This is a genomic window from Parabacteroides sp. MSK.9.14 (assembly GCF_019041495.1).
Lineage (GTDB): Bacteria > Bacteroidota > Bacteroidia > Bacteroidales > Tannerellaceae > Parabacteroides > Parabacteroides merdae.
The window spans coordinates 1-57671 of record NZ_JAHPXO010000029.1 but is presented as its reverse complement, the minus strand read 5'-3'; the positions used below and the strand labels follow the sequence as shown (position 1 = coordinate 57671).

At 45.9% G+C, this 57671-nt stretch carries 51 protein-coding genes and 1 pseudogene; 32 read left to right on the top strand and 20 right to left on the bottom strand.

What is annotated here, in order from left to right:
* Positions 1-230 precede the first annotated feature (230 nt).
* The 6 genes from KTG12_RS22100 to KTG12_RS15170 all read right to left on the bottom strand — a co-directional run bounded on the left by KTG12_RS22100 (position 231) and on the right by KTG12_RS15170 (position 10659).
* Positions 231-353 (bottom strand): hypothetical protein, encoded by a 123-nt coding sequence (locus KTG12_RS22100; protein WP_256304076.1) that lies wholly within the window; start codon positions 351-353, stop codon positions 231-233.
* A 132-nt stretch (positions 354-485) separates the two neighbouring features.
* Positions 486-2672 carry a glutamine synthetase III gene (locus KTG12_RS15190; protein WP_138273407.1) on the bottom strand — a complete coding sequence of 729 codons (2187 nt, stop codon included), beginning with the start codon at positions 2670-2672 and terminating at the stop codon, positions 486-488.
* Positions 2673-2739: 67 nt separating this feature from the next.
* On the bottom strand, positions 2740-3969 hold the full coding sequence (locus tag KTG12_RS15185; RefSeq protein WP_005638636.1) for an LL-diaminopimelate aminotransferase: 1230 nt from the start codon (positions 3967-3969) through the stop codon (positions 2740-2742).
* Positions 3970-3995: 26 nt separating this feature from the next.
* Positions 3996-4820 (bottom strand): diaminopimelate epimerase, encoded by an 825-nt coding sequence (dapF, locus tag KTG12_RS15180; RefSeq protein WP_046452027.1) that lies wholly within the window; start codon positions 4818-4820, stop codon positions 3996-3998.
* Positions 4821-5262: 442 nt separating this feature from the next.
* A complete protein-coding gene (locus KTG12_RS15175; protein ID WP_005638634.1) occupies positions 5263-6903 on the bottom strand; it encodes a family 78 glycoside hydrolase catalytic domain in 1641 nt (546 codons plus the stop codon).
* A gap of 183 nt (positions 6904-7086) precedes the next feature.
* Positions 7087-10659 (bottom strand): glycoside hydrolase family 2 TIM barrel-domain containing protein, encoded by a 3573-nt coding sequence (locus KTG12_RS15170; protein WP_138273405.1) that lies wholly within the window; start codon positions 10657-10659, stop codon positions 7087-7089.
* Between the two features lie 71 nt (positions 10660-10730).
* On the opposite strand from KTG12_RS15170, the gene KTG12_RS15165 reads away from it, so the two are divergent.
* The 3 genes from KTG12_RS15165 to KTG12_RS15155 all read left to right on the top strand — a co-directional run bounded on the left by KTG12_RS15165 (position 10731) and on the right by KTG12_RS15155 (position 14226).
* Positions 10731-11069 carry a cupin domain-containing protein gene (locus KTG12_RS15165; protein WP_022322245.1) on the top strand — a complete coding sequence of 113 codons (339 nt, stop codon included), beginning with the start codon at positions 10731-10733 and terminating at the stop codon, positions 11067-11069.
* Positions 11070-11362: 293 nt separating this feature from the next.
* Positions 11363-12142, top strand: a complete 780-nt coding sequence (locus KTG12_RS15160) for a DUF4469 domain-containing protein (RefSeq protein ID WP_005638629.1) — start codon at positions 11363-11365, stop codon at positions 12140-12142.
* A gap of 128 nt (positions 12143-12270) precedes the next feature.
* Positions 12271-14226: a PL29 family lyase N-terminal domain-containing protein gene (locus KTG12_RS15155; protein ID WP_155144226.1), complete on the top strand. Its 1956-nt coding sequence runs from the start codon at positions 12271-12273 to the stop codon at positions 14224-14226.
* A gap of 103 nt (positions 14227-14329) precedes the next feature.
* Here the strand turns inward: KTG12_RS15155 and asnB are convergent, their stop codons facing one another.
* From asnB to KTG12_RS15135, 4 genes are all read right to left on the bottom strand, one after another.
* Positions 14330-15994 (bottom strand): asparagine synthase B, encoded by a 1665-nt coding sequence (gene asnB, locus KTG12_RS15150; protein WP_005648812.1) that lies wholly within the window; start codon positions 15992-15994, stop codon positions 14330-14332.
* Between the two features lie 26 nt (positions 15995-16020).
* Positions 16021-17454: a glutamate synthase subunit beta gene (locus tag KTG12_RS15145; RefSeq protein WP_005638618.1), complete on the bottom strand. Its 1434-nt coding sequence runs from the start codon at positions 17452-17454 to the stop codon at positions 16021-16023.
* Positions 17455-17596: 142 nt separating this feature from the next.
* Positions 17597-22120, bottom strand: coding sequence for a glutamate synthase large subunit (gene gltB / locus KTG12_RS15140; protein ID WP_138272465.1), 4524 nt, complete (start codon positions 22118-22120; stop codon positions 17597-17599).
* 345 nt (positions 22121-22465) lie between these two features.
* Positions 22466-24010 carry a HAMP domain-containing sensor histidine kinase gene (locus KTG12_RS15135; protein WP_138272466.1) on the bottom strand — a complete coding sequence of 515 codons (1545 nt, stop codon included), beginning with the start codon at positions 24008-24010 and terminating at the stop codon, positions 22466-22468.
* 266 nt (positions 24011-24276) lie between these two features.
* Here KTG12_RS15135 and KTG12_RS15130 point away from each other — a divergent pair, with 266 nt between their 5' ends.
* From KTG12_RS15130 to KTG12_RS15095, 8 genes are all read left to right on the top strand, one after another.
* Positions 24277-29136, top strand: a complete 4860-nt coding sequence (locus KTG12_RS15130; protein ID WP_138272467.1) for a RecQ family ATP-dependent DNA helicase — start codon at positions 24277-24279, stop codon at positions 29134-29136.
* 14 nt (positions 29137-29150) lie between these two features.
* Positions 29151-29669 (top strand): GNAT family N-acetyltransferase, encoded by a 519-nt coding sequence (locus KTG12_RS15125; protein WP_122116255.1) that lies wholly within the window; start codon positions 29151-29153, stop codon positions 29667-29669.
* A gap of 270 nt (positions 29670-29939) precedes the next feature.
* A complete protein-coding gene (locus KTG12_RS15120) occupies positions 29940-31832 on the top strand; it encodes an amidophosphoribosyltransferase (protein ID WP_119216221.1) in 1893 nt (630 codons plus the stop codon).
* Positions 31833-31848: 16 nt separating this feature from the next.
* Complete coding sequence (carA, locus tag KTG12_RS15115; protein ID WP_138272468.1) at positions 31849-33000, top strand: glutamine-hydrolyzing carbamoyl-phosphate synthase small subunit; 1152 nt, start codon at positions 31849-31851, stop codon at positions 32998-33000.
* 49 nt (positions 33001-33049) lie between these two features.
* Positions 33050-36322 (top strand): carbamoyl-phosphate synthase (glutamine-hydrolyzing) large subunit, encoded by a 3273-nt coding sequence (carB, locus tag KTG12_RS15110; RefSeq protein ID WP_046452031.1) that lies wholly within the window; start codon positions 33050-33052, stop codon positions 36320-36322.
* Between the two features lie 72 nt (positions 36323-36394).
* Positions 36395-37135, top strand: coding sequence for a (Fe-S)-binding protein (locus KTG12_RS15105; RefSeq protein ID WP_005638600.1), 741 nt, complete (start codon positions 36395-36397; stop codon positions 37133-37135).
* Positions 37132-38499: a lactate utilization protein B gene (locus KTG12_RS15100; protein WP_005638598.1), complete on the top strand. Its 1368-nt coding sequence runs from the start codon at positions 37132-37134 to the stop codon at positions 38497-38499. Before KTG12_RS15105 ends, KTG12_RS15100 begins: the two co-directional genes overlap by 4 nt.
* A 40-nt stretch (positions 38500-38539) precedes the next feature.
* Complete coding sequence (locus KTG12_RS15095) at positions 38540-39118, top strand: LUD domain-containing protein (RefSeq protein ID WP_005638596.1); 579 nt, start codon at positions 38540-38542, stop codon at positions 39116-39118.
* Positions 39119-39207: 89 nt separating this feature from the next.
* Here the strand turns inward: KTG12_RS15095 and KTG12_RS15090 are convergent, their stop codons facing one another.
* From KTG12_RS15090 to KTG12_RS15045, 10 genes are all read right to left on the bottom strand, one after another.
* Complete coding sequence (locus KTG12_RS15090; protein ID WP_039850049.1) at positions 39208-39459, bottom strand: GlsB/YeaQ/YmgE family stress response membrane protein; 252 nt, start codon at positions 39457-39459, stop codon at positions 39208-39210.
* A 166-nt stretch (positions 39460-39625) separates the two neighbouring features.
* On the bottom strand, positions 39626-40165 hold the full coding sequence (locus KTG12_RS15085; RefSeq protein ID WP_155144228.1) for a flavodoxin family protein: 540 nt from the start codon (positions 40163-40165) through the stop codon (positions 39626-39628).
* A 144-nt stretch (positions 40166-40309) separates the two neighbouring features.
* Positions 40310-40654 carry a TIGR04076 family protein gene (locus KTG12_RS15080; protein ID WP_005638588.1) on the bottom strand — a complete coding sequence of 115 codons (345 nt, stop codon included), beginning with the start codon at positions 40652-40654 and terminating at the stop codon, positions 40310-40312.
* Positions 40655-40693: 39 nt separating this feature from the next.
* Positions 40694-41419: a porin family protein gene (locus tag KTG12_RS15075; RefSeq protein ID WP_005638586.1), complete on the bottom strand. Its 726-nt coding sequence runs from the start codon at positions 41417-41419 to the stop codon at positions 40694-40696.
* Between the two features lie 2 nt (positions 41420-41421).
* Positions 41422-41988, bottom strand: coding sequence for a flavin reductase family protein (locus KTG12_RS15070; protein ID WP_138272469.1), 567 nt, complete (start codon positions 41986-41988; stop codon positions 41422-41424).
* Positions 41989-42063: 75 nt separating this feature from the next.
* Positions 42064-42528 (bottom strand): aspartate carbamoyltransferase regulatory subunit, encoded by a 465-nt coding sequence (gene pyrI, locus KTG12_RS15065; RefSeq protein ID WP_005638582.1) that lies wholly within the window; start codon positions 42526-42528, stop codon positions 42064-42066.
* 56 nt (positions 42529-42584) lie between these two features.
* Positions 42585-43505 carry an aspartate carbamoyltransferase gene (gene pyrB, locus KTG12_RS15060; RefSeq protein ID WP_005638580.1) on the bottom strand — a complete coding sequence of 307 codons (921 nt, stop codon included), beginning with the start codon at positions 43503-43505 and terminating at the stop codon, positions 42585-42587.
* 213 nt (positions 43506-43718) lie between these two features.
* On the bottom strand, positions 43719-44045 hold the full coding sequence (locus KTG12_RS15055; RefSeq protein ID WP_122116236.1) for a hypothetical protein: 327 nt from the start codon (positions 44043-44045) through the stop codon (positions 43719-43721).
* Position 44046: 1 nt separating this feature from the next.
* A complete protein-coding gene (locus KTG12_RS15050; RefSeq protein WP_238023699.1) occupies positions 44047-45429 on the bottom strand; it encodes a type I restriction endonuclease subunit R in 1383 nt (460 codons plus the stop codon).
* Positions 45430-45531: 102 nt separating this feature from the next.
* The gene (locus KTG12_RS15045; RefSeq protein WP_122116234.1) at positions 45532-46206 is read right to left on the bottom strand and encodes an XRE family transcriptional regulator; all 675 of its coding nucleotides are present in this window, start codon (positions 46204-46206) and stop codon (positions 45532-45534) included.
* A gap of 162 nt (positions 46207-46368) precedes the next feature.
* Here KTG12_RS15045 and KTG12_RS15040 point away from each other — a divergent pair, with 162 nt between their 5' ends.
* From KTG12_RS15040 to KTG12_RS14940, 21 genes and pseudogenes are all read left to right on the top strand, one after another.
* On the top strand, positions 46369-46626 hold the full coding sequence (locus KTG12_RS15040) for a hypothetical protein (RefSeq protein WP_122116233.1): 258 nt from the start codon (positions 46369-46371) through the stop codon (positions 46624-46626).
* A gap of 56 nt (positions 46627-46682) precedes the next feature.
* Positions 46683-46964 (top strand): SH3 beta-barrel fold-containing protein, encoded by a 282-nt coding sequence (locus KTG12_RS15035; RefSeq protein WP_254189043.1) that lies wholly within the window; start codon positions 46683-46685, stop codon positions 46962-46964.
* 483 nt (positions 46965-47447) lie between these two features.
* A complete protein-coding gene (locus KTG12_RS15030) occupies positions 47448-47639 on the top strand; it encodes a hypothetical protein (protein WP_039850076.1) in 192 nt (63 codons plus the stop codon).
* Positions 47640-47784: 145 nt separating this feature from the next.
* Positions 47785-47982 (top strand): hypothetical protein, encoded by a 198-nt coding sequence (locus tag KTG12_RS15025; protein ID WP_005638510.1) that lies wholly within the window; start codon positions 47785-47787, stop codon positions 47980-47982.
* A gap of 24 nt (positions 47983-48006) precedes the next feature.
* Entirely contained in the window at positions 48007-48405 is a 399-nt protein-coding gene (locus KTG12_RS15020; RefSeq protein WP_005638502.1) for a response regulator transcription factor, read from the top strand.
* On the top strand, positions 48395-48676 hold the full coding sequence (locus KTG12_RS15015) for a hypothetical protein (RefSeq protein ID WP_005638499.1): 282 nt from the start codon (positions 48395-48397) through the stop codon (positions 48674-48676). Before KTG12_RS15020 ends, KTG12_RS15015 begins: the two co-directional genes overlap by 11 nt.
* 24 nt (positions 48677-48700) lie before the next feature.
* Entirely contained in the window at positions 48701-49633 is a 933-nt protein-coding gene (locus KTG12_RS15010; protein WP_122116232.1) for an ATP-binding protein, read from the top strand.
* Positions 49623-50399 carry a hypothetical protein gene (locus KTG12_RS15005; protein WP_011966191.1) on the top strand — a complete coding sequence of 259 codons (777 nt, stop codon included), beginning with the start codon at positions 49623-49625 and terminating at the stop codon, positions 50397-50399. The genes KTG12_RS15010 and KTG12_RS15005 overlap by 11 nt, the downstream gene beginning before the upstream one ends.
* Positions 50396-50833, top strand: a complete 438-nt coding sequence (locus tag KTG12_RS15000) for a hypothetical protein (protein WP_005638493.1) — start codon at positions 50396-50398, stop codon at positions 50831-50833. The genes KTG12_RS15005 and KTG12_RS15000 overlap by 4 nt, the downstream gene beginning before the upstream one ends.
* Before the next feature lie 2 nt (positions 50834-50835).
* A complete protein-coding gene (locus tag KTG12_RS14995) occupies positions 50836-51705 on the top strand; it encodes an RNA polymerase subunit sigma (protein ID WP_122116231.1) in 870 nt (289 codons plus the stop codon).
* A gap of 280 nt (positions 51706-51985) precedes the next feature.
* Positions 51986-52768, top strand: a complete 783-nt coding sequence (locus KTG12_RS14990; protein ID WP_122116230.1) for a radical SAM protein — start codon at positions 51986-51988, stop codon at positions 52766-52768.
* A gap of 20 nt (positions 52769-52788) precedes the next feature.
* The gene (locus tag KTG12_RS22095; protein ID WP_256445843.1) at positions 52789-52914 is read left to right on the top strand and encodes a hypothetical protein; all 126 of its coding nucleotides are present in this window, start codon (positions 52789-52791) and stop codon (positions 52912-52914) included.
* A 173-nt stretch (positions 52915-53087) separates the two neighbouring features.
* On the top strand, positions 53088-53567 hold the full coding sequence (locus KTG12_RS14985) for a recombination protein NinG (protein WP_005638484.1): 480 nt from the start codon (positions 53088-53090) through the stop codon (positions 53565-53567).
* Entirely contained in the window at positions 53564-54736 is a 1173-nt protein-coding gene (locus KTG12_RS14980) for a DEAD/DEAH box helicase (protein WP_122116229.1), read from the top strand. The genes KTG12_RS14985 and KTG12_RS14980 overlap by 4 nt, the downstream gene beginning before the upstream one ends.
* Before the next feature lie 4 nt (positions 54737-54740).
* Positions 54741-54908 carry a hypothetical protein gene (locus KTG12_RS14975; RefSeq protein WP_005638480.1) on the top strand — a complete coding sequence of 56 codons (168 nt, stop codon included), beginning with the start codon at positions 54741-54743 and terminating at the stop codon, positions 54906-54908.
* A gap of 2 nt (positions 54909-54910) precedes the next feature.
* Positions 54911-55822 carry a Lin1244/Lin1753 domain-containing protein gene (locus tag KTG12_RS21795; protein WP_240142644.1) on the top strand — a complete coding sequence of 304 codons (912 nt, stop codon included), beginning with the start codon at positions 54911-54913 and terminating at the stop codon, positions 55820-55822.
* A gap of 70 nt (positions 55823-55892) precedes the next feature.
* Complete coding sequence (locus tag KTG12_RS14960) at positions 55893-56186, top strand: hypothetical protein (protein WP_122116227.1); 294 nt, start codon at positions 55893-55895, stop codon at positions 56184-56186.
* Position 56187: 1 nt separating this feature from the next.
* A complete protein-coding gene (locus tag KTG12_RS14955; RefSeq protein WP_122116226.1) occupies positions 56188-56424 on the top strand; it encodes a hypothetical protein in 237 nt (78 codons plus the stop codon).
* 32 nt (positions 56425-56456) lie between these two features.
* Entirely contained in the window at positions 56457-56732 is a 276-nt protein-coding gene (locus tag KTG12_RS14950; protein ID WP_122116225.1) for an acyl carrier protein, read from the top strand.
* A complete protein-coding gene (locus tag KTG12_RS14945) occupies positions 56729-57376 on the top strand; it encodes a hypothetical protein (protein WP_122116224.1) in 648 nt (215 codons plus the stop codon). Before KTG12_RS14950 ends, KTG12_RS14945 begins: the two co-directional genes overlap by 4 nt.
* Before the next feature lie 27 nt (positions 57377-57403).
* Positions 57404-57671, top strand: a pseudogene (locus KTG12_RS14940) (DNA methylase N-4); the annotation flags it as partial.

Here is a 57671-nt window from a genome sequence, read left to right as displayed (position 1 = left end):
ATATTTGTCTTATAGTTTTTTGAGCTTGTCGGGGTTCTGACGGCAATCCCATAATAAAACGACTTGTATCGTGTGATCGTTTTCTCATGGTATAGATAATTTTATAGTAGCCTTCTACCAGAGAGCGATACTGCTTTGTCCTGTTTGCAAAGGCAGGTTCTCCATTTCTTTGATACCTTTTCCTTCGCTTAATTCTTTTTCGGCAATATCGATTTCAGCATTTGCTTCGTCTATATTGAAAGCGATATTAGTATCCGTTTTGTATATTTTTCCAGCTTATCCATCACTTCCAGACTGTCTATCTCGTCCAGATAATCGCGGATAAAGTTCTGTTTCCATTGTTGTAATTCCATTGCCGTCATGACGTAAACTCCTTTCTTATTGAATTATGCTCCAAAGGTATGCAATTCCTTTGTAATAAAAAAGAAGGGGATCCATACTTCACAGCACGTTCCCCTTGCAAACACAAAACAATCAACAAAAAACTATCTGATAAATAATAGTTCCCTGTATTTCGGCAATGTCCAGATCTGGTCGTCGACAACCAGTTCTAATTTGTCGATGTGGTAGCGGATGGCTTCCAGCATCGGGACGATCTTGTCGTGGTAGGCGATTGCCTTCTCGCGTTCGCTTTCGATCTTGTTAGCGACCTTGCGGGCTTCCACCATTTCATCGACCTTCTCTTTGATGAAGTTGGTGCGGTTGGCGATGTCTTCGATGATCTCCAGGTTGCGGGACGAAAGGGCGGAAGCCTTATCGGCAGGGAAGAGGTCTTTCATCTTGTAGACGTTGTCGATCAGGGAAGTCTGGTATCTGGTGGCGGTCGGGATGATGTGGTTCATCGCCAGGTCACCGAGTACGCGAGCTTCGATCTGGATTTTCTTCGTATAGGTTTCCCATTTGACTTCGTTACGGGCTTCCAGTTCCTTGCGTGTCATGACGCCGGTGGATTCGAACATCCGGACGCTGCTTTCTTTCAGATAGTTGTCGAAGATTACCGGCACGCTTGTCTCGCAGTCCAGGCCACGACGGGCTGCTTCGGCTTTCCATTCGTCACTGTAGCCGTTGCCGTCAAAATGGATCGCCTTGCATTCCTTGATGTCTTTACGTAGTACTTCGAGGATGGCGGCGAATGTCTCCTTGCCATCGGCAATTTTTGCATCGACCTCGGTTTTGAATGTCTTCAACTGTTCGGCTACGGCAGCATTCAGGGCGAGCATGGCGGAAGCGCAGTTGGCCTCGGAGCCTACGGCACGAAATTCGAAACGGTTGCCGGTGAAGGCAAAAGGTGAGGTACGGTTACGGTCGGTATTGTCGATCAGCAGTTCGGGGATACGGGCGATGTCGAGCTTCATGCCTTGCTTGCCTGCCAGCATCAGGTCTTCCGGTTCGCTTTTTTCGAGATGTTCCAGGACTTTCGACAACTGTGTTCCGAGGAAGCTGGAGATGATTGCAGGAGGTGCTTCGTTAGCTCCTAAACGATGGGCATTGGTGGCACTCGAAATGCTGGCTTTCAGTAATCCGTTGTGGCGGTAGACAGCCATCAGCACATTGACGATGAAGGTGATGAAGCGGAGGTTTTCTTCCGGTGTCTTGCCCGGAGCCATCAGCAGGATGCCTGTGTCGGTTCCCAGTGACCAGTTGTTGTGTTTGCCGGAACCATTTATGCCTTTGAACGGTTTCTCGTGCAGCAGGACACGGAAGCCATGTTTGCGGCTGATCTTGCGCATCAGAGCCATTACAAGCAGGTTATGGTCGTTCGCCAGGTTGCATTCTTCGAAGACGGGAGCCAGCTCGAACTGGTTCGGGGCGACTTCATTGTGGCGTGTTTTCAAAGGAATGCCTAATTTGAGCGACTCGATTTCCAACTCCTTCATAAATTCCATGACACGGGTCGGGATGGCGCCGAAGTAGTGGTCTTCCAATTGCTGGTTCTTCGAACTTTCGTGTCCCATCAGCGTACGGCCTGTCAGCAACAGGTCGGGACGTGCGGCATACAGTCCTTCGTCGACTAGGAAGTATTCCTGTTCCCAGCCCAGGTAAGCGTATACTTTCTTTACATCCGGATTGAAGTAATGGCAGACGTCTGTGGCAGCCTTGTTAACGGCTTCGAGGGCTTTCAATAGCGGGGCTTTGTAGTCCAGCGATTCTCCGGTATAAGCGATGAAAACAGTCGGGATACAGAGTGTGTCACCTACGATAAAAGCGGGAGAGGAGGGGTCCCAGGCGGAATAGCCGCGTGCCTCGAATGTGTTCCGGATACCGCCGTTCGGAAAACTGGATGCGTCGGGTTCCTGCTGGATCAGTAGCTTGCCAGAGAACTCTTCGACCATGCCGCCCTTGCCATCGTGTTCGACGAAAGCATCATGCTTCTCGGCTGTTCCTTCGGTCAGCGGATGGAACCAATGCGTGTAGTGGGTGGCTCCCATTCCGATCGCCCACTTCTTCATGCCGGCAGCTACGATGTCGGCTGTTTCTCGGTCGAGCGGAGCGCCGTTGTCGATGCAGTCCGTGATCCGTTCGTACGCTTTTTCAGGAAGATATTTGAACATCTTCGCCCGGTTGAATACGTTCTGCCCGAAATAGTCGGATGGACGTTCGGCCGGAGCCGGTATTTCTGCAGCCCGTTTCTTGAAGGCTGTTTCTACTACTCTGAATCTTAACTTTGACATAGATATAATGATTTGATGTGATAATTTTCCAAATTAACCTGTGGATTGGAATTCATCGACTGTTAGCTTAGAGCAACCACTTCTTCAGCCTGCTCATGGCTTCCAGCGTGTCGTCTCTGTCTCCGAAAGCGGTGAGACGGAGAAAACCCTCGCCACCGGGTCCGAACCCCACACCGGGAGTCCCTACTATATTGACTTCGTAAAGCAGTTTGTCAAAGAATTTCCAAGAAGAGAGTCCGTCCGGTGTTTTCAGCCAGATGTAAGGTGCGTTTTCGCCGCCATACACCCGCAGGCCGCAGCTCTGGAGGCTTTCCCGCATGATGCGGGCGTTGGCCATGTAATAATCGATCGTTTTCCGGACCTGCTCTTTCCCTTCCGGGCTGTAGACTGCTTCGGCTCCTCGCTGGGTGATGTAGCTCGTACCGTTGAACTTCGTGCACTGACGGCGGTTCCACATCCGGTTCAGCGGAACCCGTTCGCCTGCCAGGGTAAAGGCGTTCAACTCTTTCGGAACAATCGTGTAACCGCAGCGCACACCTGTGAAACCGGCTGTTTTGGAGAAGCTGCGGAACTCGATCGCCACCTTCTTTGCTCCCTTGATCTCGTAGATAGAGTGGGGGATATTGGGATCTTGGATATAGGCCTCGTAAGCCGAGTCGTACATGATCAGGCAATCATTGGCAAGGGCATAGTTCACCCATTTCTTCAGTTCTTCTTTCGTAAGCGTTGTCCCGGTCGGGTTGTTCGGATAGCAGAGGTAAATGATGTCTACGCGGCGGCTGGGCAGATCGGGCACGAAGTTATTGGCTTCGGTGCAGGGGATGTAGACCACGTCGCTCCATTTGCCGTTTTCCAGCGTACCGGTCCGTCCGCTCATCACGTTCGAGTCGATATATACCGGATAGACCGGGTCTGTCACACCGATACTGTTGTCGTGACGAAGCATGTCACCGATGTTTCCACAGTCGCTTTTGGCTCCGTCGCTCACGAACACTTCTCCGGGTTCGAGGAAGATGCCGCGACTGGCATAATCGTTCTTGATGATGGCATCTATCAGGAACGGATAGCCTTGTTCGGGGCCGTATCCGTGGAATGTATCCTTGCTTGCCATCTCGTCGACCGCCTTGTGCATGGCTTCGATGACGGCAGGGGCTAACGGTTGCGTCACATCGCCGATACCCATGCGGATAATTTTCTTTTTGGGATGTGTAACCTTAAAACTGTTTACTTTCTTTGCGATGTCCGAGAACAGATAGTTGTTTTGCAGCTTCAGGAAATGTTCATTAATCAGTGCCATATTCTATCAATAGTTTTTTGTTGTGTTTATATTTCCAGTTCCCCCTCGAATACTTTGACCGCCCCGCCAGTCATATAGACGTGTCCGGAACTTTCATCCCAATGGATGGTAAGAGGGCCTCCATCCATGACGACTTTGGTTTTTCGTCCGGTTTTCCCGCGCACTGCGCTTGCTACGGCTGTCGCACAGGCTCCGGTCCCACAGGCTTGCGTAATGCCGGAACCGCGTTCCCAAACCTTCATCCGTACTTCGTCTGTACTTAGCGCCTGGACAAATTCGACATTCGTCCGGTTTGGGAACAGCGGATGGCATTCCAATAAAGGTCCGATGACCGGCAGATTTATATTCGTGATATCTTCGACAAAAATGACAAGATGCAGATTCCCCATCGAGATGACCGTTCCCGTATAAAAATAGTCTCCGGCTTCTATTTCAAGGGCTGTTTCACCTATTACCGGACAGCCCATGTCGACCGTCACTTCGGTTACCTCTTCGTGGGAACCGGAAAGTTTCCGGGTGGTCAGTTGCAACTCCTTGATGCCGGATAATGTTTCCAGCGTAATGTTTTTTTTGTTCGTCAGTCTTTTGTCATATACATATTTGCCGATACAACGGGAGGCATTTCCACACATCATGGCTTCGGAACCGTCCGCATTGAAAATACGCATGCTGAAGTCGGCGATTTTTGATGAACCGATCAGAACCAGTCCGTCCGAGCCGATCCCGGTATGGGGAGCACTCAACCTAATGGCAAGCTCTTCCGGGTTCCGGACCGGAAAAGCCATTGTATTCACGTATATGTAGTCGTTTCCGGCTCCGTGCATCTTTGTAAATCTGATTGGTTCTGTCATTTTTATCGCTATTATTTTGTTTAATATGTCTTTTTGTTTTATTGCAATGCAAATATACGACGTTTTGACATTTTTGATACGTAAATTATGTCTTAATGTATAATAATAATGTATTTGTGATGAATTGTTATAAATAGGGCTGTTTTATGTTATAAATAGTAATGAGGATACTTGTTTTATCTTTGTTATTGTAAGTTGTTCTATGCGAATGGCTATCTGAGTTTATGATGAGGACTTTTGGTTTTGGAAGGATGGGAAGAAATTCTGACTGCTGATCGACACACCTCCTGAAAGATTTCATGAGGTCAAAATAAAAATTCGCTTGCTATTTGTTTTTTTGGCACGGGTTACACGAGGAAAGAATAAAAAAGTCCATGTAATCCGTGCCTAAGAGAAATCATATAGGTATTTTGATACAGTTCCTTAACCGGCATGAAAGAGGTTATTTTTGGAATATCTCCGGATATTTGTTGATGAAATAGATCGGGGTGCAACTCCAGGCATGGCAATAGCTATTGATTACGAAGAAGCCATAGGGGGAAAGGTAATCATTGTTCGGGTCATAGACTTCCCAAAAGGTATCGGCTCCCCGCTTTACCATACTACCCCAATAATCGGTAATCAGTTTGCGTGCTTCTTGCGGCATGCCGCATTGCAGAAGGGCTTCTATCACATAATGGTAAGCATAGGGGCAGCCCGGATAGCAAGCGTCGGGCATGGACATGACGGTAGCCATTGCCTTAGCCCCTTCTTTTTTGTCCAGTGTGTTGGATAGGATCATCCAAACTTGCGACAGATAGGAGATTTGTTTGTCTTTGCCGCTGACCATTACTCCTCGCTTCTTGTCATAGAAATGTTGGCGGGCAGCTTTCTTCATCTTGCCGGCTATTGTCGGCCATTCGCCGGCCTCCTTTTCTTTGCCTAACATTTTAGCCAATTCGTAGCTGTGTTGTAGGGCGAAAATCGTTAGTCCTTGCATGGAAGCCTGCCGGTCATATCCGTCTTTCCAGTCGAATACCAACCAGTATTGAGGTTTCTTGTCCATGTCATAGATCCATTCCGGTGAAAACTGGCGAAGTGCTAACTCTATCTGGCGGACAACAACAGGCCACAGGTCATTCGCTGTTTCCCTGTCCCCCGTCTCTTTCAGGTATTCCAACAATGCTACGTTATAAATGAGGCAGTAGTCCAGTGTGTGCGTGCCGTATTGCGGATGGGGTTGAGGCTTTTCGAGCAGTGTGGCATGCAGCAAGCCTTCGTCGTTGGCGAAGGCGGCGAGCAGATACAGGCAATGTTTGGTCAGTTCATGGTTCTTGAACGTATGGGCGTTTGCCAATGCTTCGAGATAGAGGTCGCCGATCCACAGGCGGCGATCCCGTTTGGGGCCGTCTTCATAGACAGTCTGCATGCATTCTTTCAGGGTATTCAAGCCTACTTTATATATATCCCGGACCAGAGGATCGGTGGTAGAGGCTAAAGCCGGTGCTTCGTTGGTGACGGAGGTTTGTGTCTTGAAGGTCAGCTTGTCGAACACGAAGTCGAAACTGCCCGATATGCCCAGCAGTTCGATTTTCAGGTAGCGTCCTGCCAGGCGGCGCGGGATCGTCATCTCGTGGGGGACGCTCATGACCGTCACGATCTCGTCCTGCACCCAGGAACGGGCCAAACCTCCCTTATAAGGTTCGAGCGGGGTGTTCAACTCTCCCGGAACTTCTGCAAAGGTGAACTTAAGCCGGACGGGTGCGTCTGCTGCTTTTAATCCGGACGGTTTGATGGAGAAAGTGAGATAGCCGGTATAATGATTGCCGAAATCCAGGGTAATGGCTGGATGCTTTTTGAACGGCTCGTTGAAGAGGATATCCGGTTGTCCGGCATCTTCCATCCGCCAGCCCTGGAATGCTTTTGTGTCCTGTACGGAACGGACGACTTTGACGGGAGAAATAGTCTGATAACTCAACTCCGGCTTGCAGGCCTCAGCTTTCCGGAGCCATTCTTTACTGTCGCTGAAATACGTGCTTTGCGCCAGGCAGGTCGATCCCCAAGCGAATAGGGTAAAGCCTGCGGTCAATAAGATTTTCTTCATTCTTTATAGGGGCTTAGTAAATGGTTGCTTTGTTTGAATGATGCTTTATCGGTGAATAAAAACCGCCTTATTCCTGTGCTGGGCACAGGATCGCGTTATAACTGGCCGTAGATAATGCCTGTTCTTTTGCGATCCCGCGTCGAGCGTGGAAACAAGGCGGTTAAGTCTTCATTCGCCGATAGGTTACTTCGCGTTCTCGATGCGGAACGAGTAGCTATAGTTTTTGTTCTTTTCAATTTCATAATGTGGGCGCGGGCCTGGGCCGCAACTGCCGTTTCCAATACCACGCTGGATGCAATCGAGATTTAGAATCACTTCCGCACGGCGGATATTGTCGAGGTCATGCCCGTAAGTCAGTTCCCACAGTTCCGGATCGGTGAAGTGGAGTGCGCTGAAGTTCAGGTGGTCTTTAGATGTGATTCGGATACCTTGGTTATCGAGGCTTTTTAGCGTCAGCCAGCGTACATCGTCGCGGTTACCCATCGACTGGGCACGTACGTAGGCTTCTTCCATTCCAGTCACGGTGTTCTTGTACAGGCCGACATAGGCTGCATTTTTGCGGTCCCAATAGTTTTCAATCGGGCCGCGTCCGTACCATTCCACCTGTTCGAGTGTCGGGTTCAAAGCAACCTGGAGGCCGAGGCGAGGCAGGTTGAAGTCGTTGCCAGCTTTGAAAGTCGCGTCTACATCGACCGTACCGTTTGCATAGACTGTATAGGTGACGTCGAATGGCAGTACCACTTTTTGGGTTCCGCTTCCTACGGTAGCTTCCAAGCTCGTGGTAATGGTCACCGACTTTTTGTCGGTGGCCTGCTTCCAGTCGAATGCCTGCTTTTTGACGGTGGTCGGCAGATAATCCCGTTTATCATTGTCCATTGCACGGAACCAGTTGAAATCGAAACCTTCCTTATTATAGATCATATCCGTACCGGCATAGCGTAAAGAAACCATCTTGCCTGTCTCAGGATTGAAAGCGATGAAGAATCCCGGAGCGCGAAAACCGATCTGCTCTTTTTCTTCTTCGACTTTCAGTGTGTCGTTGAAAGCTGTGTCGACAGGAGCTACTGCAATCTTTCCGGTCAGTGAATATTGCTCGGAGGCTACTTCGTGCCCGGCATTCGCCCAATTGCAATCTTTTTTCAACCGGGCTGACAGGTTGAGGAAGTATTCACTGCCGGCATCCAAAGCCGTTTTATAAGGAATCGTCACTTCGATGTCTTTGTTCGGAGCTGCATCGCCTAAAGATAATACGCCCGATTCGACTATTTGGCCGTCTTTCAACAACTGCCATTGTAAATCGAACTGATTCAGATTAAGGAAATCGTAGCGGTTTTCCAGCTTCACTTTACCAGCCTTCAACTCTACCGGTTTGAATTTGATATATTGGTACACTTTTTTCACTTCGATCAATTTAGGAGTTACCTGGCGGTCGGGAGTTACGATACCGTTACAGCAGAAATCAAAATCGTTAGGTTTGTCGCCGAAGCCACCGCCGAAGTAGTAACGGTCAGACAATTCGCCATATTTGTTGATACCCTGGTCCACCCAGTCCCAGATACAACCGCCTATCATGCGGCAGGAATGGTTTTCGATATAATCCCAATATTCATCGAGGTTACCGATCGCATTACCCATTGCATGCGCATATTCGCAAAGGAAGAACGGTTTGTCGCTCTTCTCCTCGTCCTGTTGCTTCATCGACTCGATGGAAGGATACATTCGGGAATCCATGTCGGCGATCCGGTTTTTGCCTTCATAATGGATCGGACGCGGATCGAGTTTGCGGGCTTCCTTGTATACGGTGTCGAAGTTTTTGCCGTCACCGGATTCGTTACCCATAGACCAGAAGATGACGGACGGGTGGTTCTTGTCACGCTCGACCATGCGAACCATACGGTCTACATAGGCGGGTAACCAGCTTTCCTTGTTGCTGATCGAATGGTTGCCGTGACACTCTATATCGGCTTCGTCCATCACGTAGAGGCCATAGTAGTCGTGTAATGCGTACATCTTGGCATCGTTCGGATAATGGCTCGTGCGGATCGTGTTCAGATTATAACGCTTGAAAAGCAATATATCCTCGATCATCGACTCGACCGGAACCGCTTTTCCGTGCTGAGGGTGGATGTCATGGCGGTTGGCTCCTTTGAAGAACACCTGCTCATTATTGATATATACCCGCTTGTTCTTGATCTCGATTTTGCGGAAACCGAATTGTGAAGACATAGCTTCTAGTGTTTTGCCAGTCTTGTCTTTCAATTCCAGTATCGCCGTGTAAAGGTAGGGAGTCTCGGCAGACCAGAGACGCGGGTTCTTGACTTCGACGCTGGCCGTGTTGATCGTTTCCTGTCCTTTCCTGATGTCTTTGACAACATCGGATATAAAGGCCACCTGTTTGCCGTCTTGGTCCAGCAACGTGATGTCGACAACCGCTTCGTCCACTGTTTTGCCATAGTTCGTCACGTTTGTACGGACATTGAATATCGCCTTGCTCAGGTCATCTCCTGTGAAGGAAGCGGTCAGATAGTAATCGCGCAAGCGCAGCTTGGGAGTCGCGAACAGATAAACATCGCGATGGATACCGCTCAGGCGGAACATATCTTGGTCTTCCAGGTAGCTGCCGTCGCTCCAACGGTACACTTCGACAGCCAGGACGTTCTTTCCCGGCTTTACATATTTCGTGATATTGAACTCTGCGTCGTTATTCGCTCCCTGGCTGTACCCGACTTTCTTTCCGTTCACCCAGAGGTACATTGCACTGTAGACTCCGTCGAAATGGATAAAGATTTCACTTCCTTTCCAGTCGTCCGGAATATTGAAGTCGCGGCGGTAGGAGCTGACCGGGTTGGGTTCGTCCATAATCGTGTATCCTTTCTTGCCTTGTATGAAAGGAGGGTTGTTGCGATGCGGATACGTGATGTTTGTATAAATAGGAGTACCGTATCCGTACATTTCCCAATTGGAAGGAACCGGAATTTCTTTCCAGCCGGAAACATCGTAGTTCGGTTTATAGAAATTGACCGGACGCTCGGACGGCTGTTTTACCCAATTGAATTTCCAGTTGCCGTTCAACAACTGGTAGCGCGGCGAGTTCGGGCGAAGCCAGGCTTTGCGGTAGTCTGGCGAACTTTTCAGGCTTTCCACGGAAGGGAAGGGGACATAAGTCGTATGCCCCGGCTCCTTGTTGATAGCGAAGATAGTTTCGTTCTCCCAATCCTTGTCACTGGAACTGCGCAGGGCCTCCTTGTCAATTTTGATGTTTGTCCAGTGTTGTCTGGCACTGGTCGAATCAGCGACAAGCTGGAGAGCCGCTTTTCCTGGTTGCCCGTCGTCACTGATACCGAGGTTCAACCCGTTTGTTATGTTGGTGAACGTGTAGGTGTTTCCTCCTATCTTCGTGAGTTTCCAGAATTGGTTCATATTGGTCGCTCCGTTGTCCCACTGGATAACCGGGCCCGGTTCTTTCGTGTTGTTGTTGTCCACGCATTTATCGGAGAGGGGCGTACAGATCTTATAGACCCCATGGCCGGGAGTCGTCAGTTGCCATACCTGCGACACGCGGTTCTCCACACGGTTGTTGATGAATATCTGGGTCCCGTCGTCTTCGCTGTCTTGATTGTCGAGAACCAGGTTGTTGCTGCTTACGATCTCGTAATAGGCGTTGGGATCGATTTCTTGTGAATGTCCGGTTCGGGGAAGCATGGCCATAAGTATAAGCATGGCGAAGAGCGCCCCAGTAGAAATTCTATTTTTCATGTTGATAGATTTAATAATGCATCAAATGTACGAAAAAACGATTATTTTTGTAATAATTAAATTGCAAAATCATGAAATACGAGAGTAACAATTTTCAGTTTGAGGCAGAAATGCCATGGGAATCAGCGGGTGAAGGTATCGTTAGGCAAATCATGGGTTATAACGACAACCTGATGATGGTCAAAGTCAAGTTCGAAACAGGAGCAATCGGAACGCCGCATACACATCCGCATACGCAAACGACTTATGTAGCGAGTGGTGTGTTCGAGTTCACGACGGACGGTGAAACGAAGATTGTGCGTCCGGGTGACGGCGTATATATGAAACCGGGTATTCTGCATGGTTGCATATGCTTGGAAGCTGGTGTTCTGATCGACACGTTCAGTCCGATGCGGGAGGATTTCTTATAAATGGCAGGAATCCCATTTGTACTACGAAAGTAGCCGGAAGTTCGTATTTGTAATAATAATTGATAATTAAAAGGAAACAAAAAAATAGACATAGTTCGATTAGAACTACGTTAATAATGATGCAAATCTATAAAATAAATCCTAACAAAACGGGTTTTTGTATTAATTTTTATTACCCGTTTGAACCTTTTTGCCAAAATAAGGTGTGTTTTGGTTGTTGATATGGATTTCGTTACTTGAAAAACGCCATAAAAGGAAATAGTTCTAATCGAACTTAATCAAATTTTAAATTTATGGCTTTAAACGAACCTAAAATGCGTAGCATTACCGGCAAATTAGTCGCTAATAAGCTGACGGAGCGTGATGATGACTTTTCTTTTAATGTAACTTATCAGGCAAATCGTTCAGTCAAAGACTTATGCAAGCTGGCTGCAACGAACAGTAAATTTACGGCGTCTGAGTTGGAGAGTGCCTATAACGACTTGATGGCCCAGGCTAAGATAGAACTTTACAATGCTTCTACCGTAGAGTTCGGGTTTGCGAATAATTCACTTGGCGTGGACGGTCCGTTTATAGGTCCGGATGCCAAATTCGATCCGTCGGTCAACAATGTAACTTTACGTTGTTCACCCCGTATCGAATTTAAGGAAGATTTGAAAAACATCAGTGTGATTGTCGCCGGTACGGAAGAAGGATTGCCGACCATTACGAAAGTTGTCGATGTGGCAACCGGCAGTGAAAATCTTCGGATCACTCCGGGCGGTGGTCTTAACGGCGAAGGCAACCGGGTGAAGATAACCGGTTCTGAAGGGCAGACGGTCGGCTTCTTCTTCGTGTCCGATACGGATAAAACGGAAATCCCTGTCCCGGTTTCTGCTTTACTACGCAACGACCCATCTTTTTTTTCATTTATCATTCCTCAGTTAAATAAGGGGGCTTACTATTTGGAGGTTGCGACTCAGGCAAGCACAAATTCAAAGAAGTTGTTGAAGGAACCCCGTCGAAACCGCTTCCCCTATCCTTTGTATGTGGGAAATATTCCCGGAGAAGAAGAACGTCCGGGTGAATTATAATTTGTTCCGGTCATCGGCACTGAACGGTGCTGGTAACTGGCACCGAATGGTCTTGACTACCGGCATCCAGCGATGCCGGTAGTCAAGACTGATTAGTATTATTAATCGAATTTTTATATAACAGAAAAATGAAAAAGATAAAAACAAGTATTTGTGTTTGGTTAGCTCTTTCTGCTGTGTTTATGACCGGATGCTATAATGATGAAGATTTATGGAATAAGATTTCGGGATTGGAGAACCGTATCGAAGCTTTGGAAACCTGGCAGGCTGCGGCCAGTAGCAATATTGATGCTCTTCAAAAGTTGATGGACGAAAATGACTATATCACGGATGTCACTCCTGTGGTTTTAGGCAGTGATACGGTCGGTTATACGATACGTTTTAAGAATCAGGAACCGGCTACGATCTATCACGGCGAGAAAGGCGAAAAAGGGAATACCCCCCTGATCGGTATAAAGCAGTCGGAAGATGGAAATTGGTATTGGACACTTGACGGCGAACTGATGAAAGATTCTAAAGGCAATATAATCGGCGCTAATACACAGAATATACCTCCTGAATTGAAATTAGGAAGCCAATTGCCGGATGATGCCATTCTGATTGGTGGGGGTAAGAAGAATGATACTGCCGTTTATCTTTCTGTAGACGGAGGCAAGCAATGGGCGAAAGTCTCAGGTGAGCGTGGCGAAACGGGAGAACAGGGTCCGACCGGCTCACAAGGTCCTGCCGGTAGCGGTGGGGACGGTGGTAGCTCGTTCTTTAGCGATGTGAAGGTCTATGATGACTATGTGGAATTTATCTTGACTGATGGAACCCGGTTCAGTATGCCTGTCACAGTTGAGAATTATATCGATATAAATGATATAGATTGGGATAAATCCAACGTGTGGAAAGTGATGGATGGCGATAAGCAGGTTGCGGAGATCTGTAAGGAAGGGTTCGGCCGTATTCCGGGGCAAAATGGCGTGACTTATCAGGTCGTAGCCGTTTATCCTGTAGGTGAAGATAACAAGGTAGACCTTGCCAATGGATATATAGCGAAATATCTAGGAGGTGCTAAAGGCAGTAGGAATATTGCCGGAGGTAACATTGGTTGGACAATGCGGGGTAGTTATGAAAATGGTAATGTGTCACCTCTTGCAGCTTTTATTGCGGGAACTGGAGGGAAGGAGGAAATCTCCAAATTGATGATTACATCATCTAAAAATGTCAAGGAATGCAAAAATGGGATTGATAAGTATAAGTTAGAACCCTATACCATTTCGGATGCTGACGGTATTGAGTATCCTATTGTCAAGATAGGAGCGTCTTATTGGATGAGAGAGAATTTGCGTGCTACAAAGTTTAAGGATGGAACTTCTTTGGTTTATCAGCGGAGCGCAACGGATGACCAAAAGTCTCAAACTGTTTATCTTAACGAATATTCGACAGGTACTCAGTATCAGAAAGCAGCTATGTATGATTATTATAAGAAAGATGATAGTTTTGATGTGGAAAGTCAGAGCGATGAGGTGAAGAAACGATATGGTTTGCATTATAACTTTTCGGCTGTGGCGGGAGATTACGATCCATATGTCCAGAATCTTGGTTCAGATTACAATATTCTTTCACAAGATATAGAAGGACAAACTAATAATAGTCTTTGCCCCGAAGGGTGGCATATTCCGACAAGTTTTACGCATGGTGTATTTGGAAATTATTATGCAGACATGGAATATATTGATTATATTTTTGGCTTTGACTGGTGGCATATGATGGCTTCTAATGTGGCGGAAAATAAAGATAGTCGTGATTGGGCGGCTGCTCAATGGTGGAAGTCTGGTGATAATACTCCTGATAATTTGAGTGGACTCTCACTTTATGCTGTGCCTGCACTGGGACAGACAACAGGGTTTGGTAAAACCAATACTCCTAAGTTTAATTCAACGGAGTTAGAAGGAACTGTCTTATTTTGGGTCGATATCTTGTCAAAGGGAATTCCGATGCTTCCATATTTGGATGGCGACAATGATATGATTAATAATAATGTCTCAGCGGCAGCAGTCGGAGCTTGTTATTTCCCTATCCGTTGCGTGCGGGATTAGTGAAGGTCATATAAAAACAGAAGCAAACTTCAGTTTAGAGGTTTGTTTCTGTTTTTTATATAACATACAGATTTGAGTGTGTTTTGTTACGGAGATCGGTATGTCAGTATGCCGCTTCATGTACCCCTTTCACCGCCCGTCCGCTGGGGTCGTTCATGTTCTTGAAGGCGGTATCCCAAGCGAGAGCTTCGGCGGTGGAGCAGGCAACGCTCGGTACGCTCGGCACGCTGCGGGCGGCACTTTCACTGGGAAAATGCTCTTCGAAGATGGTACGGTAGAAGTATTCTTCTTTGTTCTGAGGCGTGTTGATCGGGAAGCGCCGGGCGGCATTCGCCATTTCAGTGTCGCTGACGGCTTGGGCGGTCACCTTTTTCAGCGTGTCGATCCAGCTGTAGCCGACGCCGTCGGAGAATTGTTCCTTCTGCCGCCAGGCTATTTCCGAGGGGAGCACATCGGCGAAAGCCTCGCGGAGAATTTTCTTCTCGATCACGCTACCGGGACACATTTTGGCTTCAGGGTTGAGGCGCATGGCAATATCGAGAAACTCTTTGTCGAGGAAAGGAACGCGACCTTCCACACCCCAAGCACATAAGCTTTTGTTAGCCCGTAGACAGTCATACATATAGAGTTTGCTCAGTTTACGGACGGTCTCTTCGTGGAATGCTTTCGCATCCGGGGCTTTGTGGAAATAGAGGTAACCCCCGAACACCTCATCCGCCCCTTCGCCGCTCAACACCATCTTTATACCCATCGACTTGATTACGCGAGCCAACAGGTACATCGGAGTGGAGGCGCGGACAGTCGTCACGTCGTATGTCTCGATGTAGTAGATCACGTCACGAATGGCATCGAGCCCTTCCTCGATCGTGTAGTTGATCTCGTGGTGGACAGTACCGATATAATCGGCCACTTTCTTGGCTGCCACTAAATCAGGCGCTCCTTTGAGACCGACAGCGAAGGAGTGCAGCTGCGGCCACCATGCATCTGCCTTCCCTTCGGTCTCGATGCGTTTGGCTGCGTATTTTTTGGCTATGGCGGAGGTGATGGACGAGTCCAGACCGCCGGAAAGGAGTACGCCATAGGGCACGTCGCTCATCAGTTGGCGGCGTACGGCCGCTTCGAGGGCATCGTGCAGTTCCTCTACGCTGGCAGGATTATCTTTCACGTTATCATATTGCATCCAGTCGCGGATATACCAGCGGGTGAAATCCTTATCACGGCTATAGAAATAGTGTCCCGGAGGGAACTGGCCGTATGCGGTGGCGAAGCCTTCGAGCCCTTTCAGTTCGGATGACACAAGGAGATGCCCTTCGTCGTCGTGGCCGATATAGAGGGGGATGACGCCGATCGGATCGCGGGCGATCAGGTAACAGTCGTTCGCTTCGTCGTAGAGAGCGAATCCGAAGATCCCGCTCAGCTTTTCCACGCATCCCACGCCGTATTTGCGGTAGAGGGCGAGGATGACCTCGCAGTCGCTTCCGGTCTGGAATTCGTATTCGTCTTTCAACTGTCCGCGGAGTTCGCGATGGTTATATATCTCGCCGTTGACGGTGAGGATCAGTTTGCCGTCTTTGCTTCTCAGCGGTTGTCCGCCGGATGCAGGATCGACGATGGAGAGGCGTTCATGGGCGAGGATGGCGGTTTTTCCTTGATAGATGCCGCTCCAGTCCGGGCCGCGGTGACGGATACGTTTACTCATTTTCAGGGCTTGCTGACGAAGGTCGGCGGCGCTGCTATGGATGTTGAAGATTGCTGTAATACCACACATGGGAATTATGATTTATGAATTATGAATTATGATTTATGGGGGTGCAGGTATTTGTCGATAGCGGCTGCTGCTTTGCGACCGGAGGCCATGGCACGGACAACGAGGCTGGCACCGCTGACGGCATCGCCTGAGGCGAAGATATTAGTGTCGGCTATCCGGTTGGTGCCCGGATCGACGGCGATGTTGCCGCGTGTGTCGACGGCGATGGAAAGTTCTTTGATCAGCCCTTCCTGTTCGGGGTGGATGAAGCCCATCGCGAGGAAGACGAGGTCGGCTTCGATTATTTCCGTACGGCCTGTCTTCCACATTTCGGGACGTCCGCCGTTTTTCGCAGGCAACCATTCCACCTCTTCGACTTCGACGCCTTTCAGTGTGTTCTTTTCGCCGATGAAACGGACGGAGGCGAGGTTCCAGCGGCGGATGCATCCTTCTTCGTGGCTGCTGCTCGTTTTCAGCACTTGCGGGTACAGGGGCCAGGGAGTTGTCGGGTTATGTCCGACGGGCGGCTGGGGCATGATTTCGATTTGCGTCACGTTAGCGGCTTTGTGGCGATTGGCTGTCCCGACGCAGTCGCTTCCCGTGTCGCCGCCACCGATGATGAGGATTTTCTTGCCTTTGCAGTTGATGATGTCTTTAGGCGGGATGACGATGCCTTCGAGGATACGGTTCTGTTGTGACAACAGTTCGAGGGCGAAATGGACGCCTTTCAGATTACGCCCTTCGATGGGGAGGTCGCGCGGCACTTCGGAACCGATGGCGATACAGACGGCATCGAACGTCGAGGCGATCTCTTTGGCGGATACTTCGTTGCCGACCATCGTGTTGACTTTGAAGACGATCCCTTCCTGTTCCATCAGCCGGATACGGCGGTCGATGATGTTCTTCCCTAATTTGAAGTTCGGAATACCGAATCGGAGCAGGCCGCCTGGGAGTTCGTATTTCTCGAATACCGTTACTTCGTATCCCCGGCGGTTCAGTTGGTTGGCTGCTGTCAGTCCGGCCGGGCCGCTGCCGATCACGGCTACCCGCTTGCCGTTGCGGATGGGGCGGACCGGTTGGATGTATCCTTCGCGAAAAGCGGCCTCTACGATGGAGGCTTCGTTCTCGCGTATCGTGACAGGCTCGTCACAGCTCAGTTTCAGCACACAGCTTTTCTCACAGAGAGCGGGGCAGATGCGTCCGGTAAACTCCGGGAAGTCGCAGGTCTGCTCCAACACGTGGAAGGCTTCGCGCCATCTGCCTTTATAGAGCAGGTCTTGCCATTCGGGTTGTTTGTTACCTAACGGGCAGGCCCAGTGGCAGAAGGGCACGCCGCAGTCCATGCAGCGGGAAGCCTGTGTGCGGCGGTCGCTGCTGTTGAGCGTTTGTTCTACTTCGCTAAAGTCGTCGATGCGTTCATGAACGGGACGATATCCGGCTTCTTGCCGGTGTATGGTGAGGAATGCTTTCGGATTTCCCATGTTGGTAATTGATTGTTTATACTGATACTTTTCTTTTCTTCGTAATTCGGCCCGGATGGGTAGGGGGGGACCTTGTAAGGACGGTGACTCCTCACGCATAAGGACGGTCGCTCCTCACTTGCCGGGTACGTATCCCTGCCGTTTAGTAGTCGCGCTGCATTTCAGCGATTTTTTGTTGCAACTTCTTCATCTGCTCTTCCTGCAAGACCTTTTTATATTCGATCGGGACGATCTGTATGAATTCATCCACATACTTGTTCCAGTTGTCAAGCATTTTGCTTGCGAGGTGACTGCCAGTGAAATGGTAATGTTTGCGGATCAGTTCGTGCAGTTCCTTGCGTGTCGTGCTGTCTTCGATCAGCGAGAGTTCGACCATCTCCATATTGCAGTAGTAGTCGAAGTCTCCTTCCTTGTTCCACACATAAGCAACACCGCCGCTCATGCCGGCGGCGAAGTTGCGCCCTGTACGTCCGAGAACCACCACGCGTCCTCCGGTCATATATTCGCAGCAGTGGTCACCGACTCCCTCTACGACGGCGATAGCACCGGAGTTACGCACGCAGAAACGTTCGCCTACACGTCCGTTGATATACACTTCGCCGCTTGTCGCCCCGTACATCAGGGTGTTTCCGGCAATCGTGTTGTTTTCGGCTATGAAGGTCGACCGTACCGGAGGCATCACGCTGATACGTCCTCCGCTCAAGCCTTTGCCTAAATAATCGTTGGCTTCTCCTTCGAGGCGGAAGTTGACACCGTGCGCAAGGAAGGCGCCGAAGCTCTGTCCGGCCGAACCTTTGAATTTGATATTAAGCGTATGTTCCGGTAATCCTGAGTTGCCGTATCGTTTGGCAATCTCACCGGAGAGCATGGCACCTACCGAGCGGTCGGTGTTGGCTATGGCATAATCCAAAGAAATCTCTTGTCGGTGCTCGATGGCCGGCATGGCATGCAGGATAATGTCCTGGTCTTTTACATGTCCGGTCAAGTGGACCTGCTCTGCCGTATGACGTATGGCATTTGTAGCAGCCTGTGCTGGGATGTGCAGCAATTTGGAGAAATCGAGCAATGCGTATTTGCCGGATGCAGATGGCGTGGGTGGGCGCTTATCGATCAGGTCCGTACGCCCGATGATGTCATCCAGCCTTTTGAAGCCCATCTCCGCCAAGTATTCTCGGACCTCTTCGGCGAGGAAGGTGAAGAAGTTCACCAAATATTCGTAACGGCCGTGGAAACGTTTGCGCAGTTCCTCGTTTTGGGTGGCGACACCCACCGGGCAGGTGTTCATGTGGCATTTGCGCATCATCACGCAGCCCAGTACGATCAGGGCGGAGGTGGCGAAACCGAACTCTTCGGCTCCCAACAGGGCCATCAGGACGATGTCGCGCCCGGTCTTCAACTGTCCGTCGGTTTGCAGCCGGACTTGCCCGCGAAGGTTATTCATGACCAGTGTCTGTTGCGTCTCCGACAATCCCAGTTCGGGAGGCAGTCCGGCGTAGCGGATGGAGCTCATCGGAGAAGCACCTGTTCCCCCTTCGGCTCCCGATATGACGATGCGGTCGGCTTTAGCTTTTGCTACGCCTGCTGCAATTGTCCCGACACCGCTTTCCGATACCAGCTTCACGCTTATTTCGGCACTCGGGTTGACATTTTTCAGGTCGAAGATCAGTTGTGCTAGGTCTTCGATCGAGTAAATGTCATGGTGGGGAGGAGGAGAGATCAGCGAGATACCTGGAATGGAGTGGCGTGTTTTGGCAATCACGTCGTTAACCTTGAATCCCGGCAGCTGTCCACCTTCACCTGGTTTTGCGCCTTGGGCGACTTTGATCTGTATCTCTTCTGCATTCACTAAATATTCAGCGGTTACGCCGAAACGTCCGGAGGCCACTTGTTTGATGGCGGAACGGAGGGAGAGACCGTCTTCGCGGGGAGTGAAACGGGCGGAGTCTTCGCCTCCTTCCCCTGTGTTGCTGCGTCCATGTATCTTGTTCATTGCTACTGCCATCGTCTCGTGCGCCTCTTTGCTGATCGAGCCGAAGCTCATGGCGCCCGTGACGAAACGCTTCATGATCTCGCTTATTGGTTCCACATCTTCGATCGGAATGGATTTTCCCGTTCGGAAGGTCAGGAAATCTCGGAGGAAGATTGGTGTATCCTTTTTGTCTACGAGATGTGTGTATTCCTTGAACTTCTTGTAGCTACCCAAACGGGTTGCCTGTTGGAGGGCTGAGATCGTTTCCGGGTTCCATGCGTGTTTCTCGCCGTCTTTGCGGAAACTGTATAGCCCTTTGTGCTCAAGAGTCAGACTGTCTATTGTCCCTCTAAAGGCCTGATGATGCAGGGCGATGGCGTCGGCGGCTATCTCTTGCAGGCGGATACCGCCTACACTGCTGGCCGTCCCTCCGAAATAGGCATCGGTAAGTGCGGTCGAAAGGCCGACTGCCTCAAACAGCTTGGCGCCTCGATAGCTGCGGATCGTGCTGATTCCCATCTTGCTCATGACCTTGAACAGACCTTTGCAAAGCGCTTTGATGTAGTTCTTGCGTGCCATTTCGTAGTTGAGCTGTATTTCCTGCCTGTCCACCAGATCTTGGAGGATGGCGAACGACATATATGGGTTGATGGCGCTTGCTCCGTAGCCTAAGAGCAAGGCTGCGTGCATCACTTCGCGCATTTCCCCAGTCTCCACCACCAATGCGGTCTGCACACGTTTTTGTGCGGAGATCAGGTGGTGGTGCACGGCGCTGACGGCAAGGAGTGAAGGGATAGGGGCATGGGTTTCGTCCACATCCTTATCGCTCAGGATGATGTAGTTCACACCGTCTGCGACAGATTGTTCTGCTTGCATGCAAAGCCGGTCGAGGGCGGTTTTCAGTCCTTCGCAGCCTTGCGATACTTCGAAGAGCATCGGCAGCTTGACGGACTTGAAACCTTTATAGCGGATGTTGCAAAGAATATCTAATTGCGTGTTGGTCAGTATTGGGTGAGCGAGGCGTACCATCTTACAATGTGCCTCGTTCGGTATGAGGATATTACTTCCTACAGCACCAATATATTCTGTTAGGCTCATGACCAAATCCTCACGGAGCGGATCGATTGGCGGGTTCGTCACTTGGGCGAACTGTTGGCGGAAATAGTTGAACAGCAGTTGAGGATGCTCGGAGAGGACGGCCAGTGGTATGTCGTTTCCCATTGAACCGACCGGCTCCGTGCTGCCTATGCACATCGGGGCGATGATACGCTCGATGTCCTCGCGGCTGTACCCGAAAGTGCGTAGCATCCTGTCATATCCGGCAACGGTGTGCGGGACGTGTCGCCCGGACTTCAGTTCGTCCAGTTCCACCCGGTTGTTTGCTAGCCAGACGCGGTAGAACTGTGCGCCAGCAAGCTGCTTTTTCAGTTCGCCGTCGTAATAGATCTTGCCTTCTTCCGTATCGACCAGCAGGATTTTGCCCGGTTGTAAGCGTCCTTTTTCCTCTATCTCGTCCGGCTCGAAGTCCATTACGCCCACTTCGGATGCCACGACCATCATGCCGTTTTTCGTGATCAGATAACGTGCCGGGCGCAAGCCGTTGCGATCGAGCATTCCTCCGGCATACCGTCCGTCGCTGAAAAGCAGGGCGGCCGGGCCGTCCCACGGTTCCATCAGGATGGAATGATATTCGTAGAACGCTTTCAGGTCTTCCGATATCGGGTTTTTTTCGTTGAAACTTTCCGGAACCAGCATCGCCATGGCATGTGGCAGGCTCATGCCGGACGCCACGAAGAATTCCAGCACGTTGTCCAGTGAAGCGCTGTCGCTCATATCCGGCTGGATGATCGGGCGTATCTCGTCTATATTCGGGATGCGGGGAGAGGACAGGACGCTTTCACGTGCTTCCATCCAGCCACGGTTGCCCCGTATCGTATTGATTTCCCCGTTGTGTGCCAGGAGGCGAAACGGTTGTGCTAGACTCCAGGTCGGGAATGTGTTCGTGCTGAAGCGGGAGTGGACGAGTGCCAGTCCGCTTGTCAGGTAGGGGTTGGTCAGATCAGGGAAATAATGGCGAAGTTGCATTGATTCCAGCATGCCTTTATATATGATGCTCTTGGTGGAAAGTGACGCTACGTAGAAATCTTTCCTGTTCGGTATATCGGATGCCGCCATCCGTTTCTCGATTCGTTTGCGGATGATGTATAGTTTCAGTTCCAATACTTGCTGGTCGTCACATCCGGTGATGAACACCTGTTTGATATCCGGCTCTGTATCCCGTGCGTCTTTTCCTAAGATGTCCGTGTTGACAGGTACTTTGCGCAGATGCATTAAGGTCAACCCTTCCTTTTCGATCTCTTCGATCATGATACTGAGGATAGCCGAATGCTGTTTCTCGTCTTTCGGAAAGAAGACTAGTCCGGTTCCGTACTTACCTTTTTCCGGTACGGGGATGCCTTGCAGTAAGATAAACTCGTGTGGAATTTGTAACAGGATGCCTGCACCGTCGCCGGTCTTGTTATCCGCTCCTTCCGCACCCCGGTGCCGCATGTTTTCCAATATTTTAAGGGCTGATTCCACTATGCCGTGCGATTTACCGCCGTGGACGTTTACGACCAGTCCTACGCCGCAAGCGTCATGCTCGTTGGCAGGATCGTATAATCCTTGCTTATTGTTCAAATTGCTCCTTATATCCATTGTTAGTTGACCTTATGTTTGTAATGTATTTGATTTGTTTATCAAATTGCTTGGCAAATATATGTTATTTGTTTCAAAATGTAATAATATTGAGTGCGGATAAGGAGAAGCTTTTTTATTCTATAGATTGGTTTGTTTCTATTTGAAAGTGTTTTGCTGATTTGTGTGACAATTTGTAATAAAACTATTGTTTAATTCTTTCAAATAGAAAGTATATTGTATTCTTTCGATACGTATTCTTGGAGGATAATAAAGGAGAGGATGGAATGAAATTTACCGGATGCGACCTGCCGCAGACGATACAGGGATGCGCACTCGTCTGCGGCAGGCAATGTATGTGTCAGGTTACACCTGCAATACCAGAATAAAGCGGCTGCCTTTTTTGTATTCGGGGTCTATGGACAGTGTGCCGTTCATCTTCGAAGCGATTAGGGAGCAGATGGGTAATCCCAGTCCGTCTCCATCAGTCAGATCCTTGATTTCAGTAAAAGGCTTGAAGATCGCCATTTGCTTTTCGACAGGGATACCCGGACCGCTGTCGGTAACGATGAACTGACAGATATGGGCTCCTTTCTTCTTGAATTCCAGCTTGATTTTGCCTGATGTCGTGTAGATCGCCGCATTTCTCAGCAGGTGTAGCAAGATGCGTTGCAGCTGTTCGGCATTTGTCTTGATTTCGATCTTTGGGATATCAGCAGTGACTTCAACGTCCGGACGGACATCCTCTTTTACCTGTTCCATCACTTTCTCGCAGAAAGAGCTGACATTAAAAGATTGTGCTTCGTAGGTTTCCAGCAAGGAGTTTTCCAACAAAGAAAGTTCTTGTATATGATTTCCGAACTGTTTTAGGGCATCGATACGGGCTTGTATGGCTTTTGCTTGTCTGGGTGCTGTGATTTGCAATCCGGCTACCGATTTGCTCATTTCGTCTAGTGTCGGTTCCATCTGCGCCGATATACTTTGGATGAATCCGGTCTGTTGTTCGCTGTGCTCGGTGATGGTCTGGATGATCTTCTTCAACTTCCGGTTCAGGAGTATGAAGCGTATGACCAGAAATGCCAGAAACGCCAATGCGGCAATTAGGATGGCGGCTAACGTGCAGAGCCCGGCGATGATATACTGCTTGGCTGATAGCTGGTCTTCTTTTTCCAGTATCGTTTGCAGGCTGCTGTCGTATTTTTGTTGCAGGGCACCCAATTTGTCCTCTGCGGTAAGCATTTTTACGGAATCGGTCCATACCATATATTTCTCGTAGGTTTGCTCTAGCAACGAGATATTATTGGCTTTGCGGGCAATTGCGATCAGATTTTGATAGCATTCGTCGATTTTACCGTATTCCTTTTTCTCCCGGTATTGGCTGATGAGCTTGTTGAATGCTGCGTCTCCTTCTTTTTTCTGTTCGAAGATATAGAAATAATCGGTTTTTGTGTACAACAGTTCTTCGGTAAGTTCGGGATTGCCTGATTCTTCGGCCAGGTTGTCCAGCATGTTAAGCTGGAGCTGTGCTTGCGCGGTGTTTCTTAGCTTGATGTACATTTGTAGGCGCTCTTTTGTTATCCCAAAACGCAGGCCGTACAGTTTCTTTTGCTCTGCATGTTCCTGATTTGCCACTATCTGGCTCATTTGTCGGCAGAGGTCGAACGCTTCCTGATAGTAGTTCTCGCGGTGATAGAGGGATGCCGCCTGTGTACCGCATTCGATTGCCTGCGTTATTTTTCCTTCATTTGCGTAATCCTTGTATGCCTGGATATAAAGATAGCGGGCTTTCGTATAGTCTTTGTTCTCAAAGCTACTTTGTGCCTGTTGCTTGAATTTGTCCGCATTGTTTTGTGCCTGAAGGGAAACACAAAAACTGATAATGAGGGTGATAATGAAGTAGTAAATTCTCATAATTTGAATTTTAACGTTAGACAAATATACTAATTTCTTTGTAATAGGGAATATGAAAATGTGAGATTTCTTAGTCAAGAGCCAAGAGTCTTAGAGTTCTCTCGGCTTCTCTTCGTCCGAAGGAGTGGTAGTATCTCTCGTTTTCGGCAGGAGATTATTATCAAAATGACAATATGGGAAAGATAGTCGAGAAAGGATTTTTTTGGTGTGGTTGCTTGAGGATAAAAGAAAAAATGTATTTTTGCTACAAAACAAAAATGTAGCCCATGAAAGACATAACCTTTGTTGATCTGGAAGTAACGCTGAACACCTGCCGGGTAGTGGATATCGGAGCTGTCCGATCCGACAGAACTCCTTTTCATGAAAATTCCTTTGATAATCTGTTGCTTTTTTTGCATCAGGTACCTTATATTGGCGGGCATAATATATTAAAACATGACCTTTCTTATTTGAAACCTCAGTTTGAGAAAGCAGGCTGCCGACAACCGAAAATAATTGATACGCTCTATCTATCCTCGTTGCTGTTCCCGGAAAAACTGCATCATCAACTGTCCAAGGATGATAAGTTACAGGCTGATAAACCCAATAACCCGGTAAACGATTCGCTGAAATCGTTGTTGTTATTCGAGGAAGAACAAAACGCTTTTGAACGCTTGGATAGTATGCTGAAAATGATCTATTACGGGTTATTGCATGATACGGATGAGTTCGGCGGCTTTTTTGATTACATAGATTATGCACCGGATATTCTGGATGATTTATCGGGTAGTATCCTTGAGTGTTTCAGTAAAGACATCTGTATATCTTCTCCGCTTGCTGAATTGATCACCTCTTATCCGGTGGAATTGGCTTATGGCCTGTCTTTGATTAATTGTTGGAATAGCAGTTCCGGCATTCCGCTTTGGGTATTGCATAATTACCCGAAGGTAGGATGGGTGATGGAGCGTTTGCGGGATACGCCTTGTGAAAATAACGAATGTGCTTATTGCAGAGGAGCATTTAACGGTAAGGAAGGACTGAAATATTTTTTCAAATATGATTCGTTCCGTACCTATGAAGGAGAAGATCTGCAGCAGAAAGCGGTGGAGGCTGCGATTGAAGGAGAATCTCTTTTGGCTGTTTTTCCGACAGGCGGAGGAAAATCCATCACATTCCAGCTCCCGGCTTTGATGAGCGGTAAACGGATAAAAGGACTTACTGTCGTTATCTCTCCCTTGCAATCCCTGATGAAGGACCAAGTGGATAACCTGTGGAAAAATGAAATCATGGATGTTGTTACCATCAACGGGATGTTAGACCCGGTGGAACGTGCCCATGCTATCCAAAGGGTGGAAGAAGGGTCGGTTTCCATCTTGTATATATCGCCGGAGTCGCTTCGTTCGAAAACGATAGAACGGTTGTTGGTCGGGCGGAAAGTGGTTCGTTTCGTTATTGACGAGGCACACTGTTTCTCAGCTTGGGGACAGGATTTCCGTGTGGATTATCTATATATAGGTGATTTCATACGTCTGTTACAGGAACAAAAAGGAGGGAAGCAGGCGATACCGGTGTCCTGTTTTACAGCCACTGCCAAGCAGAATGTAATACAAGATATCAAAGACTATTTTTTCGAAAAGCTAAATATACGCTTTAAAACATTTTGTTCGGGAAGTACCCGCAAAAATCTAAAATACAAAGTTTTCAAGGTAGAAAATGAAGATGAAAAATATGGACTGTTACGGAGTATCATTGAAGACCATGATTGTCCGGCTATAGTTTATGTTTCCCGTACCCGTACGGCAGCCAAAGTTGCCACGCGCTTGCAGCAGGATGGTTTTTCGGCCGGTACTTTTCACGGAAAGATGGAAACCCGGATGAAAACGTCCAGTCAGAATGATTTCATAGACAATAAAATCCGGATAATGGTCGCTACCTCTGCTTTTGGAATGGGGGTCGACAAGAAAAATGTCGGTCTGGTGGTTCATTACGAGATATCGGATTCATTGGAAAATTATGTGCAGGAGGCTGGTAGAGCCGGGCGTGACGAATCAATTGAGGCGGATTGTTACGTTCTTTTCAACGAAGAGGATCTGGACAAGCACTTCTATTTGCTAAACCAGACCAAACTGCGTATTAAAGAGATACAGCAGGTTTGGAAAGCAATTAAAGAACTTACCAGTTCCAGGATTTCGTTGTCAGCTCTTGAACTTGCCCGTAAAGCTGGTTGGAATGAAAATATTCTGGACGTGGAAACGCGTGTAACCACTGCAATAGCCGCGCTTGAGGAGGCCGGTTATATTCGGCGGGGGCAAAACAATCCATGTGTTTTTGCTGATAGTATCCTTGCGAAAACAGCTCAGGAGGCTATCGATAGAATAACAGTCTCTCCACGTTTTGATGACACTCAAAAGGAAGAAGCGATACGTATCATCAAAAAATTAATTTCGACGAGAAGCCGCAAGCATGTAAATGGCGAGATCCCGGAATCTCGTATCGATTATATCTCGGACCATTTGGGGATATCCCGGCAAGAAGTGATGCTGGTCATTCGCTTGTTGCGGGAAGAGAATATTCTGGCAGACGCTTGTGACTTGACAGCTTATATAAAAAAAGGTGAAAACAGCAATCGTTCGCTTGAAACAGTCCTTCTTTACAACCGTCTTGATGAATACCTTTTATCCGTTTTTACCGCAAAAGAACAATCTTTCAATCTGAAAGAGCTACGGAAAGAAGCCGAGATCGAGACTGGAAAAAGTATTTCGCCAGATAAGCTAAACAGACTCCTTAATTTTTGGTCTGAAAAGAACTGGATCAAACGGATATACTTGGATAAAGCGCATAATTATGTCACGATTGCCCGTACCGGATCGGTCCTCGATCTGGAAGAACTGACGGAAGGGAGGCATCTCTTGTCTGATTTCATCATTCGTTATTTGTTTGAGAAAACAGGACAGTCCAGCGAGCTGGAACAGAGCGGAAATATTTTGGTCGAGTTTTCCATGCTTGAGCTGAAAGAGGCGTATGAGAAGGATGTCAGGAAACAATTGTTTGGGCATACCATTCGGATGGAAGACATTGAAGATACTCTTTTGTATCTTTCGCGGATAGAAGCCTTACAGATCGAAGGTGGCTTCTTGGTGTTATACAACCGATTGCAGATAGACAGATTGGTTCTGAATAATAAGATGCAATATAAACAGGATGATTATCATAAACTCGAACTGTTTTATGCCAATAAGATCCAGCAGATTAATATTGTCGGTGAATATGTACGGAAAATGCTTTCCGGTAATAGCGATGCATTGGAATTTGTTGACGACTATTTCCAACTGAATTATTCGTCATTCCTCCAAAAATATTTCCCTGGTAAACGGAGGGATGAGATTAACCGGAAAATGACGAATACCAAACTTCAGCGGTTATTGGGGGAATTGTCCGAAACACAATTGGAGATTGTCAAGGATGACCGTCCCGGTTCTATAGTCGTCATGGCGGGACCCGGAAGTGGAAAGACACGTGTACTTGTTCATAAACTGGCTTACTTGCTGTTGGAGGAAGATGTCAAGCACGAACAACTCTTGATGCTGACTTTTTCTCGTGCTGCTGCGAGCGAATTCAGACGACGGTTATGGGATTTGATAGGGACTGCTGCTGGTTATGTTGAGATCAAGACTTTCCACTCTTATTGTTTCGACCTGTTAGGGCTGCAAGGTTCTTTAGAAAAATCATCTTCCGTAATTATCGATGCCGTGGGAAAAATAGACAATGGGGAAGTAGAGATAAATCGTATTACAAAAACGGTTCTGGTGATTGATGAGGCGCAGGATATGACTGAAGACGAGTTTGCACTGGTGGAGGCGCTTATTCGTAAAAATGAGGACTTGAAGGTGGTCGCGGTAGGTGACGATGACCAGAATATTTACAGTTTCCGTCGTTCGAATTCCCGATATATGAGAAAGCTGGTCGATGAATACGGTGCTCGTACGCATGATTTGCTGGTCAATTTCCGAAGCAAAAAGTGTTTGGTTGAGTTTGCGAATCGTTTTTGGGAAACTATACCTGAAAGAATGAAGCAGTCGCGGATCATTTCTCACGACCAGGATGAAGGTGAGATCCGTATCGTTCAATACCAGTCGCCGAATATGGTTATACCATTGGTGCAGGATATTTGTGCAACCCCTCTGATCGGAACGACCTGCGTATTGACTCAGACAAACTGGGAAGCGATACAGGTTGCCTGTTTGTTGAAAGATAAACGTATGCCAGTCCGTTTGATTCAGTCGAACGAGGGTTTCCGTCTGTGCGATATGGATGAGATGCGTTTCTTCAACCGGATTTTAGGATCGCAAGCGGAGGTTCATCTGATAGATGAAGTATGCTGGGCTGAGGCAAAACAAGCTATTAAAAATGAATATTGTGAAGCTGCTTCTTGGGAAATTTGCCGGGGGATTATTCAGAATTTCGAACAACTTTATCCCTGTAAGTATCGTTCGGATTGGGAAACGTATCTGTTTGAATCGAAGCTGGAAGATTTCTATGCCGTTCGGGGAGAAACTATCGTTGTTTCTACGATTCACAAGGCAAAAGGGAAAGAGTTTGATAATGTCTTTCTGCTTTTAAACGATAATAGGGATTTATTAGGGGATAATCAGCCTGTCACGGATGAAAAGAGACGTGAGATTTATGTAGCACTCACACGTGCCAAAAATAAGTTATCGATCCATTTGAATAGCTATTATCCGGAAATTTTCGGCAATGAGGAAAAAATTATCCGGTTCGATAAGGCTTATTATCCGATGCCGGAACGTTTACTGTTCTTGCTTACGCATCGCGATGTATGGTTGGATTTTTTCAAAGATGCAAGGAGGCAGGAGTCGATTGGAAATCTGAAAAGTGGCATGCCATTGCGGTTGATGGAGGGCGGTTGTTGCGATTCGTCGGATAAGGAAGTTGTCCGTTTTTCAAACAGTTTCAAAAAAGAGATCGAGAAATGGCTGGATAAGGGATATGAACTGAAAGAGGCACGCGTTAATTTTGTCGTGTATTGGAAAAAAACGGGAGAAGAAGAGGAGGTAAAAGTTCTTTTACCGGAAATAGTGTTGGTAAAGGTGAGAAACTTAAATGTTTCGGAATTGATGATTTTATAAATGTGGAGGATGATATGAAAATACTGGAAACGGAACGATTGTTATTACGGGGATTGGAACAAGGAGATTTTAAGGATGTGTGCAAACTGTTGCAGGACGATGAAGTCATGTATGCCTATGAAGGGGCATTCAACGATCAGGAAGTGCAAAACTGGCTGGATAGGCAGTTCGGACGGTACCGGCACGACGGCTTCGGTTTATGGGGAGTGGTTGAGAAAGGTAGCAACGAACTAATTGGGCAGTGTGGTATTACTTATCAGGAATTTGACGGAAAACGAGTCCCTGAAATCGGTTACCTTTTTAAAAAGGAGTTTTGGCATAAGGGCTTTGCTATCGAAGCTGCTGTCGCTTGTCGGGAGTATGCTTTCCATACGCTTGGTTTCGAAGAGGTCTATTCGATCATACGGGATACCAATATTGCTTCCCAAAAAGTAGCGCGGCGCAATGGCATGCAAAAAGTGGCAACCTTCATTAAGCATTACCGAGGGGTGGACATGCCGCATTTTGTTTATAAAGTCAGTTTGTGTAAATGAGAAATCCAAAAGCGATTTCCCAGAACAAAATCGCTCTGATAATGATTATATAAAAAAGCCTTTTGCTTTCTTACGATCCGTATGTGATGAAAGGACTTTTTCTTTTTATTTGGTAGATTTGTTGAAAGAATATTGTTTTATAGAATAATTTAACTAAATGGTAGATAAAATGATTATTTCTATTAATGTGTCAAATAAACTTCGTTTATATGAACATTATGTAATATAATGTAAGTATCTTTGCAGTCGGAATAAACAAGATAGAACCAAATGGAAGTACTTAAACACGAGTGTGGAGTCGCCATGGTCCGGTTACTAAAGCCTTTGGAATATTATCATCAGAAGTATGGAACCTGGATGTATGGGCTCAATAAGCTCTATTTGTTGATGGAAAAGCAGCATAACCGCGGTCAAGAAGGAGCCGGTTTAGCATGCGTCAAGTTGGAAGCTAGTCCCGGCGAAGAATATATGTTTCGGGAAAGAGCATTAGGCACAGAAGCCATTACCGAGATATTCGCAGCCGTTCATGAGTATTACAAGGATTTGCCGCCCGACAAACTGAATGATCCGCTTTTTGCTAAAACAAACCTTCCCTTTGCAGGAGAGCTTTATATGGGACACCTGCGTTACAGTACGACCGGGAAATCCGGTATTTCCTATGTCCATCCTTTTTTACGCCGTAACAACTGGAGAGCCAAGAACCTTGCTCTTTGCGGTAATTTCAATCTTACTAACGTACAGGATATTTTTGAAGAGATAACAGCCATCGGCCAGCATCCGCGTGCCTATGCCGACACTTTCATCATGCTAGAACAGGTGGGGCACCGTCTGGACCGTGAGGTCGAACGCCTGTACCGGAAGTACGAAGCCGAAGGGCTGAAAGGAATGAATATCACCCATGCGATCGAGGCAAATGTCGACCTGTCGAATGTCCTGAAACGTTGTGCCCCGCAGTGGGACGGTGGTTTCGTGATCTGCGGATTGACCGGGAGTGGTGAGTCTTTCAGCGTGCGCGATCCCTGGGGCATCCGTCCGGCGTTCTATTATGCCGATGACGAGATCGTGATCCTGGCAAGCGAACGTCCGGTGATCCAGACGGCCATGAACGTGCCTGCCGAAGATGTACATGAACTGAAAAGGGGAGAGGCACTGATCATCAACAAGCAAGGTAATTGGCATACGTCGCAGATCGTAGAGCCGAAGGAAAATAAGGCCTGCTCGTTCGAGCGCATTTACTTCTCACGTGGAAGCGATCGGGATATTTACCGCGAACGGAAACGGTTGGGTGAAAATCTTGTACCTGCAGTCTTGAAGGCTGTGGACAACGATCTGAACCATACGGTCTTTTCCTTTATCCCGAATACGGCGGAGGTCGCCTACTTTGGATTGCAGGAGGGCATGAACGAATATTTGAACAAGAAGAAAAAGGAATGGATCGCCGATCGCAGCCACCTGCTTCAGGAGGAAGAACTGGAACAAATCCTGTCCATGCGTGTTAGGTGTGAAAAAGTAGCGATCAAAGATATAAAATTGCGTACCTTTATTGCCGAGGGAAACAGTCGTAACGATCTGGCTGCCCATGTGTACGATATCACGTACGGAAGCATCGTGCCTTTCGAGGACAATCTGGTCGTGATCGACGACAGTATCGTGCGCGGTACGACACTCCGGCAGAGTATCATCGGTATTCTGGACCGCCTGAATCCGAAGAAGATCGTGGTGGTCAGCTCGTCTCCGCAGGTGCGCTATCCGGACTATTACGGTATTGATATGTCTCGTATGAGCGAATTTATCGCGTTCAAGGCTGCCGTGGCACTTTTAGTGGACAAGGGGATGGAATCCGTTCTGCTCGATGCCTATAAGAAAGCCAAGCGGCAGCAGGTTATGCCGTGCGATGCGACCGTAAATTATGTGAAGGAGATTTATGCGTCTTTCACCGACGAGGAAATTTCGGCCAAGATGGTGGAACTGCTTACCCCCGTAGGAACACGTGCGAAGGTGGAGATTGTCTACCAGACACTCGAAGGGTTACATGCCGCTTGTCCTGATCATCCGGGCGACTGGTATTTCTCCGGTGATTATCCGACACCTGGTGGTGTACGAATGGTGAACGAAGCGTTCATTCATTATATGGAAGAGGAATATTGGGGAATTGAAAAATGATAATTGAATATTGAAAATGACAAGAAAAACAGCAACATTGGTCTTAGACGACGGAAGCATGTTTCACGGCTTCTCTTTTGGTTTTGACAAGGCAGTGGCCGGCGAAGTGGTGTTCAACACTGCTATGACCGGTTATCCCGAAAGTCTTACCGACCCTTCGTATGCCGGGCAGTTGATGGTTCTGACTTATCCGTTGGTCGGAAACTACGGGGTGCCTCCTTTCTCTATCGAAGAGAACGGCTTGCCTACCTTCATGGAGAGTGAGAAAATTCATGCGGAGGCGATTATCGTGAGTGACTATAGTGAAGAGTATAGCCACTGGAATGCTGTGGAAAGCCTTGGTGACTGGTTGAAACGTGAGAAGATTCCCGGAATCACCGGCATCGATACCCGTGCGCTGACAAAAAAGATACGAGAGCACGGGGTAATGATGGGACGTATCGTTATCGGCACCGCCGATAAAGAAGGTGAAAGTGGAGGGGAAATACCGGATTACGGTAGCATCAATTATGTGGATCGTGTTTCTTGCAAAGACATTGTCGCCTACTTACCTGACGGGATCACCACCCATTACCCTGTAGGCTTCGACAACTTTCAATTTTCAACTTTCAACTCTCAACTCTTGAAGCGTGTTGTGCTTCTCGATTGTGGTGTGAAAGCCAATATCATCCGTAACCTTTTGAAGCGGAATGTAGCGGTGATACGTGTTCCCTGGAACTATGATTTCAATCATTTGGAATACGATGGGCTTTTCCTTTCGAACGGCCCTGGCGATCCTAATACTTGCGATGTTGCTGTCCGGAATATCCGCAAGGCATTGGATAGGGACAAACCGATCTGTGGCATTTGCATGGGAAACCAGTTGCTTGCCAAAGCAGGCGGTGCTTCGATCTATAAACTGAAGTATGGCCACCGCAGCCATAACCAGCCGGTGCGTATGGTGGGGACGGAGAAGTGTTTTATCACCTCCCAGAATCACGGCTACGCAGTGGATAATGACACATTGGGGGCTGACTGGGAACCGCTCTTTGTCAATATGAACGACGGGACAAACGAAGGAATCCGGCATAAGACGAAGCCTTTCTTCTCTTCCCAGTTTCATCCCGAAGCATGTAGCGGACCGACCGATACGGAGTTTATCTTCGATAAGTTTGTCGATTTGCTTTAGGAATTGGGACGACAGATCTAAAAATGTTAACGAATAAAAGAGTCTGAAAATGAAAGAAGATATAAAGAAAGTCCTGATACTCGGTTCCGGCGCCCTAAAGATCGGTGAAGCGGGAGAATTCGACTATTCAGGTAGCCAGGCTTTGAAAGCCATCAAGGAGGAGGGAATCCAGACAGTGCTTATCAATCCGAACATCGCTACGGTACAGACTTCGGAAGGAGTGGCAGATACCGTTTATTTCCTGCCCGTCACTCCCTTCTTTGTCGAAAAGGTGATCGCCAAAGAACGTCCGGATGGCATCCTGCTCGCTTTTGGAGGCCAGACGGCGTTGAACTGCGGTGTGGCGCTTTACCAGAGTGGTGTGCTGGAAAAATATAACGTCCGTGTACTCGGTACTCCGGTACAGGCAATCATGGATACGGAGGATCGCGAACTCTTCGTCCGCAAACTCGACGAGATCGGTGTGAAGACGATCAAGAGCGAAGCGGTGGAAAATGCCGAAGATGCCCGCCGGGCTGCTGCCGAGTTAGGCTATCCGGTGATTGTCCGTGCCGCTTATGCTTTGGGCGGCCTCGGCTCCGGCTTCTGCGACAATGAGGAGGAACTGGATGTACTGGTTGAAAAAGCCTTCTCTTTCTCTTCTCAAGTGTTGGTGGAAAAGAGTTTGAAGGGATGGAAAGAAGTGGAATATGAGGTGGTGCGCGACCGTTTCGACAACTGTATCACGGTCTGCAACATGGAGAACTTCGACCCGTTGGGTATCCATACCGGCGAAAGCATCGTGATCGCTCCGTCACAGACACTGACCAACAGCGAGTATCATAAACTTCGTGAACTGGCTATCCGGATCATCCGTCATATCGGTATCGTGGGCGAATGTAACGTGCAATATGCTTTCGATCCGGAGAGCGAAGACTACCGCGTGATCGAAGTGAACGCCCGTCTTTCCCGTTCGTCTGCGCTGGCCTCTAAAGCAACTGGTTATCCGTTGGCTTTCGTCGCAGCCAAGTTGGGACTGGGTTACGGCCTTTTTGATTTGAAAAACTCGGTGACGAAGACGACAAGTGCTTTCTTCGAACCGGCTCTCGACTATGTGGTCTGCAAGATCCCGCGCTGGGATTTGGGTAAGTTTCATGGTGTGGCTCGTGAGTTGGGGTCGAGCATGAAATCTGTGGGCGAGGTGATGGCGATCGGGCGCACCTTCGAAGAGGCGATCCAAAAAGGGTTGCGTATGATCGGACAGGGCATGCATGGTTTCGTAGAAAACAAGGAGCTGGTGATAACCGACATCGACAAGGCACTCCATAAACCGACCGACACCCGTATCTTCGTTATCTCCAAAGCGTTCCGTGCCGGATATACCATCGATCAGATACACGAACTGACCAAGATAGACCGGTGGTTCCTACAAAAACTCTACGGAATCATGTGTACCTCCAAGGAGTTGCATAAATTGACAATGGACAATGGACAATTGGCAATTAAAAAAGAATATCGCAATCCTGATAATTGTCAATCGTCCATAGTCCATAGTTCATTGCTTCGCAAGGCGAAACGGCAAGGTTTCTCCGATTTTCAGATAGCTCGCGCCTTCGGCCTTGAGGGAAATATAGAAAAAGGTATGATGCAGATCCGCCAGTTTCGTAAGGAACACGGCATCGTTCCGGTAGTGAAACAGATCGATACGCTGGCTGCTGAATACCCGGCGCAGACGAACTATCTGTATCTGACCTATAGCGGTACGGAAAACGACGTGCAGTATCAGGGTGACCACCGTTCCATCGTCGTGCTGGGTTCCGGCGCTTACCGGATCGGCAGTTCGGTCGAGTTCGACTGGTGTGGCGTGCAGGCGTTGGAAACGATCCGTAAGGAAGGTTGGCGTTCGGTGATGATCAACTACAATCCTGAAACAGTTTCGACCGACTATGATATGTGTGACCGCCTTTACTTCGATGAACTGACCTTCGAGCGTGTGATGGATATCCTCGAACTGGAAAATCCGCATGGCGTGATTGTTTCAACAGGCGGCCAGATACCCAATAACCTGGCGATGCGTCTGGACGAGCAGCATGTCAATATCTTGGGGACATCCGCCAAGAGTATCGACAATGCCGAAGATCGCGAGAAATTTTCCGCCATGCTGGACCGCATCGGTGTGGACCAGCCGCGTTGGAAAGAGCTTTCGTCGATGGAAGATATCAACGAGTTTGTGGCTGAGGTGGGTTTTCCGGTCTTGGTTCGTCCGAGTTATGTGCTGAGTGGCGCCGCCATGAATGTCTGCTCCAACCAGGAAGAACTCGAACGCTTCTTGCAGCTGGCAGCCAACGTGTCGCAGAAACATCCGGTCGTTGTCAGCCAGTTCATCGAACATGCCAAGGAAGTGGAAATGGATGCAGTAGCCGATAAGGGTGAGATCGTCATGTATGCTATCTCCGAACATATCGAGTTTGCCGGTGTGCATTCCGGCGATGCAACTATCCAGTTTCCCGCACAAAAGCTGTATGTTGAAACGGTCCGCCGCATCAAGCGTATCAGCAAGCAGATCGCAAAAGAGCTGAATATCTCTGGTCCGTTCAACATCCAATATCTGGCGAAAGGCAACGAGATCAAGGTGATCGAATGTAACCTTCGCGCGAGCCGTTCCTTTCCTTTCGTCAGCAAAGTATTGAAGATTAACTTTATTGAACTGGCCACTCGCATCATGTTAGGTTTACCTGTCGAGAAACCTAATAAGAACGAATTCGATCTGGATTATGTAGGTATCAAAGCCTCGCAGTTCTCCTTCAACCGCTTGCAGAAAGCTGACCCTGTTTTAGGTGTTGATATGGCTTCGACGGGCGAGGTCGGGTGTATCGGCGACGATGTTTCCGAGGCTGTTTTGAAAAGTATGCTTTCCGTCGGTCTCCGTATCCCAGAAAAGAATATTCTGCTCTCGACGGGTACGCCAAAACAGAAAGTGGCCATGTTGGATGCCGCCAAGATGTTGGCATCGAAAGGCTACAACCTCTTTGCAACAGGCGGGACACACCGCTTTCTCGAAGAAAACGGCATCTCCAGTACGCGGGTTTACTGGCCGAGCGAGGAGGACATGGAACCTCAAGCACTCACCATGCTCCACGAAAGGAAGATTGACATGGTTGTGAATATTCCGCGCGACCTTTCAGCCGGTGAGTTGAATAATGGCTATAAGATCCGTCGTGCCGCCATCGATCTGAACGTTCCGCTCATCACAAATGCCCGTCTGGCAAGCGCCTTTATCGAAGCATTTTGCACGCTGGGCATGGACGATATACAAATCCGAAGCTGGCAGGAGTATAAGTGATTTGTTACTTTTGGATCAAGTTCAAAGTAACAGAAATAATTATTACATTTGTGGTAATTAAAATAAACCAATATGAAGATAGGATTATTTATTCCCTGTTATATCAATGCGGTATATCCGGAAGTTGGTGTTGCTTCCTATAAATTATTGAAAAGTCTCGGGTTGGATGTGGATTATCCGTTAGACCAGACTTGTTGTGGCCAGCCAATGGCAAATGCCGGATTCGAGCATGAATCGGCAGGGTTGGCGCTGCGTATGGAAGAATTGTTCCGTTCGTACGATTATGTGGTTGGCCCTTCTGCCAGTTGTGTCGCTTTCGTGAAAGAGAATCATCCCGGTATTCTGGAAAAGGCAGGTCATGTGTGTATGAACAGCAAGAAGATTTATGATATCTGCGAGTTTCTGCACGATATTGTGAAGGTCAAGGAACTGAAAGCTGAATTTCCCCACAAGGTAAGCATTCACAATAGCTGTCACGGTGTGCGCGAGTTGCATCTTTCTTCTCCGAGTGAACGGAATATCCCGTATTTTTCTAAGTTGCGCGATCTCCTCTCTTTGGTGAAAGGCATTGAGATATTCGAACCGAAACGTATCGACGAGTGCTGTGGGTTCGGTGGCATGTTTGCGATTGAGGAACCCGAAGTGTCCGTCTGTATGGGACGAGATAAGGTGAAGGACCACATGAGCACAGGAGCCGAGTACATCACCGGTGCCGACAGTTCCTGCCTGATGCATATGGAAGGCGTGATCAAGCGTGACAACCTTCCGATCAAAACGATTCATATTGTTGAAATATTAGCCTCCGGATTATGAGCACGAAACATTCAAAAGCGGCTGCCCGCTTCATCGGGAACCGCAAGCAGGAAGCCTGGCACGACGAAACCCTCTGGATGGTCCGTGTCAAACGGGATAAAATGAGCCATTCGCTTCCCGAATGGGAACGCTTGCGTGAACTGGCTTGTGAGATCAAACTTTATTCGAACAGCCATTTGGATGTCCTTTTGGAAGAGTTCGAGAAGAACGCCACGGCCAACGGAGCGATTGTCCATTGGGCGAAAGACGCGGCGGAACATAATGCGATCGTCGAGGAAATCCTGCAACAGCACAAGGCGCATACGCTGATAAAGAGCAAATCCATGTTGACAGAAGAGTGTGGTATGAACGATTACCTGTTCGGAAAAGGTTACGATATAATCGAGAGCGACCTCGGCGAACGTATCCTTCAATGGATGAAACTTCATCCCAGCCATATCGTGATGCCCGCTATCCATATCAAGCGGCAGGAGGTGGGCGAGATGATGGAGCGCGTGTTAGGTACGGAAAAAGGCAATTCCGACCCGACCTATCTGACGCATGCCGTCCGCAAAAATATGCGTGAGAAATTCCTGACAGCCGATGTTGCCATGACGGGAGCTAACTTTGCAGTTGCTTCGACTGGAGAGATAGTGGTCTGCACCAACGAGGGGAATGCAGATATGGGAACTTCTTTCCCGAATGTTCACATTGCGACGTTCGGAATGGAGAAGATCGTGCCGGATCGGGACTCGTTAGGTGTCTTCACCCGCCTGCTGGCACGCTCCGGCACGGGGCAGCCGATCACTTCCTACACTTCTCACTATTGTAAACCGAAAGAAGGAGGTGAGTTTCATATCATCATAGTCGATAACGGGCGGAGTGATATCCTGGCATGTCCCGATCATATCCGTACGCTGAACTGCATCCGTTGTGGCGAGTGTATGAATACTTGTCCGGTCTATCGCCGTAGCGGTGGTTATTCCTATACATATTTTATACCCGGCCCGATTGGGATCAATCTAGGGATGCTGAAAGATCCGGTGAAATATTCGGACAATGTTTCTGCCTGTTCGTTGTGCCTCTCTTGCTCGAATGTTTGCCCGGTCAAGATAGACCTCGGCGAACAGATCTATCGCTGGCGTCAGGACTTGGATAAGATAGGGAAAGCGAGTACGGAGAAAAAGATTATGTCCGGCGGCATGAAGTTCCTGATGGAACGTCCGAAACTGTTCAATACGGCTTTGAAGTTTGCCCCGGTAGTCAATAACATGCCTCGTTTTATGATCTACAACGCTTTGAATGCATGGGGGAAGGGCCGTGAACTGCCAGCTTTTGCCAAGCAGTCGTTCAATGAAATGTGGAAAAGTAACAAGATAAAATAATGTAGGGGTGAAGTATGCTTGCCCTTAAAATGATACGACAATGAGTAGCAAAAACGATATATTATCTGCTATCCGTCGTCACACCGGCAAACGTTACGATATGCCGGAACTGACGCTGGATGCCATCACTTACGAAGATAAAATCCTCCAGTTTACCGACTCTCTGAAAGCTGCTGGGGGGCAAGTCGTCCTGATGCAGCCTGGAGACGATATCAACGATATTATTCGTCACCATTTTCCTGATGCAATCCGTATCGCCTCCAATCTGTCCAGTATTACCTGTGCCACCTTTAATCCGGACGATCTCGACGATCCTCGTGAGTTGGACAATACAGACCTTGCCATCGTGGAAGGCCATTTTGGTGTAGCCGAGAACGGGGCTGTCTGGATTACCCGCCAGGTAAAGCATAAGGCATTGTATTTTATCTCCAACAGCCTGGTTATGCTGATAGACCGCAATTCGATCGTGAACAATATGCATGAAGCCTATAAACGGACGGAAAACATGACATATGATTTCGGTGCTTTTATCTCAGGCCCCTCTAAAACAGCTGATATAGAACAGGCTCTTGTATTGGGTGCACATGGCCCGGTCAAGGTATTGGTTGTGTTGAAATAGGATGTGTTCCCGTAAATAGCTGAAAAAACAGGGTAACGCAGATCTTGCCAATTGGGTGGATTTGCGTTACTCTATATGTCCTGTTGTTATTAATCTACATTTCGCTTATTAAACAACGAAGCGATCCATAACATCAGAATGGCTCCGACTGTCGCCGTAATCAGACTGCCGATAATACCGGAAGCTGCAATTCCGAGTAATCCGAATACCCAGCCGCCCAATACACCGCCGGCTATTCCCAAAATCAGATTGATTATTACTCCGAAGCCACCGCCCCGCATGATTTTACCGGCCAGAAAGCCGGCTGCTATACCTATGATAATGTACCATAAAAATCCCATAGCTTTTAAATTTTATGTTGTTATTGTATATATAACCGCTCATGGAGGCATGAAGTTTATTGCAGTAAAGGATTCCTTTTTCAAAGCATATATGTTTTGAAAACGAAACATATATGTTTTGCATTCAAAACATATATGCTTTGAAAAGGGCTGTCATTGCAATCGCTTAAACCTGTTTTCCCATTTGATAGGCATCTTTCATGGCGGGATTTCCGTTGATCTCTCCTTTGTGCCAAACGCCTAATCCGAACACGGTTCCTTTTATTACGGGATCTTCCAGGCAGTCCAGGAATCCCTGGAAAGTGTCGATCGTGCGGAGCATTTTCTTACGGTCGTCTTCGGCTGCCGTTACGATGAAATAAAATTCCTTGCCGTTCATCTCCGTGTATCTTCCACAGCAGCGGTCTATCAGGGTTTTCATTTGAGCGCTTATTGTGTAGAAATAGACTGGGCTAGCCATTACGATCACATCGGCATCCACCATTTTTTCGATGATTTCTGCCGCGTCGTCTTTTTGAGGGCATGGCTTCTGGTACAGACTGCATGTACTGCATCCCGTACAGTAATGGATTGTTTTGTCTCTCAGGAAAATCTTTTCCACTTCATGATTGCTTTCTGCCGCACCACGCATAAATTCGTCACAGAGCGTGTCTGAGTTGCCGCCTCGGCGGGGACTGGATGATAAGATCAATACTTTTTTTGCCATACTTGTATATTAGTTTAAATCGCTATTAAGAATGTTCCGGAGGAACAGATACAAAGTTACTGTGACAGGTTGGTTCGGATTGTATATGAATTACGGGGATAAGTACCATTTTTACAGGATAAGGGTATACATCCTGATTTTTGGTCAACGGACAGGCGTGTAGTCTATCTCGGACTCTTCGTCCGTCGCTTCGAGCTTGAATATGACAGGGCGTAATCCGTCATTGCAACTGCAGATGGCAACTCCCGGTTTTCTGATCCAGTCTCCATAATAGAATACTTCTTTTCCAGCACCATGTGACAACGCAAAAGCATATTGGTAAATCGCTTTCCAAGCCTCGTCACAAAAACCTTCCGGCTTGGCATAATCAGCATAAAAAACTTGTCCTTCTTTCAGCATGGGGCAGGCGGTCAATCCTTCGGCGCCGTATTCGCGGGCCAGTTGTTCATCTAAAGTAGTTTTTAATACCGTAATCTTGACTTTTTTCATCTGATATGTTTTTTGATGGTTTAACAATGAAAATCTGAATCAGAACAGGAAACCGAGTGAGAAACTCATTATGTTTGTTCGTTTTTCAATGTTGAGAGTCCCTTTCTGGTTGGCCTCGGTACCTATCTCACGGAAATCGGAAGCTACCTCGTTCAAACCGAATTCATAACTGAAGTCAAGAAACAGACGCCAGATACTGACTCCCAGCCCGGCGGCTATGCTGATGCCGAAAGGGGTATTGTCGTCTTCAAACTCGCGGGGTCTGTCTGTCATATCTGTACTGTAGCGCGTTTTGTAGTTGTATTTGATATTGGGGCCGAACATCATGCTTAATGCGTACGGACCTTCTTTTACCAGATAATAACCGATCATCACCGGAACTTCGAGCGTGGCGGACTTATAAGTAATCCGGTTCTTGCCGATAGGCATTTGGGTGTTTGTCCCGTCAGGCAGGCTGTTTTCCGTCTGTGGTATGTTGAAACGTATGTCACCTTCCGTATATTGCCATGCCAAGCTGGGTTGAATATAGAAACGATCGATATTGACTCGTGCAAACACAGCTGCTTGGTAACCTACCTTATATTGCAGACGTATGTCTTCCATCTCCTGATTGTCTATCGTCAACGATTTGACAATCGGGAGCGCGGCATTGACTCCGACTTTTCCTCCCCAGTTGAATGTCTTGTCTTCGATCTTGATAAACTTCTGGGCGTTGGCCGAGAAACAGAATGGAAGTATCAGCAATATAAGGTAAATTTTCTTCATGACTATTTTTTCTTTCTGACCGACCAGCCGAATTTACCGACAAAGTCGCCCAATCCGTAATATTTGCCATGTGAATAAGCCAGCAGGTCAGCACGCTGCATATCGAAAGCTCCCGTTTTCGGGTCCAGATATTTGTCGTCGGCCTGCACGTTTACCACATCGGCGATAAACATGTCATGGCTGCCTAATGCCATTACTTCTTTTACCCGGCATTCGATGCAGAGCGGGCATTCTTCGATGATTGGAGCATTTACGACTGAGGCTTTTCCTGGCGTCAGTTTCATCTCTTCGAACTTAGTATGATCTTTGCCGGAATTGACACCACACCAGTCTGTTGCGTATGCTAAAGAGCGGGTTGTCAGGTTAATCACAAATTCCATGTTCTTTTTCAAGATCGGGTAGGAGTGACGTTCCGGACGGACGGAGATATAACACATCGGTGGGTTAGTACATATCGTACCCACCCACGCGACAGTGATAATATTGTATTCTGAAGGCTCAGAGCCGCAACTAACCATTACTGCTGGCAGCGGATAGATCATCGTGCCGGGCTTCCAGTCGTGTTTCATGACAATTGGTAATTAACAATGGGCAATTAAAAGACTGCGACAAATAATTGTCGATTGTCCATTGTCGATTGTTAATTATTTAACGATGATGTCTTCTTTATTAATCTTGCGTTCGCAATAATGGCATCTGATTGTACCCTTTTCTTTGTCGATTACATCGAAACGAGTCGGCATTGGTTCATTATTGGTAATGCATTTCGGATTGTTGCATTTTACGAGCCCTACCAGTTCGTCTGGTAAGGTAACGGTCTTTTTCTCCACCACTTCGTAATCGCGGATAATGTTCAGGATCACGTTTGGGGCGATCAGGGCGATGCGGTTGATCTCTTCGTCACAGAAGAACTTGTCGGAGATTTTGATCATGCCTTTACTGCCCATTTTATTGCTGTGGAAATTGTTGCCGATCGTAATCGTATTGTCCATGTTTTCCAGCCCCAGTAATTTGGCTACTTTAAACAACTGGCTGGGGGGAATATGATCAATGGCAGTACCGTTCTCTAAAGCGGCGACCTGCAATTCTTTTTTCTTTTCTGCTGACATAACTTTTGATAATTGAAAATTGATAATTGAAAGTTGAAAATCAGGAAACGGGATTCTTAATCTTCAACGGAAATGCCCAACACTTCGCAGATGATGGCTTGACGGGCGAACAGTCCGTTGCGTGCCTGCTGGATATAATAGGCTTTCGGATTATCGTCCACATCATAAGCGATTTCGTTCACGCGAGGCAGCGGATGCAGGATGCGCAAGTTCTCGCGACTGTTTTTCAGCATGTCATTCTTCAGTATATACACATTCTTTACACGTTCGTATTCTTCGAGGTCGGTGAAACGTTCGCGTTGTACACGAGTCATGTACAGAATATCCGTCTGGTTGATGATGTCTTCCGTAAATTCGGTATATTCGTTGTATTTGATGCCATGTTTGTCGCAGAAGTTTTTCTGTTCGTCCGGCATGCGGAGTTCGTTTGGTGCGATAAAGTTGAATGTCGGGTTGAAATGAGACATACCTACTATCAGTGAGTGTACGGTACGTCCGTATTTCAGGTCGCCTACCATTGTGATGTTGAGATCGGTCAGCTTGCCTTGTGTCTTTTGAATGGAATAGAGGTCCAGCATTGTCTGGGAAGGATGCTGGTTTGCTCCGTCACCGGCATTGATGATAGGCACGTCCGTAACCTCCGATGCATAACGGGCGGCGCCTTCCAAATGGTGGCGCATAATGATAAGATCGACGTAGTTGCTTACCATCAGGATGGTATCTTTCAGTGTTTCGCCTTTGGAGGAACTAGTCGTGGAAGCGTCGGAGAAACCGATCACACGGCCGCCCAACCGGTTCACCGCAGTTTCGAAACTCAGACGTGTGCGGGTGGAGGGTTCGAAGAACAAGGTCGCTGCAACTTTGCCTTCCAGCACCTTACGGTTCGGATTTGCTTCAAACTTCCTGGCGTTATCCAGAATACGAAGAATGTCCTCTTTGGAGCATTGATCGATAGAAACTAAACTTTTACTTTTCATTTATATTCTGTAATATGTTTATTATCTGATATTTATATATTTATGAATTGACTTATATAAAATATTTGTAAAAAAGTTAGTCGTTTATTCATAGATATAACGTTTCTCGTTTGGCAAAGATAGTTTTTTTCTATACGCTGTCGCATGGCATGACTAAAAAAATATGCCGGGATTTTATTGCTACGAATTAAGAATAGCTGTGATTGTTTCTGGTTATTCATAAGCTTTCCCTATTCTTTTGCCAACAACAGCTCCTTGTTCAAACTTCGAGTTTTTTATATCGACGATCAATACTCCTTTTAGTCCAGATACACCTTCTTTTTTAGCTTCTTCAAGAAATTGTGAAGCAAGCGTATCATATCCGGAAGCAGATTCAGCGTCAATGGCAATCACTAAATAGCCATTATCGGTAACAGTTGCTTTTTCACAGGTGAATCCTGTGATGGTGTTGATATATTTATCTGCGCCTGTTATTTCTGTTTTGCCACCTCCGCAGGAGAAGGTGATTATAATTATCATTAAAAATAAAATTTTCTTCATGCTATTTATAATTTAATTTGTTCTTTAATTCATTGAATATGTCCGGATTTTCAAAATCTACCCAATGATATTTCTTGTATCTGTCTCGGTCGAAACTGTCTTTCTTCTCATATATAATCAAACATTGCTTATCACATAGAACAATGACGGAAGAATCCAATAGTAGGGCGTATGAACGTGCCTGCAAGAATGCTTCTTCCACCTCTCGATTATTTTTCATGTGAAGTTTGGCTTCAATCAATACTTTTGCTCGTTCATAGTCTGGCTTATTGTCATAATGTAAGGCATAATCTGGGAATACCCTATGGCCCCGTCCTGCATGTATTGGCAATTGGCGAATGAAATCTTTGTTTTCATACCATTCCATAGAGTTAAGCAAAGGTTCTAATAACTGTTGTTCTACGTCTCGTTCTATCTCTATACTTACATTCTTGGGTAGTGTAGGAGTATATAGCTTCGGTAGGGTATCTGTATCAAATCCTTTTGCCTTTATCATTCGCAGGAGTTCTGAATAATCCTCGCTACTCATTGGCCATCCGTTCACACCTTGGAATTTCTTTCTGACAAGGGGGTGCTTTGAAAAGTATTTGTCTGTTTGAAGTTCTTTCAACGTGATACGAGGAATGTCTATTTTGTCACCTATGTAGGTGTTACTGTAATAATGAAAGAATGGATCTATAACACCATCCGCTTGTGCAATCCAGATGCAAGTAATTGCGCTGATTGGTGATGTCTCGTAGTGAATAAGGATATCACCCTTTTTTGTCTCTGGGTTAGCTTGCCAAAAGGTTATATCATAAACTTCGGCAGGATCAATTAATCCACCGATACACCATGCTTGTGATGGCTTGGGAATTTCAGTGTTTTCTTTCGAAATGAAGTTCGGTGCAAAATCATATAAGAATGCGCACAGTTCTGCCGGTGAAAGATTGTTATTTGTTCTGAACTGATAGAATACCTCGCACAGCCTCCAATAATACATGCACCTTGCTTTGTAGTTTGGTTTCTTTGGGATTGGAGATAATTCTATATCAAAAGTATCCGCTATCTTTTTCAGATCAAAGAAACGAAAAACAAATATATTGGGAAAATAAAATTCAGGAGAAAAGTAATACATAAGAAAAGAAATCCATACAATGTTATTCAGTATGGTTTTAAAATCATCTCTTGGTATGGCAATTTCCCCATCTTCCCAATATCCACGAGAAACAACATCTTCATAATATTCTTTTGCTTCCTCTAATGTTTTCGGTCTTTCTTTGTCTGGAAATTCTTCAATGTTATAACACCACATGGATTTACAGAAATCCGCTATCAAAGTTCTTGCTTTAACATTGTCAAGCCATAGTTTCATTCTTGGATTGTATTTGAATACTAAATCCATTGCTGTGGCATTATTGCTTGACTCCTCGAACTCCTTGATCGACTTCTGCCCATTAGGAGATTGTTTGTATAGATTCCAGGTGTATTGATTGAATTTCATAAGCTATTTTGCAGATAGACACATTAATACCCTATACATTCCAAATACTTCATCCATTAAAACATCAAAGGGCTTAAATTTAGGGTCTGGGTTAATTGAGTGACATGATACATAACCTTCTCTATTAGATTCATGTACTTCTTTTACTATAACTCCATTAGGGGTGTCTAATACATATACTTTTCCCCAGTCTATAAACAAATTTGGATTAATTTTTTTTATGAGAATACGTGAACCAGAAGGATATTCGGGGGCCATACTGTCACCATATACTGTAATAGCAAAATCTACGTTTTCAATTGGAGAAACAACAGCTTCGCAATTTTGCAATAATACACCCGGTTCTGCAAACCCGGTTAGCGAACCTCCCATTGCTGACATTGGAAGTAAATAAGTAATATAGCCATTCTTCTTTGTTGTGTCGGCACTACTTGTTTTTGGGGCTTCTTTTTTCTGGGTAAGCATATCGCCTTCGCCGTTTAGAAGCCATTCAGCAGAAATATTTAATGCTTTTGCATTTACTATATTAAGCAACACGTCATAAGAAGGTTTGCTTTTCCTTTCTCCTAAAATAGTGTTCATTGTAGGTTGTTTTACATCAATAGCCCTACAAAACGCAGATATGTTACCGTTAAACAGTTCATCTGCTATTTTCCTAATTCTTTCTTGTACTTGCATAACTTAATAGTTAATTAATGCAAAAGCGTTGAATATTTAATGCAAAATCATTTATTTATAAATGCAGATGCATTATTTTTGCGTCATCAATCAATCACGAAAGCAAAGGTAAGCGATCGTGTTGAGTAAAGCAATAGTACGAACATATTAAAATACACGATTATGGCACGATCTTATGAAACAGCATTAGCAGAACTCGAAAACAAAAAAGGCGAGTTAGAAGCGTTGAGTACGATTGGCGAAGAAGAAGTCTGCTATATATACAATGTAGATAGCAAGTCTGAGATCGTGAAGATTCTCTCTAATGAAATAGAAGTTCTTGAAAGAGAGGTTGAATATCTCACCCCGCTGGACTGGTCTAACGATCCTGCTATTGAAATCTTCAGTAGTTATGAAGCAATGAACTCATTTTTATACTAACGCATATAACACACATGATTATGAAAACTTCAAATTTTAGACACAAGGTATTTTGTATGGCTTATGAGTTAATGAGAGCGACAGGTAAAGCATTCGCCGTATGTCTTTCTCGCGCATGGGCTTTATACCGGTTGACAAAGCAAATGCACAGAGGTATTGTAACGTTCGCTTATGAAAAGGCAGATGGATCGCTTCGCCGTGCTAAGGGTACTCTCAAAGATGTTCAGAGCCTAATAAAAGGAACTGGATCAGAAAACTACAAAACTGTCCGCTACTTCGATGTAGATGCGAATGGATTCAGAAGCTTCAAAGTAGAAAACTTCATAACGGCTTACTAAAGCCCGGTCGGGTGGGCGTAGGGCATATCTCACCCGGTCACTTCTGATGGTTCTTTCTCTTACTTACACCTTAGTACCCGCAGAAATGGGGTTGAAACGAAAGGATTATAAACTAACTTATTAATGAAGGTAATAAGGTTGGCGATATTGGATATTATGTCGTGTCCGTGAAGTCCGGTTGACTTGTCCCGGATCGGTGTTAAACGGTCTATCGAATGTCGCTTTAATATATAGCCCGGCATAATGTGTGATGCTGCCGATCGAATCGGTTGCCGGGTACAATTTAATTCTAACGCTTATGAAAAGAGTAATTTTTTATTCAAGAGTGCAGCTAATTTTATTCATCTGCGCAGTACTGATGTCGGCTACCTGTTTTGTTGGCATGTTCTTTAATCCGTTTCACGTATTAACATTCGTGATGTCGGTTATTCTAACGATCGCCATTTATAAAGAAAAAGTTGGTAACTATTAATAATAACGTATATGGAAACAAAAGGTATTGAAGAAATGACAAGAGAGGAACTGATTGAATTGGTGTCGTCTCTTAATAAAGACCTCGAAAGTACAAAAAAGGACCTCGAACTTTATAAAGATTGGAAAAATCGAGAAGAAGCAGCCAAAGTGTTAGCTGAAAAGAAAATGTTGGCTATTAAGGCTTTTCTTGAAGTTGTTTAATTCGTTTTGTGTTTAGGTTAGCAAAAGCAGCCGGGTGAAAACCCCGGCAAACGGGCGGGCATATGGAATGCTCTGCACACAGCCGGAAGTGTGTATGCCGGATCGTTACCGGTTCCGTCCACATTCAATTAAATATAATCAGTTTATGGAGAAAAAAGTAGAAATTATGCCTCGTATGAGAGACTTAAAGAAAGGGAAGAAAGTAGAATTTCCTATCGATAAAGTCTGCACAGTGCGCAACAATGTTTCATTGCTTAATGCACAAGGGTACAAAAATGGACATAAGTGGAGATCGGAAACTAATGTTCCGAAAGGGATAGTTACAGTATTTAGAGATTCCTGATTCAAACTTTAAATACACACGATTATGAAAGTATTTACCGAGTTAACGCCCGAATGTGACATTACAGCACAAATGTACGCAGCCGGGTATGAAAAAAAGGAGATTGCCGTATTGAAGCATCGTGCAGTAAGTACGATAAATAACCAGCTTCAGACAGCATTTTTAATTTTGGGTGTTCGGAATGGGAGGGAGTTGGCATTAAAGTTAGCCGAGAGGATATCAGGTATCCGGTTGACGCTGGACTTTTCGCCGGCCATGAGATCATTTGTTGCTTGTGTACTTTTGATTATTCTTTGTGTTGATAGTCATTTAGACATGAAACGGCAACAAATCCGAACCCGTTCTAATGCCAATGTAGAACTTATCGCCCGTGTTCGTGTAAGAATTAGAGGGCGTAATATGCCTTTATTATATGGAACTTGACGTTTGGCAATTACAGAAAATAATAAAAGCGGCCGCGAAAGAAGCTGTCAGCGAATATGCGATCTCCAAGGATCCGGTCATTGATGAGATTACGGAAACGCAAGCTATACGACTTGGATTTGGTAGAAGGTGGTTGGCTCATCAGTGCGCTACGGGAGCATTGACTTGGAAAAGGGCTGGTGTACATAGGAATAGTCCTAAAGTTTATTCGCTGAAGAAACTTAAAGAATTGAAGGATGGTATAGATCCTTTATTGAAGTCTCTAATATAATTACTAACTAAAAATATAACAATCATGAGTTTAATCAGAAAATCAACGGAATTGAATATTCCAACAAACGTAAAGATGATGATTTACGGTCAAGCAGGTATGGGTAAGAGCACAGTAGCTTTGAGTGCACCAAAGCCTCTGTTGTTGGATTTTGACAATGGTGTTAAGCGTATGAATATGGCTCATTTGGAGAATATTGACACTGTGCAGGTCACTTCTTGGAATGATGTTCAGCTGGTTTTGCAAGAAGATTTGTCTGTTTATCAGACTATTGTGGTTGATACCATTGGTAAGATGATGGATTTTATCATCACTTATAAATGTGGAACCAGGCAGCCATCTATTCGAGATTGGGGCGGTATCAATGCTGAATTTTCTTGGATGACAAGAACGCTATCAAGTCTGAAGAAACATATCATTTTTGTTGCCCATCGTGACACAAGAAAAGAGGGTGATGATACGGTGTTTATTCCTGCCTTACGTGAGAAGTCCTACAACTCCATCGTCACCGAACTTGATTTGTTAGGTTACTTGGAAATGAAGAGTGAGAGAGGAGTGCAGAGACGTACTATTACTTTCGATCCGACATCAAGGAATGACGGAAAGAATACTTGTAACTTGCCTTCAGTGATGGAAGTACCTACCATCCTTGACAAAAACGGCAATCCGACGACCAAGAATGATTTTATCTCTACTCGGATTATTGCTCCATATCTTACTATGTTGCAATCAAAAAAGGCTGAACAAGAAGCATATAACAAAGTGCTATCTGATATAACAGGTCGTTTAGAATTAGTTGCCGACGCAGCTTCAGCGAATGACTTTATCGCCCATATTGATGATTTCAACCATGTGGGAAGTTCAAAGATGAAAGCCTCAATGATGTTGGCAGCTAAGGCGAAAGAATTAGGACTGATTTTTAACAAAGAGACTAAAACTTATTCAGATGCAGCCTAAGTATAAGATATATGCAACATTATTGGATTCTTACTTCAATTACCTTAATAGCGATGTCATATATGAGCGTTATTATGGGTGGAGTGAGAATCCGCCTTGTACAGAAGAAGAGTTTCAGCAGAAGCAGTTCCAAGAACTGATAGACCGTATTAACCGTAAACCGTTTGACAGCGAAGCTGCCGACAAGGGTACGGCTTTTAATGAGGTCATTGACTGTATGATTGAGAACCGGAAATCTGAAACGGTGCAGGTAGAAAAGATATATTCTGATATAGGGAATGGCGAGCAAAAGGTTATAGCCTTGAAAGCCGTTTATAACAATCGTTCATTTGTCTTTCCTATATCCCTTTGTCGTGAGTTCGCAAATTACTACAAAGGGGCGTTGACGCAGCAACGTGTAGAGGCAATCCTTCCGACTGCATACGGCAATGTATTGGTTTACGGTCTGATTGACGAACTGATGCCTACCAGTGTTCACGACATCAAAACAACCGGTAGTTATACCGTGGGAAAGTTCAAAGATCACCACCAGCATTTAGTATATCCATACGCTTTAATGAAGAACGGTTCTGATGTACGGACATTTGAGTATAACATTGTAGAGTTCAACAAAGGCGGCTATGTGGTAGATACCTATACAGAAACATACGTTTTCAATCCTGAACGTGATATTCCTATTCTTACTAATCATTGTGAGGAGTTTATCCGGTTCTTGGAAGAAAACAGAGCACTTATAACCGATACTAAAATCTTTGGAAATGGATGATATACGACTTGAAAAATGAATACCAAATACCCAAGTTTAAGGAGTATGTAAATAAACTGTTCAAGGAGCGGGCCGTTGTGGAAGTAAAAAAGAAGCTTCCTAACCGCACGCTTGCCCAAAACAGCTACTTGCATCTTCTTTTAGGGTATTTCGGTAGTGAATACGGTTGCAGCCTCGATGAAGCAAAAATTGATTTTTATAAGAGGACTTGCAACCGTGATTTGTTTGAACGTAAGACGGTCAACAAGAAAGGCAATGAAGTAACCTATTTACGCAGTTCTGCCGAACTGACAACAGGTGAAATGACCCTGAGTATTGACCGTTTCCGTAATTGGAGTGCATCAGTGGCAGGTATCTATCTGCCGGCTGCAAATGAACATCAAATGCTGATATACGCCCAGCAGGAAATACAAAGAAATCAAGAATTTATTTAGTTATGATAGAAACAAGAAAAACAGAAATCCGGTATGTGACATCTGACCCAAAGAAGATGCTCAACATGTACCTTGCAAAACGTGTCCTCAAAACATGGGAGGAATCTTTCATTGATGAAGATACCGGTGAAACAGTAACGATTGAACGGAATGAAATTCTTTTCGACCGTGGTACGCTGATAGACCAAGACATTTTGGCGAAAATTCGTTTCAGCATGGAAGCTGACGGTATCAGGGAAGTGGAAGTCAGCAATCAGAACCGTTTGGCGTTCGAGAATGAAAATAATGTGTTATATCCGCATATTGCCCAAGCGGAAATAGGAGGTAAGAAAAGCAAGTTCCTGCTTTACGCAACAGGGTTGGAGAATGCTTGCCTTATCTTGAAAGACTATATCGAACTAAACTATTTGTTCGGATTCACTCTGACTATGGTAAAAGAGTTCGATTCCTGTGTAATTCTCACCGATACTTTGAAAGAACGCAAGGTGGACGACGCTTCGATAGCCTACCTCAAAGAAGAGATTACTACAGAAGAATATCTTGATAAGATGGATGAAGAGAATCAGGAAGATGAAGAATCCAAGCCTGACGAAAGGAAGTTCTACCAAATTGAGACGAAAATTACCTTCATGAATGGAGAAAATGAAGATGAAAGAGTTCAAACTTTTGTCGTGAACACTTTTAACGTTGATAGGGCGATGATGCTTATTACTCACTACCTCAAAAATAAAGAGGAAGAATGTGAGAAACAAGCCAAAGAAAAGGGACATGAGTTCAGAAAGAGGGAAATCCATACAGCTATAGAATCGGCAAAACCTATTCCGGTAGGACGATTCATCCCGAAAGAATTTTCAATAGCCTATATAGAATAATAGCATATTGTTTTTTCATGGTATTAGTTTTAGAGTAGAAACAGCCCTGTTCCGTCCGTGAGGATATGTCGGGGCAAATGGGAAGAAAGGTAAGTAGCCATGATATGTATATGTGTTTCTAGGGTTCGATTCCCCGGCTTCCCACCAAATCAACAAATAATAAAAATTAAAACATTATGGATAGCATGGATTATATGGAATACTGGTATCACTCAATGGATTTTGGTAATGATATACCTGTAGATAGTGATGATTTTGACAACTATAACTTTGATTGATTATGAATATAGTAAAAAGTAAGAGTTTTAAGAATGGAACAGTGTATTGTTTACGTCTTGAAGACGGTATGCTTGTAGAGACGACTGATACGTTTCTTCCGTACTACACGAAAGATGCGATAGGAAGGAAACAAAACTTCCTTGACAATGATAACTTGGGAAGTCGTTCCGAACGCTGGATGATTGGCGTTTCGACAATGAGCGGATGTCCTGTAAGATGCAAGTTTTGTGCTACAGGTAATATGAAACGCTATCGAAACCTTACGGCTGATGAGATTGTCGGTCAGGTGGAATTTGCCATTGAGCAGGCTGGATTCGACCCTTGCGATGCCAATGAGTTCAAGATAAACTATACCCGTATGGGAGAACCATTCTTGAACATTGAAGCCGTAAAGGAAGCTATCGGGCGTATTTCTGAAATATATCCGAACACTCACCATTATGTTTCAACGATTGGAATCAAGGGGAGCGATTTTTCTTTCGTTAAAGGCAATGTGACGCTTCAAATCAGTCTGCATAGCTTTGATGAAGAGAAACGAAACTGGCTTATTCCTTATCCAAAGAAGATGAGTATAGAAGAACTTGGTCGGATTCGAACCGAAAGTAACCTGAAAACTACTATCAATCTTACGTTGGTGAATGAATCAGATTTTGATACGGAAAAACTGGAGAAATATTTTGATAAAGAGTACTTCTTTGTTAAGCTATCCCCAATAAATCCAAACAACATATCGGAGAAAAACAATCTCGGTAACGGAATTATCGAGGGAGTGAATTTAGTATGAACATTTTAATTTTCAGAGTTATGGAAAAGATTAAAGAACAACTTGAACAAATGGGTTACGATTACGCAGTAGCAATCGCAACAAAGTCAGAAATTGAAAACGGGGCCGCTTGTGGCCAGTTATCTATCATCGTTGAGACAGAGTGATAATAAATTTGATTCAATAGATTCATTTAATTCGGCAAGCTCGGTCTGTGAAGATATGGCTTGCTTACATGGCGGTGTGTTGCATAATGTGGAAATGGCAGCCACACCCGTAAGGGTTGCACTTTAGATGCCGGTTTGAGTCCGGTCGCTGCAACAAATAAATTATTCTAAATATGCCGTACTACATAAAAAGAAAAAAGGCAAAGAAGAAAGACAAGCCTTTGCCACTGTTTGACAAAGCTGGTATAACAGTAAAGAAGAAGCCGGATTTGAAGGCAAAACTTGATAAAGAGTTTTCCCTTTTCATCCGGCTTCGTGATTGTATGCCTAATGGGGTTTTTCGATGTATCAGTTGCGGGCAAATAAAGCCCTTTGAACAAGCTGATTGTGGCCACTATTTCAGTCGTACACATTTGGCGACCCGTTTTGATGAAAACAATTGTCATGCCGAATGCCGACACTGCAATAGATTCAAAGCCGACCATTTAGAAGGGTATCGGGTGAATCTGATTGATAAAATCGGACAACAGAAATTTGCTTTACTAAAAGTGAAAGCTGCTGGTACTACTAAAATGACTGATTTTGAGTACGAACAATTAATCAAGTATTACAAAGCACTTAATAAGAAGTTACGAAAGGAGAAAGGGCTATGAGTTATGTATTACGAGATTACCAACAGAAAGCCTCTGATGCTGCCGTTTCTTTCTTCAATAACAAGGCGAAGAAAACAAATACTATCATGGTATTGCCTACAGGAAGCGGAAAGAGCCTTATCATAGCTGACATCGCTTCAAGACTTGACGGTCATACATTGGTATTCCAGCCGAGCAAGGAAATTCTTGAACAGAACTTCAAGAAACTTTGTTCTTACGGGATTCTCGATTGTAGCATTTATTCCGCCTCCTTCAATTCAAAAGAGATAAGCCGGATAACATTCGCAACCATCGGTAGCGTGAAAAGCCATCCGGAACTTTTTGCCCACTTCAAGAATATCATCGTGGACGAGTGTCACCTTGTGAATCCGATAGAGGGAATGTACAAGGATTTCTTCGATGCTGTGAAGTGCAAGGTTCTTGGATTAACGGCAACGCCATATCGTTTGAGTTCCAGCCGTGACTTCGGCTCTATGCTAAAATTCATAACCCGGACAAAGCCCCATGTGTTTTCAGAGGTCATTTATCATGTACAGGTATCGACCTTGCTTGATATGGGCTATCTCTCAAAGGTGAACTACTATCCGATGAATCCTACCGGATGGAACGAACTCAATTTGAAGATAAACACTACCGGAGCCGACTATACCGATAAGTCAGTCCAAAAGGAATATGAACGGATAGACTTTTATAGTTACATCGTTCATATCGTCCAAAGGCTGATGAATCCGAAAGCAGGAGGCAAGAGGAAGGGTATTTTGGTATTTACCCGGTTTTTGAAAGAAGCGGAACGATTGACGATGTCCATACCCGGATGTGTCATTGTTTCCGGTGATACTCCAAAGAAGGAACGTGAAAGAATACTCGAAATGTTCAAGGTCGGGGAAATACCTGTAGTAGCCAATGTTGGTGTACTTACTACCGGCTTTGATTACCCAGAACTTGACACAGTTGTTATGGCCAGACCTACCATGTCACTTGCGATGTATTACCAGATTGTAGGTCGTTGCATCCGTCCTCATAAAGATAAGGAAGCCGCATGGTTTGTGGATTTATGCGGTAACATCAACCGTTTCGGTGAAGTTTCCGATTTGCATTTGAAAGACACGGGTAACGGAAAGTGGGCTGTGTTTTCAAGAGGAAGACAATTGACAAACGTAAGATTCTAAAGATATGGTAAAGAAGAACGAACGACAGGCCATCCGTCCGGATACCTGCTCAAAATGTAAGAGAGGGAAGCCGGTCAAGGTATCAATGGGGAATCCCAAAGTGGTTCTATGTAGTTTTTTCAACAGGCGTTTCGTTGCCGACAGCAAACGAAACTGTGATTATGCGATTTGATTATGAAAGAGCTAACGAGTTATTTCCCCCACGACAGCAACGCCAGGAACTCAGACAAGCTGATACGCTTACGAATGAGGCATAAGGCATCCGGATATGGAGTGTTCTTCATGATTTTAGAACGTCTTAGAGAGGAGCCAGAATACATGAGTGTCAAAGATTATAACATGATAGCTTTTGACCTTCGTGAAGATGCTTCCTTAATTAAATCCGTGATTGAAGATTTTGGGTTATTTGTCTTTACCGAGGATGGTAAGTACTTCTACTCCGAAAGCTTCAAGAAAAGAATGGGATACAAAGACGATAAATCGAAGAAACGATCCGAGGCTGGAAAGAAAGGTGTCGCTAAGAGATGGGGGAAAAAAGAGTCAGAAATAGCAAATGCTACGGAATTTATAGCAAATGCTACGGAAAACGATAGCAATGCTATAGCAAAAGTCGAAAAAACAATAGCAAGTAAAGGAAAGAAAAGAAAAGAAAATAATATAGGAGATTCTAACGAATCTCTTGTATGTGGGACTTCGCAGCCCCACGCCGAACATATCGACTACTCCGAACTTGTCAAATTCTTCAATGAGGAAACAAAAGGTGTATTTGGTACGGTCAGGACTCCGCTTTCTGATAGCCGTAAAGGGATGATTAACGCACGTATAAAATCTTACGGCAAAAAGACGTTTGCCGGCATGATTCGTAAGGCATACCAAAGCGATTTCCTGAAAGGGCAGAACAAAAAAGGCTGGACAGCATCTTTCGATTGGCTTATCAAACCAACGAATTTCGAGAAAGTAATATCAGGCAATTATGACAACAAAAATAGGGCAAATACTCAACAATGCAACCGTGATCCAAACGAGTTCCTTCGAAATATCGCAGAGGGAATCGCCCGAGCCGATTTCGAGGAATCCAAACGGTGAGTGCAGCGTAAGTCTCTATACCGGGGATTTAGCTGAGCCACGAGAAATAGCCGTATCTATCAGCAGATTGATGACCGCATTCCCGAAAATGGGAGATCCGTTCTTCAATTTGTTAGCGGAAAGGGTAAGGGCGAATAAGTTCACCACAAAACGGCTTAATGACGCTATCAACCATCTTATTGACAATTTCAACTACAAGGAGCTTAACATAGCGGATATCATCAAGTTTGACAAGAGAGCCAAGCTATACTCTTACAACGACGTATGCAAGATGGTGTCCAAGGGAGAGGCGACGTTCTCTGACTTTGCCGTTAAAGAGATCAATGGGACACATTACAGGGTAAAGAAAACTGATATAGAGTAACATGGAAATAACAGAGAGATTGAGAAACACTCCTACCGGTTTGATCGTGTTTGTAGGAGACATGAAAATTATCGTGGAAAAGTACAGGCCGTACTACAACGGGCAGAACAAGATCCCGTGCAGGGGATGCGTTTTCCGGGACGAGGGAGCGAGATTTTGCGAGTACAGCAAGGCTTGCATGGCCCATCTGAGGCCGGATCATGAGTCGGTGGTGTTCGCTAAAACAAGTAATGTTTAATCATTCATCATAGTTGAAAACTGCATTTAGGTATGATGAGAGTAATAAAAATAATTACAGCAATGGAAAAAGAAACTATAAAGAACAAAGTATTTGAGATCATAAAGAGTAGACTTTTTTACAAAGATACGCCACTTACGATGGAATCCAAGCTGGAGGATGATCTATGGATGGACAGTCTTGACGAGGTAGAGATATTGATGGAGCTGGAGAAAGAGTTTGGCATATTGATCCCTAATGATGATCCCGGACGATGCCTTACCGTAAAGGACGTTGTTGATTATATGATCCGGAGGATGGAAGAATGAGACAATACAACGATTGGGAAGAGATCGACAAGGACACGAACGGCCTTGTCACCTCGCTAACATACATGATACTTTTCGTGAACGACCAAGTGTATAACTACACCGTATCGCTCATGGAGGCCATGAGGAATAGCGAGCACTACAGGCATAACGCCAAACGGACGGCCAACGCTATCGAAAAAGAGATAGACGCTTATAACACCAACATCTTCCGGATAGCCAAGGCCAACAAGGAGGCGTTTGCCGAGATTACGCAAAGCATGGAGGAGGATGTGCAACCTCATATAGACCGGTACTACTATACGATCAGCCAGATATTGCTGGATCACGGGGTATCGGGCTCATCTAACCGGATCGCATCCCTGTCATCCACGATAAACATGCTGGCGCAGATGTCTAGGATCACGATAAGCGATTTCGGCGACAGGATGCGGAGAATCGTCCCGTTGGTGTACAATCCCCTGTCCTTTCTGGCATTGGACAAGGTAGAGCACCTGAGCGACCGGTTATCAAGCGAGGTCACGGGGAAGGACGTGAGAATAAACTTAAATGAACAGCCCGGGATAGTGAAGGCGTTCACGGCGATAACGAATGCGATACTTGATCCGAGGGTGTTCAATAAGGCTTTTGAGAGAGCCGGGTAATTATTAACGATAAATAGAATAAAATAAATGAAAACGTATATAGAATTTCTGAAAGAAAAAATGGCTATCAGCCAGCAGACAGGATTTAATATTGATCTTGAAGAGATTTCTCCGACATTATACCCTCATGTAAAAGATACCGTTCGTTGGGCGGTTGCCGGTGGATGCCGCGCCATATTTTCTAGCTTCGGTATGCAAAAGACAGTTACCCAGCTGGAAATTCTTCGGGTAATCTTGAGTCATAAAGGAGGCAAGGGATTGATCGTTTGCCCTAAGCGTGTGGTAGTCGAGTTCC

What these genes read in the sequence shown, in the direction of transcription:
- KTG12_RS14980 (WP_122116229.1), top strand. Translation starts at nt 53,564, where the DNA reads ATGAGTTATGTATTACGAGATTACCAACAGAAAGCCTCTGATGCTGCC.
- KTG12_RS15015 (WP_005638499.1), top strand. Translation starts at nt 48,395, where the DNA reads ATGGAACTTGACGTTTGGCAATTACAGAAAATAATAAAAGCGGCCGCG.
- KTG12_RS14990 (WP_122116230.1), top strand. Translation starts at nt 51,986, where the DNA reads ATGAATATAGTAAAAAGTAAGAGTTTTAAGAATGGAACAGTGTATTGT.
- KTG12_RS15005 (WP_011966191.1), top strand. Translation starts at nt 49,623, where the DNA reads ATGCAGCCTAAGTATAAGATATATGCAACATTATTGGATTCTTACTTC.
- KTG12_RS15040 (WP_122116233.1), top strand. Translation starts at nt 46,369, where the DNA reads ATGGCACGATCTTATGAAACAGCATTAGCAGAACTCGAAAACAAAAAA.
- KTG12_RS15170 (WP_138273405.1), bottom strand. Translation starts at nt 10,659, where the DNA reads ATGAAAAATAGAATTTCTACTGGGGCGCTCTTCGCCATGCTTATACTT.
- KTG12_RS15050 (WP_238023699.1), bottom strand. Translation starts at nt 45,429, where the DNA reads ATGGATTTAGTATTCAAATACAATCCAAGAATGAAACTATGGCTTGAC.
- dapF (WP_046452027.1), bottom strand. Translation starts at nt 4,820, where the DNA reads ATGACAGAACCAATCAGATTTACAAAGATGCACGGAGCCGGAAACGAC.
- KTG12_RS15045 (WP_122116234.1), bottom strand. Translation starts at nt 46,206, where the DNA reads ATGCAAGTACAAGAAAGAATTAGGAAAATAGCAGATGAACTGTTTAAC.
- KTG12_RS15090 (WP_039850049.1), bottom strand. Translation starts at nt 39,459, where the DNA reads ATGGGATTTTTATGGTACATTATCATAGGTATAGCAGCCGGCTTTCTG.
- KTG12_RS14950 (WP_122116225.1), top strand. Translation starts at nt 56,457, where the DNA reads ATGATGAGAGTAATAAAAATAATTACAGCAATGGAAAAAGAAACTATA.
- KTG12_RS15145 (WP_005638618.1), bottom strand. Translation starts at nt 17,454, where the DNA reads ATGGGAAATCCGAAAGCATTCCTCACCATACACCGGCAAGAAGCCGGA.
- KTG12_RS15095 (WP_005638596.1), top strand. Translation starts at nt 38,540, where the DNA reads ATGAGTAGCAAAAACGATATATTATCTGCTATCCGTCGTCACACCGGC.
- KTG12_RS15185 (WP_005638636.1), bottom strand. Translation starts at nt 3,969, where the DNA reads ATGGCACTGATTAATGAACATTTCCTGAAGCTGCAAAACAACTATCTG.
- KTG12_RS15100 (WP_005638598.1), top strand. Translation starts at nt 37,132, where the DNA reads ATGAGCACGAAACATTCAAAAGCGGCTGCCCGCTTCATCGGGAACCGC.
- KTG12_RS15000 (WP_005638493.1), top strand. Translation starts at nt 50,396, where the DNA reads ATGATATACGACTTGAAAAATGAATACCAAATACCCAAGTTTAAGGAG.
- KTG12_RS14995 (WP_122116231.1), top strand. Translation starts at nt 50,836, where the DNA reads ATGATAGAAACAAGAAAAACAGAAATCCGGTATGTGACATCTGACCCA.
- asnB (WP_005648812.1), bottom strand. Translation starts at nt 15,994, where the DNA reads ATGTGTGGTATTACAGCAATCTTCAACATCCATAGCAGCGCCGCCGAC.
- KTG12_RS15160 (WP_005638629.1), top strand. Translation starts at nt 11,363, where the DNA reads ATGGCTTTAAACGAACCTAAAATGCGTAGCATTACCGGCAAATTAGTC.
- KTG12_RS22100 (WP_256304076.1), bottom strand. Translation starts at nt 353, where the DNA reads ATGGAATTACAACAATGGAAACAGAACTTTATCCGCGATTATCTGGAC.
- KTG12_RS15055 (WP_122116236.1), bottom strand. Translation starts at nt 44,045, where the DNA reads ATGAAGAAAATTTTATTTTTAATGATAATTATAATCACCTTCTCCTGC.
- gltB (WP_138272465.1), bottom strand. Translation starts at nt 22,120, where the DNA reads ATGGATATAAGGAGCAATTTGAACAATAAGCAAGGATTATACGATCCT.
- KTG12_RS15190 (WP_138273407.1), bottom strand. Translation starts at nt 2,672, where the DNA reads ATGTCAAAGTTAAGATTCAGAGTAGTAGAAACAGCCTTCAAGAAACGG.
- KTG12_RS15120 (WP_119216221.1), top strand. Translation starts at nt 29,940, where the DNA reads ATGGAAGTACTTAAACACGAGTGTGGAGTCGCCATGGTCCGGTTACTA.
- KTG12_RS15135 (WP_138272466.1), bottom strand. Translation starts at nt 24,010, where the DNA reads ATGAGAATTTACTACTTCATTATCACCCTCATTATCAGTTTTTGTGTT.
- KTG12_RS15155 (WP_155144226.1), top strand. Translation starts at nt 12,271, where the DNA reads ATGAAAAAGATAAAAACAAGTATTTGTGTTTGGTTAGCTCTTTCTGCT.
- KTG12_RS15075 (WP_005638586.1), bottom strand. Translation starts at nt 41,419, where the DNA reads ATGAAGAAAATTTACCTTATATTGCTGATACTTCCATTCTGTTTCTCG.
- KTG12_RS15030 (WP_039850076.1), top strand. Translation starts at nt 47,448, where the DNA reads ATGGAAACAAAAGGTATTGAAGAAATGACAAGAGAGGAACTGATTGAA.
- KTG12_RS22095 (WP_256445843.1), top strand. Translation starts at nt 52,789, where the DNA reads ATGGAAAAGATTAAAGAACAACTTGAACAAATGGGTTACGATTACGCA.
- KTG12_RS15130 (WP_138272467.1), top strand. Translation starts at nt 24,277, where the DNA reads ATGAAAGACATAACCTTTGTTGATCTGGAAGTAACGCTGAACACCTGC.
- carB (WP_046452031.1), top strand. Translation starts at nt 33,050, where the DNA reads ATGAAAGAAGATATAAAGAAAGTCCTGATACTCGGTTCCGGCGCCCTA.
- KTG12_RS15125 (WP_122116255.1), top strand. Translation starts at nt 29,151, where the DNA reads ATGAAAATACTGGAAACGGAACGATTGTTATTACGGGGATTGGAACAA.
- KTG12_RS14975 (WP_005638480.1), top strand. Translation starts at nt 54,741, where the DNA reads ATGGTAAAGAAGAACGAACGACAGGCCATCCGTCCGGATACCTGCTCA.
- KTG12_RS14945 (WP_122116224.1), top strand. Translation starts at nt 56,729, where the DNA reads ATGAGACAATACAACGATTGGGAAGAGATCGACAAGGACACGAACGGC.
- KTG12_RS14955 (WP_122116226.1), top strand. Translation starts at nt 56,188, where the DNA reads ATGGAAATAACAGAGAGATTGAGAAACACTCCTACCGGTTTGATCGTG.
- KTG12_RS15070 (WP_138272469.1), bottom strand. Translation starts at nt 41,988, where the DNA reads ATGAAACACGACTGGAAGCCCGGCACGATGATCTATCCGCTGCCAGCA.
- KTG12_RS15175 (WP_005638634.1), bottom strand. Translation starts at nt 6,903, where the DNA reads ATGAAGAAAATCTTATTGACCGCAGGCTTTACCCTATTCGCTTGGGGA.
- KTG12_RS15025 (WP_005638510.1), top strand. Translation starts at nt 47,785, where the DNA reads ATGGAGAAAAAAGTAGAAATTATGCCTCGTATGAGAGACTTAAAGAAA.
- KTG12_RS15165 (WP_022322245.1), top strand. Translation starts at nt 10,731, where the DNA reads ATGAAATACGAGAGTAACAATTTTCAGTTTGAGGCAGAAATGCCATGG.
- KTG12_RS15035 (WP_254189043.1), top strand. Translation starts at nt 46,683, where the DNA reads ATGGCTTATGAGTTAATGAGAGCGACAGGTAAAGCATTCGCCGTATGT.
- KTG12_RS15085 (WP_155144228.1), bottom strand. Translation starts at nt 40,165, where the DNA reads ATGGCAAAAAAAGTATTGATCTTATCATCCAGTCCCCGCCGAGGCGGC.
- KTG12_RS15020 (WP_005638502.1), top strand. Translation starts at nt 48,007, where the DNA reads ATGAAAGTATTTACCGAGTTAACGCCCGAATGTGACATTACAGCACAA.
- KTG12_RS15010 (WP_122116232.1), top strand. Translation starts at nt 48,701, where the DNA reads ATGAGTTTAATCAGAAAATCAACGGAATTGAATATTCCAACAAACGTA.
- KTG12_RS15105 (WP_005638600.1), top strand. Translation starts at nt 36,395, where the DNA reads ATGAAGATAGGATTATTTATTCCCTGTTATATCAATGCGGTATATCCG.
- KTG12_RS21795 (WP_240142644.1), top strand. Translation starts at nt 54,911, where the DNA reads ATGAAAGAGCTAACGAGTTATTTCCCCCACGACAGCAACGCCAGGAAC.
- pyrB (WP_005638580.1), bottom strand. Translation starts at nt 43,505, where the DNA reads ATGAAAAGTAAAAGTTTAGTTTCTATCGATCAATGCTCCAAAGAGGAC.
- KTG12_RS14985 (WP_005638484.1), top strand. Translation starts at nt 53,088, where the DNA reads ATGCCGTACTACATAAAAAGAAAAAAGGCAAAGAAGAAAGACAAGCCT.
- carA (WP_138272468.1), top strand. Translation starts at nt 31,849, where the DNA reads ATGACAAGAAAAACAGCAACATTGGTCTTAGACGACGGAAGCATGTTT.
- pyrI (WP_005638582.1), bottom strand. Translation starts at nt 42,528, where the DNA reads ATGTCAGCAGAAAAGAAAAAAGAATTGCAGGTCGCCGCTTTAGAGAAC.
- KTG12_RS14960 (WP_122116227.1), top strand. Translation starts at nt 55,893, where the DNA reads ATGACCGCATTCCCGAAAATGGGAGATCCGTTCTTCAATTTGTTAGCG.
- KTG12_RS15080 (WP_005638588.1), bottom strand. Translation starts at nt 40,654, where the DNA reads ATGAAAAAAGTCAAGATTACGGTATTAAAAACTACTTTAGATGAACAA.